35 protein-coding genes (2 of these 35 cut by a window edge) are annotated in these 57,671 nt (G+C 39.4%); 22 read left to right on the top strand and 13 right to left on the bottom strand.

Going from position 1 to position 57,671, the window contains the following annotated elements:
• Nucleotides 1-126, top strand: partial view of a photosystem II assembly protein Psb35 gene (psb35, locus tag VF06_RS05575; protein ID WP_099065776.1) — the 3' portion only. The gene continues 102 nt to the left of window position 1, outside the view; 126 of the gene's 228 nt are visible here — the last part of the coding sequence; its start codon lies off the left edge, out of view; it ends in the stop codon at nucleotides 124-126.
• Nucleotides 127-251: 125 nt separating this feature from the next.
• On the opposite strand, the gene VF06_RS05570 is transcribed toward psb35, so the two are convergent.
• The 4 genes from VF06_RS05570 to VF06_RS05555 all read right to left on the bottom strand — a co-directional run bounded on the left by VF06_RS05570 (nucleotide 252) and on the right by VF06_RS05555 (nucleotide 4,970).
• Entirely contained in the window at nucleotides 252-674 is a 423-nt protein-coding gene (locus VF06_RS05570; protein WP_099065775.1) for a tellurite resistance TerB family protein, read from the bottom strand.
• 57 nt (nucleotides 675-731) lie between these two features.
• Nucleotides 732-2,294, bottom strand: coding sequence for a 16S rRNA (cytosine(967)-C(5))-methyltransferase (locus VF06_RS05565; protein WP_099065774.1), 1,563 nt, complete (start codon nucleotides 2,292-2,294; stop codon nucleotides 732-734).
• Nucleotides 2,295-2,444: 150 nt separating this feature from the next.
• Nucleotides 2,445-3,899 (bottom strand): glycoside hydrolase 100 family protein, encoded by a 1,455-nt coding sequence (locus tag VF06_RS05560; protein WP_099065773.1) that lies wholly within the window; start codon nucleotides 3,897-3,899, stop codon nucleotides 2,445-2,447.
• A gap of 630 nt (nucleotides 3,900-4,529) precedes the next feature.
• The gene (locus tag VF06_RS05555; RefSeq protein WP_099065772.1) at nucleotides 4,530-4,970 is read right to left on the bottom strand and encodes a hypothetical protein; all 441 of its coding nucleotides are present in this window, start codon (nucleotides 4,968-4,970) and stop codon (nucleotides 4,530-4,532) included.
• A gap of 1,159 nt (nucleotides 4,971-6,129) precedes the next feature.
• On the opposite strand from VF06_RS05555, the gene VF06_RS05550 reads away from it, so the two are divergent.
• The 4 genes from VF06_RS05550 to VF06_RS05535 all read left to right on the top strand — a co-directional run bounded on the left by VF06_RS05550 (nucleotide 6,130) and on the right by VF06_RS05535 (nucleotide 13,218).
• Nucleotides 6,130-9,888, top strand: coding sequence for a CHAT domain-containing protein (locus VF06_RS05550; RefSeq protein WP_099065771.1), 3,759 nt, complete (start codon nucleotides 6,130-6,132; stop codon nucleotides 9,886-9,888).
• Nucleotides 9,889-9,891: 3 nt separating this feature from the next.
• Nucleotides 9,892-10,266: a hypothetical protein gene (locus tag VF06_RS05545; protein ID WP_099065770.1), complete on the top strand. Its 375-nt coding sequence runs from the start codon at nucleotides 9,892-9,894 to the stop codon at nucleotides 10,264-10,266.
• A gap of 120 nt (nucleotides 10,267-10,386) precedes the next feature.
• Nucleotides 10,387-11,799: a hypothetical protein gene (locus tag VF06_RS05540; protein WP_099065769.1), complete on the top strand. Its 1,413-nt coding sequence runs from the start codon at nucleotides 10,387-10,389 to the stop codon at nucleotides 11,797-11,799.
• Between the two features lie 225 nt (nucleotides 11,800-12,024).
• Nucleotides 12,025-13,218: a Coenzyme F420 hydrogenase/dehydrogenase, beta subunit C-terminal domain gene (locus tag VF06_RS05535; protein ID WP_099065768.1), complete on the top strand. Its 1,194-nt coding sequence runs from the start codon at nucleotides 12,025-12,027 to the stop codon at nucleotides 13,216-13,218.
• A 146-nt stretch (nucleotides 13,219-13,364) separates the two neighbouring features.
• Here VF06_RS05535 and VF06_RS05530 read toward each other — a convergent pair whose 3' ends face one another.
• From VF06_RS05530 to VF06_RS05520, 3 genes are all read right to left on the bottom strand, one after another.
• Nucleotides 13,365-13,727, bottom strand: coding sequence for a hypothetical protein (locus tag VF06_RS05530; protein ID WP_099065767.1), 363 nt, complete (start codon nucleotides 13,725-13,727; stop codon nucleotides 13,365-13,367).
• A gap of 278 nt (nucleotides 13,728-14,005) precedes the next feature.
• Nucleotides 14,006-15,856, bottom strand: coding sequence for an ABC transporter ATP-binding protein (locus tag VF06_RS05525; protein WP_099065766.1), 1,851 nt, complete (start codon nucleotides 15,854-15,856; stop codon nucleotides 14,006-14,008).
• An 83-nt stretch (nucleotides 15,857-15,939) separates the two neighbouring features.
• Complete coding sequence (locus tag VF06_RS05520) at nucleotides 15,940-17,172, bottom strand: methionine gamma-lyase family protein (protein ID WP_099065765.1); 1,233 nt, start codon at nucleotides 17,170-17,172, stop codon at nucleotides 15,940-15,942.
• A gap of 85 nt (nucleotides 17,173-17,257) precedes the next feature.
• Here VF06_RS05520 and VF06_RS05515 point away from each other — a divergent pair, with 85 nt between their 5' ends.
• The 6 genes from VF06_RS05515 (at nucleotide 17,258) to VF06_RS05490 (ending at nucleotide 24,828) form a co-directional block, all read left to right on the top strand.
• The gene (locus VF06_RS05515; protein ID WP_099065764.1) at nucleotides 17,258-18,076 is read left to right on the top strand and encodes an acyl-CoA desaturase; all 819 of its coding nucleotides are present in this window, start codon (nucleotides 17,258-17,260) and stop codon (nucleotides 18,074-18,076) included.
• 551 nt (nucleotides 18,077-18,627) lie between these two features.
• On the top strand, nucleotides 18,628-19,680 hold the full coding sequence (locus VF06_RS05510; protein ID WP_099065763.1) for a fatty acid desaturase: 1,053 nt from the start codon (nucleotides 18,628-18,630) through the stop codon (nucleotides 19,678-19,680).
• 787 nt (nucleotides 19,681-20,467) lie between these two features.
• Nucleotides 20,468-21,547, top strand: coding sequence for a fatty acid desaturase (locus VF06_RS05505; protein WP_099065762.1), 1,080 nt, complete (start codon nucleotides 20,468-20,470; stop codon nucleotides 21,545-21,547).
• Between the two features lie 612 nt (nucleotides 21,548-22,159).
• Complete coding sequence (locus tag VF06_RS05500) at nucleotides 22,160-22,855, top strand: LabA-like NYN domain-containing protein (RefSeq protein WP_099065761.1); 696 nt, start codon at nucleotides 22,160-22,162, stop codon at nucleotides 22,853-22,855.
• Between the two features lie 168 nt (nucleotides 22,856-23,023).
• A complete protein-coding gene (locus VF06_RS05495) occupies nucleotides 23,024-23,734 on the top strand; it encodes a response regulator transcription factor (RefSeq protein WP_099065760.1) in 711 nt (236 codons plus the stop codon).
• 5 nt (nucleotides 23,735-23,739) lie between these two features.
• A complete protein-coding gene (locus tag VF06_RS05490) occupies nucleotides 23,740-24,828 on the top strand; it encodes a sensor histidine kinase (RefSeq protein ID WP_099065759.1) in 1,089 nt (362 codons plus the stop codon).
• Nucleotides 24,829-25,958: 1,130 nt separating this feature from the next.
• On the opposite strand, the gene VF06_RS05480 is transcribed toward VF06_RS05490, so the two are convergent.
• From VF06_RS05480 to VF06_RS05470, 3 genes are all read right to left on the bottom strand, one after another.
• On the bottom strand, nucleotides 25,959-26,834 hold the full coding sequence (locus VF06_RS05480) for a hypothetical protein (RefSeq protein WP_099065757.1): 876 nt from the start codon (nucleotides 26,832-26,834) through the stop codon (nucleotides 25,959-25,961).
• Between the two features lie 80 nt (nucleotides 26,835-26,914).
• Nucleotides 26,915-27,508: a DUF1517 domain-containing protein gene (locus VF06_RS05475; RefSeq protein ID WP_099065756.1), complete on the bottom strand. Its 594-nt coding sequence runs from the start codon at nucleotides 27,506-27,508 to the stop codon at nucleotides 26,915-26,917.
• Nucleotides 27,509-27,721: 213 nt separating this feature from the next.
• Entirely contained in the window at nucleotides 27,722-29,296 is a 1,575-nt protein-coding gene (locus VF06_RS05470) for a pentapeptide repeat-containing protein (RefSeq protein ID WP_099065755.1), read from the bottom strand.
• A 72-nt stretch (nucleotides 29,297-29,368) separates the two neighbouring features.
• Between VF06_RS05470 and VF06_RS05465 the strand changes: the two genes are divergently transcribed.
• From VF06_RS05465 to VF06_RS05445, 5 genes are all read left to right on the top strand, one after another.
• A complete protein-coding gene (locus tag VF06_RS05465; protein ID WP_099065754.1) occupies nucleotides 29,369-30,208 on the top strand; it encodes a prephenate/arogenate dehydrogenase in 840 nt (279 codons plus the stop codon).
• 327 nt (nucleotides 30,209-30,535) lie between these two features.
• Nucleotides 30,536-30,823, top strand: a complete 288-nt coding sequence (locus VF06_RS05460) for a hypothetical protein (RefSeq protein ID WP_099065753.1) — start codon at nucleotides 30,536-30,538, stop codon at nucleotides 30,821-30,823.
• A 394-nt stretch (nucleotides 30,824-31,217) separates the two neighbouring features.
• Nucleotides 31,218-32,315: a sensor histidine kinase gene (locus VF06_RS05455; protein WP_099065752.1), complete on the top strand. Its 1,098-nt coding sequence runs from the start codon at nucleotides 31,218-31,220 to the stop codon at nucleotides 32,313-32,315.
• Nucleotides 32,316-32,434: 119 nt separating this feature from the next.
• Nucleotides 32,435-33,109 carry a response regulator transcription factor gene (locus VF06_RS05450; protein ID WP_099065751.1) on the top strand — a complete coding sequence of 225 codons (675 nt, stop codon included), beginning with the start codon at nucleotides 32,435-32,437 and terminating at the stop codon, nucleotides 33,107-33,109.
• Nucleotides 33,110-34,576: 1,467 nt separating this feature from the next.
• On the top strand, nucleotides 34,577-39,019 hold the full coding sequence (locus VF06_RS05445; RefSeq protein ID WP_099073073.1) for a DUF4347 domain-containing protein: 4,443 nt from the start codon (nucleotides 34,577-34,579) through the stop codon (nucleotides 39,017-39,019).
• A gap of 392 nt (nucleotides 39,020-39,411) precedes the next feature.
• On the opposite strand, the gene priA is transcribed toward VF06_RS05445, so the two are convergent.
• Entirely contained in the window at nucleotides 39,412-42,213 is a 2,802-nt protein-coding gene (gene priA, locus VF06_RS05440; RefSeq protein WP_244918237.1) for a primosomal protein N', read from the bottom strand.
• Nucleotides 42,214-42,998: 785 nt separating this feature from the next.
• Between priA and VF06_RS05435 the strand changes: the two genes are divergently transcribed.
• The 4 genes from VF06_RS05435 (at nucleotide 42,999) to VF06_RS05420 (ending at nucleotide 52,229) form a co-directional block, all read left to right on the top strand.
• A complete protein-coding gene (locus VF06_RS05435) occupies nucleotides 42,999-44,171 on the top strand; it encodes an RpoD/SigA family RNA polymerase sigma factor (RefSeq protein ID WP_099066137.1) in 1,173 nt (390 codons plus the stop codon).
• 293 nt (nucleotides 44,172-44,464) lie between these two features.
• Entirely contained in the window at nucleotides 44,465-44,974 is a 510-nt protein-coding gene (locus VF06_RS05430; RefSeq protein WP_180267616.1) for a GNAT family N-acetyltransferase, read from the top strand.
• 691 nt (nucleotides 44,975-45,665) lie between these two features.
• The gene (gene petJ, locus VF06_RS05425) at nucleotides 45,666-46,001 is read left to right on the top strand and encodes a cytochrome c6 PetJ (protein ID WP_099066215.1); all 336 of its coding nucleotides are present in this window, start codon (nucleotides 45,666-45,668) and stop codon (nucleotides 45,999-46,001) included.
• Between the two features lie 489 nt (nucleotides 46,002-46,490).
• Nucleotides 46,491-52,229, top strand: a complete 5,739-nt coding sequence (locus VF06_RS05420) for a trifunctional serine/threonine-protein kinase/ATP-binding protein/sensor histidine kinase (protein WP_099066139.1) — start codon at nucleotides 46,491-46,493, stop codon at nucleotides 52,227-52,229.
• Between the two features lie 229 nt (nucleotides 52,230-52,458).
• On the opposite strand, the gene VF06_RS05415 is transcribed toward VF06_RS05420, so the two are convergent.
• Nucleotides 52,459-53,895 carry an FAD-dependent oxidoreductase gene (locus tag VF06_RS05415; protein ID WP_099066140.1) on the bottom strand — a complete coding sequence of 479 codons (1,437 nt, stop codon included), beginning with the start codon at nucleotides 53,893-53,895 and terminating at the stop codon, nucleotides 52,459-52,461.
• Nucleotides 53,896-53,950: 55 nt separating this feature from the next.
• Nucleotides 53,951-54,859, bottom strand: coding sequence for a UbiA family prenyltransferase (locus VF06_RS05410; RefSeq protein WP_099066141.1), 909 nt, complete (start codon nucleotides 54,857-54,859; stop codon nucleotides 53,951-53,953).
• 1,426 nt (nucleotides 54,860-56,285) lie between these two features.
• On the opposite strand from VF06_RS05410, the gene VF06_RS05405 reads away from it, so the two are divergent.
• A complete protein-coding gene (locus tag VF06_RS05405) occupies nucleotides 56,286-57,158 on the top strand; it encodes a hypothetical protein (protein WP_099066142.1) in 873 nt (290 codons plus the stop codon).
• A 12-nt stretch (nucleotides 57,159-57,170) separates the two neighbouring features.
• Nucleotides 57,171-57,671: the 5' portion of a hypothetical protein gene (locus tag VF06_RS05400; RefSeq protein WP_099066143.1), read on the top strand. The gene runs 33 nt beyond the window's last position; only the first 501 of its 534 coding nucleotides appear in the window; it begins with the start codon at nucleotides 57,171-57,173; the stop codon falls past the right edge of the window.

The raw sequence follows: 57,671 nt of genomic DNA, 5'->3' as shown, positions 1-57,671 counted from the left end.
ACCATTGGTTCAATAGCTTGGTACAACTCAAAACGCCCCGCTGGTTGGGAAAGTAAAGAGCGTCCTGATTTTGTGCCTAAGATTGATAAAGAAGAAACTCCGGGTCTGGGCGAACCGAAGTCATAAACTCCCAATCTGTGATAATTTAGCAGTTATGAGTTATGAGTTATGAATTATGAGTTATGAGTTATGAGTTAAAAAACTCCTAACTCTGAACTCCCAACTCTCAACTCAAAACTCCAAATTCTCTGTTAGTTTTGAACTTCAACCCAACGGCGGTAAAGTTTTTGAATTTGTTTGAGAAGCTGAGTGTGAGCCGGTTGGGTTGAGCCATTTGGCTTTGTTATATCTTGCAATTCGGTCAATAGTCTGGCTTCTTCGATGGCAACATCTCCATCGCTATAAATTAAGCCACTGATGGCTTCAATGAGATTTTCACAGTCTTCAAGGCTAGGGCGATCGCCTAAATACTCCCTAACCCACTCATAACACTCTTTTGGCTGTACGGGAACTAACTCGTACAGCCAAGGTTTAATTTCCGGATCGCTAGCCAAACCTTTTGCTTGAGCTATTTCGCGTAAATACTGGCGTTCCTCTGGTTGAATTCTGCCATCGAGCCAAGCGGCTCCAATCAGGATTTTAACTAAGTTTTTCACATTGGAATGGGTAACCATTGCTGCCTCCTCTGGTAGATTCTGGCTTCAACCAAATCGTACAATCCCAAACAGTAATCACTCGGAATTATTGGTTTTTCTTAAGCGCACCATAAAAAACCCATCCATGTCCTCTCGATGAGGCCACACTTTCAACCAGCCTTGGGCGGTATTACCTGGAAAATCACGCAATTCAAGGCTGTTGGGAGACTCAATTTGCCAATCAGGTGACTCAGCTAAAAATGCCGCCACCGCTTCTTCATTTTCTGCTGGATGTAGCGTACATGTGGCATAAACTAATACGCCACCTGGTTTGACAAAAGTAGAGGTATGTGATAATAGTTGTCTTTGAAGCAGCCCAAGTTCCTGGACAGATTGTGGTGTCTGTCGCCAACGAGCATCAGCATGACGGTGCATAGTTCCCAAGCCAGAACATGGGGCATCAAGTAATACGCGGTCTGCGGTATTGTGAAATTGCGTAAAATCGCGGCTATCGCCGATACAAATTTGAATAGACTTTAAATTTAAGCGTTGAGAATTTTCTTGGAGTTTGCGAAGCCGAGAAGAAGTGCGATCGCAAGCCCAAATTTTACCTCGATCTTGCATCAACTCAGCAATGTGAGTTGTTTTACCCCCCGGCGCTGCACAAGCATCAATCACCACCTCACCCGGTTGCGGGTCAAGCAAATGACTTACCAACTGGGCACTGCTATCTTGCACAGTCCACCAACCTTGTTGAAAACCAGGTAATTTTTGAATTGACCCAGGATTACTAATTAATCGTAAAGCTTGGGGTAAATAACGAACCCGCCTCACCAAAACACCAGCAGATTGCAACGCCGCCTCAACTTCTTCTATCGAAGTGCGAAGCGGGTTAATACGCAAATCAATGGTTGGTGACTGGTTCATCCATTCACATAGTTGTTCTGTCTGGGCAAAACCCAGTTGTTCTAACCAAACTTGAATAATCCAGTCAGGAAAACTGTGTAAAATCCCCAAGCGTTCCACTGGGTTTTCTGGGAGTTGTAGCAAAGATGGGGCATTGGGGAGCCACTGCGGTCTTGGGGTCTCCCCAAGTGGAGCAAGTGGCGTCATTGGGCATGGCGCATTGGGAGTGTTAACTGTTGACTGTTGACTGTTGACTGTTGACTGAGGAATTATTCTTCTTATCCCCTTGTCCCCTTGTCCCCTTGTCCCCCCATCTCCCCATCTCCCCATCTCCCCATCGCCCCATCTCCCCATCTCCCCATCTCCCTCTGCTTTTCTGAGATACTGGCGTAACAGACCGTTAACAAAACCTGACAGTCCAGAAAAACCGTTTTCTTTAGCTAATTGGACGGTGGTGTTAACAGCAGCTGAAGCGGGAATACGCTCTTGATATCGCAGTTGGTATAACCCTAGATGTAGGATGGTGCGGAGGTCTTTTGGTTGTTGGTGAGATTTTTTTTGCGCCAGTTGGTCAATGAGAGTATCTAGGGTGCGCTGCCTTCTGACACTACCATAAGTTAATTCTGTCACAAGGCGGCGATCGCTATCAGCCAAACTAACTTTTTGCAGCACTCTGTCTAAGGCAACATCAACATAAGCCCCCTTATGAACATCTCGTAGGGCGATAAAAGCTAGTTGACGAGCATTTGTCATTGAAACACAAATCAGGAGTAATGAAACTTTTGTATTCTAACTCCCCACTGTGGCAATTTTAGATTTTGAATTTTGGATTTTGGATTCCAGGAAAAATCCAAAAGCCAAAATTTAATCACTCCAAACCCCAAACTCCTAACTCCAAACTCCCTACCGAGGCATATACGGGTCTACACTAGCAATTTCAAATTCACAGGCTCTAGAAACCACTTCTGGTGGTAATTTACCAAAGGTAATTAATGGTAAATAAGTGGGATTCGCCATCAATTCTTTTGCTAATAAGAAACCAGTAATTGTCCAAGTTTGATATTTTCTGGCTTGTTTACCAATCAGTCGCCCCTTCTTACCATCGTAATATTCTGGCCATTCATCATCACACAAACGTGCTTGAGCAATTTCAATTGCTCTTTGGGCAAGATTTGTTCTCTTGGTTTTTATCGCTGCTGCTGCCAACATCCACATTAACACTGGCCAACTACCTGCATTGTGATATGACCAAGGTATATTTTTCGGGTCGCATCCAGTCACAATTCTATATTCTTCATTTTCTAAGGCTGGGAAACAAATTTTCATCGGCATATCTCCCACTAAATCGTCCCATCGTTCCTCAATGAGAGTCATAATTGCTTGTGACTGTTCTTCAGTAGCTAAGTCAGAAACAATTGCCATCAAGTTTCCCACTGCAAAGAAGCGAGTATCTAGCTGTGAGGGGCCAACGTTACCAGCAAAATAACCGCCTTTTTTCGGGAGCCATTTGTCTAATTCATAATAGGGAATCGAATCTACATATATATTGAATAAATTGACGGCGGCTTTGCCATATTCTTCACTTTTGAAGCGATAAATTGCATTCAGACGATTAATATCTATCCAATAATGTTGGCGAATGTGGGCACACAACAAAGGCAAGCGATTATCAATGGCGATGACAATATCTTGATTGCCTTGACAAATCAGCAGTTCGCGAGACGCACGCAAGGCAGCATAAAAGAGAACTTGCAGTTCTAAAGGATGACCGTAGATACCCATACGACGGTCAATCATACAAGCGCCGTCTGGAACTAACAGCGTTGGGTACATATCAAAACGATTCGCCAAACAAATGTCCATGATTAACCGGATTCCATTTTGGAATTCAGGTCTTTGAGCTAGAGAAAAATCGTCTGTGGCGACTACATAAGCACGCAATAAAAGAATCCACCACAGACAAGAATCAACTGGTGTCACTCTGGCGATCGCATGTTCCCCAAAATCTGCTTCTAGATATTCTTGCCCGTTTTCCGATAACACTTTAAAGCTAGCTGGAATTAATCCTCTACCAGGCTTATAGGCATCTAACGCTCTTTCTTTAGGTTGTAACTTTAAGGTTTCTTCTAAGAAATTGCGAACAATATCTGCTCTACCTTTCAGTAAAAAAATCAGAGCCGACGAAACAAAGTCTCGAATAAAGCACTGGTCATAATTAAGAGCCTCCACTGATAAATCATAAGCAGCTACCGTGCCTACTGGGCGTCCTTGATAGTAGATGATTGTCTTTTCTAGAGCTTGCCACGCTTCTGTTACTTCTTTTGAATCTTCACTTGATTTTAAGTCGTTTAACTGCATCGCCAGAATAACTCCATTTGGGTTGTAATTTTGTGGTAGATGCGTCTTCGTTGATTAATTTTGCTATTCTCAGCATAACAAAAACACATTTTTGAATAGCAAATATCAGTCCGGAATTTGCTTGCATATTAACCAAAAAAGTCGCCGATAAATATGCAACTTTATTGATAATTAATTTCCTTCTAATCAATTATTCTTTCGATGAGTTAAAATTATTCTTCATCGTCAGTAGTAATTTGATTTATCAAACAGTCACATCAGAGATATTTTTAGATTATTTTTGTTTCCGTTTTCGTATCGGAATCTTGGCTTTACCAAACAAAAACATAACTTCAGTGCTGTTTAAGGTTTGCGTGAAGTTAATACTAGTTGCAGTATTTTTACTTAATTAGGATTAGTTTTTAACACTAAAAGGCCACATTATTCCCCTATAAGATAATAATTTATAACGTTTTGTCATAATATGCAAGACAAATCGTCAAACAATTTAATATGTCAATACTTCCCAAGGGTTATATATATCAACCTATGGATAGATGTCTGGCTTTCCTTTTCGCGATGGACGTTTTTCACTTTAGAATCCCGACTTTCTTGAAAAGTCGGGGATCTGATTTCTTGTTTAAGTAACCCTCAAGCTAGGTGAATAGGAGTTGTACCGTTACCGTTAGTTGACGCATTCACAATTGCAGCTTGAGCAGGTTGGGTAGCAAGAACCGCTGTAACTGTAGTAACTTTTGAACTAGATTGTTTAGTTCGTTTTCGAGTAGAGCCGCCAGCCTTGGAATACTCCATACTTTTTTTGCCGTAGACAGTTGCAATTCCACTTAGCATTCTTTGAGACATTTCCGAGAGGGCTTGCTCCATCTGAGTGACTGTTTTACGGGATTCTTCAAGATTGGACACAAGGGTGTTATGAGTTTCTAGGATCGCACGGGTAGTATTGATTAGTTGGTTGTAGGCTTCAATACTTAACCCATGTCCTAAATTCAGATTTTCATCAATGGATTTAAGCGAAGCGAGACGACGTTGGGCTTTGTCAACAGCAGCAGAACCACGAGTTCTTAAAGACATAAGATATCCTTTTTTAACAAGAAAGAATTCAGGAGTCAGGAGTCAGAATACAGGAAAGGTGTTCTGTATGACTGGCGGATAGCGCAGCGTAAAGCCTGCGGCATGGCAACTCTTAGAAACGCTACGCGTAGCTTGCTTAAGAGCAGGGGTACGCTTAGAGCGACGCAGGAGCGTTTGAATAAATGGGTTTAAGTCCCCCACCAAATTTTTAATTTGGTGGTAAACAAGAAAGTGGCGAGTCTAAATCCCCCACTAAAAAGATTGCTGAATTCTGTTAGCGGTAACGGGGCGTTTAGCGCAGTCTGAATTCTGGTTTAATCATCCTTTTTCAAAATAGTAGAGTGTCCTTTTGTCTGAGATGGGTAGTTTTGGGGATTTATTTCATTAATGATTCAACGAAATAATTACTAGGTTGCCTGTGTTTTTACTAATTTTTGATATCAATTTATTGTTTGAGAATAAGTGCAATTCGCAAAAGTAATCACCAAAATAAAAATTGCAGTCGCAAAATTATAAATGTGACTGCTGAAATCATAAATGTAGTCGCAAAATTAGAAATACGAGCGCCAAAATCAAAAATGCAGTCGCAAAATTAGAAATACGAGCGCCAAAATAAAAATTGCAGTCGCAAAATTATAAATGTGACTGCTGAAATCAAAAATGCAGTCGCAAAATTAGAAATACGAGCGCCAAAATCAAAAATGCAGTCGCAAAATCATAAATGCGACTGCTGAAATCATAAATGCGTAGGCATAGCCCGCCGTAGGCATCGCCAAAATAACATTGTCAAATGAAAACTAGAAGACGGTGTACACACAAGTCCGATCCAGTTTTATCCCAATACGCTTGAGATAAGCGAAAAACCCCTCATGTAGAGACGCGATTCATTGCTTCTAAAAGACTGACACGTTACACAGACAAGGGTAAATCACCGTCTCTACAAAGGGGGTTAACTAAACCGAATTCAACTACTATATCGGATAATACAGATTTTAAATTGCAAAAGTACGAAAATTGGCTTCAAAACCAAATACAAATCCTGTTTTACTTCCCAATTCTGGGTTCTGGATTTTGAATTCTGCTGTAAGTCTTTTTCTCCAATTACTGATAATGCTATTGAAATTTTTGACAGCAGATAGAAATTCACCTGCACCTACTCATGAATGAACAGCCGCTACAAATAGAGACTGGAAGCAGAGCCGAGAATATTGAATTAGCGATCGCTACTTATAAAAAAGCACTCGAAGAATTAACTCCCACCGCCTCTGGTGAAGAATGGGCAACGACGCAAAATAATCTGGGAAATGCTTACAGTGACAGAATATTAGGAGAACGAGCCGAGAATATTGAATTAGCGATCGCTGCTTTCTCTGCGGCACTGGAAGTTAGAACCAAGAGCGATTTTCCTAAACAATGGGCAAGTACGCAAAATAATCTAGGAAATGCTTACCTTTACAGAATATCAGGAAACAGAGCCGAGAATATTGAATTAGCGATCGCTGCTTTCTCTGCGGCACTGGAAGTTAGAACCAAGAGCGATTTTCCTGAACAATGGGCAACGACGCAAAATAATCTAGGGAATGCTTACCTTTACAGAATATCAGGAAACAGAGCCGAGAATATTGAATTAGCGATCGCTACTTGTAAAAAAGCACTCGAAGTATTAAACCCCACTGCCTTTGCTGAACAATGGGCAATGACGCAAAATAATCTGGGGAATGCTTACAGTGACAGAATATTAGGAGAACGAACCGAGAATATTGAATTAGCCATCGCTATTTATAAAGAGGTACTCGAAGTATTAACCCCCACCGCCTTTGCTGAACAATGGGCAACGACGCAAAATAATCTAGGGAATGCTTATCTTTACACAATATCAGGAAACAGAGCCGAGAATATTGAATTAGCGATCGCTATTTATAAAGAGGTACTCGAAGTATTAAACCCCACCGCCTTTCCTGAACAATGGGCAACAACGCAAAATAATCTGGGGAATGCTTACACTGACAGAATATTAGGAGACACAGATGAGAATTTGGAAAGTGCGATCGCTGCTTATAAAGCGGCACTGGAAATTAGAACCAAGAGCGCTTTTCCTATTAGTTGGGCAACCACGCAAAATAATCTGGGGATTGCTTACCTTTACAGAATATCAGGAGAGCGAGGCGAGAATATTGAATTACCGATCGCTATTTATAAAGAGGTACTCGAAGTATTAAACCCCACCGCCTTTCCTGAACAATGGGCAACGACGCAAAATAATTTGGGGAATGCTTACACTGAGAGAATATTAAAAGATACAGATGAGAATTTGGAAAGTGCGATCGCTGCTTATAAAGCGGCACTGGAAATTAGAACCAAGAGCGCTTTTCCTATTAGTTGGGCAACCACGCAAAATAATCTGGGGATTGCTTACCTTTACAGAATATCAGGAGAGCGAGGCGAGAATATTGAATTAGCGATCGCTGCTTATAAAGCGGCACTAGAAATTAGAACCAAGAGCGCTTTTCCTATTGATTGGGCAACGACGCAAAATAATCAGGGAATTGCTTACCTTTACAGAATATCAGGAGAACGAGGCGAGAATATTGAATCAGCGATCGCGGCTTTTTCTGTGGCACTAGAAGTTTATACCAAGAGGGACTTTTGCGAACAATGGGCAAAGACGCAAAATAATTTGGGGATTGCTTACACTGAGAGAATATCAGGAGAACGAGGCGAGAATATTGAATCAGCGATCGCTGCTTATAAAGCGGCACTGAAAGTTAGAACCAAGAGCGATTTTCCTGAACAATGGGCAAGTACGCAAAATAATCTGGGTAATGCTTACCTTTACAGAATATTAGGAGAACGAGGCGAGAATCTGGAAAAAGCGATCGCTGCTTATTCTGCACCACTGGAGATTAGAACCAACAAGGCTTTTCCTATTAATTGGACAACAACGCAAAATAATTTGGGGATTAGAATATCAAAAAAACGAGGCAAGAATCTGGAAAAAGCGATCGCTGCTTATAAAGCGGCACTGGAAGTTAGAACCAAGAGCGATTTTCCTGAACAATGGGCAAGTACGCAAAATAATCTAGGGAATGCTTACCTTTACAGAATATCAGGAGAACGAGCCGAGAATATTGAATTAGCGATCGCTGCTTATACTGCCGCATTGGAAGTCTTAACCCACAGTACCTTTCCTGTAGATTGGGCAGATACACAAAATAATTTGGGGAATGCTTACCGTAACAGAATATTAGGAGAACGAGGCGAGAATATTAAATTAGCGATCGCTGCTTATCAAGCAGCACTGAAAGTCTTAACCCCCAGCAAATTTCCTCAAAACTATGCAGAAACTGTGTTAAATCTCGGCAGGTTATACCAAGACGAAAAACAATTTCACTCAGCTTACAATACTTTTTTTGCGGCAATAGAAACAGTAGAAGCTTTGCCGGGTGAAATTGTTTCTGGCGAAGAAGTCAAGCGCAAACAAGCAGAAGAATGGAATCAACTTTATGGACGCATGGTAGAAGTTTGCCTAGAATTGCAAAAATATACCGAAGCGATAGAATATATTGAACGTAGCAAAACCCGCAATTTAGTAGAACTGTTAATCAAAGCATCAACAAGTCGAGAAAATTTACCTTCAGATGGCAGCATACAGTTTCAAGACATTCAAAACCTCTTAGACAATGAAACAGCAATCATCAAATGGTACATTTTTGATGATTATTTTCGGACTTTCATTATCACCAACGACAACAACAACCCAATAATCCCGCCTTCCAAAAAACAAGACCTAAAGCCCTTAATCAATTGGACAAAAAAATATCTGGATGACTACTACAACCCAGAAGACAGAGATAAAATTAAATGGCGAAAAAAGCTAGGAAAACGCTTGAAAAAATTAGCAAAAATTCTGCATATTGACCAAATATTAAACCAAGTACCCGAACAATGCAAAAGATTAATCCTGATTCCTCATCGTTACTTACACCTGTTTCCTCTCCATGCTTTACCTGTCGAGGAATCGTACCTCATTGACTTATTCCCCAACGGTGTAGGCTATGCACCTAGTTGTCGAATTCTGCGAGAGCTCCAAGGGCGTCAACGCTCTGATTTTCAATCTTTCTTTGCCATCCAAAACCCCACAAAAGATTTATATCAAGACTACGAAAAAGATTTAGGAGCAGTTGCAGCCATCAAACAACAATTTACTCAACGTCAGATTTTAAAGCAAGACAAAGCTAACAAATCAGCAATTGTCTGTGTTAATGAAAATTCTCCCATCACACTACATCCAGAATTGCTGACAGCTAACTGTGTCTTTTTCTTCTGTCATGGTTACTTTAAATCTGATTATCCCGAAGATTCTGGATTACTATTAGCAGATTGTTTTGTTGATTCAGAGTTAGTTGAGGTAGATTCTAAACGTTATATGCGTGTCTTTAAAGATCAAGTAGTGGACTTAACTAAATGCCTAACTTTAAAAGATATCATTACTCACTTTCAACTAGAAAACTGTCGCCTAGTCACTCTCTCTGCTTGCGAAACTGGTTTGACGGACTTCAGAAGCACGAGTGATGAATACATTGGTTTACCCAGTGGATTTTTGTTAGCTGGTAGCACCAATGTAGTCAGTAGCCTTTGGACTGTCAGCGCCACAGCTACAGCATTATTGATGATTAAATTTTACGCAGAACTACAGCAGCAAAATAATATTGTATTAGCTTTAAAGACAGCACAATGTTGGTTAAGAGATACAACAGTCGAAGGCTTTCAAGATTGGCTAAATAATTCCTCGCTTAGTTTAGTTTGGCAGGTAGAACTAAATAAATATTTTGCTACTAATTATCAAAATGCCTCAACCAAACCCTTTGAATCGCCTTTTTATTGGGCTGCTTTTTGTACTATAGGTAAAGGAGTTTAGAACATGTCAATTTACAAAAATAGCATCAAAGCTTTTATTGAAATGCTTGACTCTCAATCAAATTTAATCCCGATTTCAGACTGGGAGGAATTGCAGCAAATATCTACTCAGTTACCAGAAGACGATGAGGAAATCTCAGAAATTATAGAAGAATGGTTGAAAAGACAATCTTGCAGTGAACTTCTAGAAGCTTACAAGCAAAATCTGAAATCAATCAGTGCTGAATCTCCCATTAATGTAGATATAAACATCGGAATAGGTAATAGTAAATCACAGACTCCAGCCAATCAACCTAGTGAATCATCTAAGCAACTTATAGAAAATTCTATAAAAAATAATTCTCCATCATCTGACAACACGAAAACCAATCAAAAATAGTCAGTAGTAGGTTGGGTTGAGGAACGAAACCCAACATTTGCGGGGCTTTGTTGGGTTGCACTTCGCTTAACTCAACCTACAATTGACTATAATTGACAATACGAAAACCAATCAAAAATCGTGAAGAATTTCAACCTCAGCCTCTATGCTTTTCATCTTTGCCACACCTTTACCGATCTTCCCGGTGAAGTTGTGAAAGATGCTAATCTCTTATGGGAAAAGTTGGTGGAAGTGGGTGAAACTTCGCTGACTTCTCTTGATTTGAAATATTTACGCTCAAAATTAATTTGTTATGAAAACGGTAAATACGAACCCAAGCGCCAACAAGGAAGAAAAACAGAATGGTTAACTGATGCGGGAATTTTAGATTTGGGGAGTCTGTCCACAACAGAAGGTTTTAAAATTCATGCCAACCTTCAGCCTTTTTTACTTCACGATACCTACGCTGTTGATTTGACTCTCTTTGCAGAATCACCAAACATTTCCATAGATATACCACAACTGCAACACTTTAAACCAAGTTCGCTACTACCATCTCGTATTCAAGCATCTTTAGGACAAACATTATGGATTTATGGAGAAGTAGATCCAAGTGAAGATTGTGATACACTAGCTAAAAAATTTGCCATAGCCTTAGTAGCCGACACAAATTTAAATCCTGTAGCAACAGAAAAAGGAAAACTATTTGGTAGTCTTTTATTTGAATACCAAGCACTCGACCCCGATGAACCAGATAATCCTGCCAAACAATGTCATATTTTAATAGTCATTAATAATAGTCAAGCTGCAACAGGAACACTTGCAGAAAAAGCTTATGACTGGTTGCGAGATTTACTTTGTATCTACCACAAAATCCTTTACATTTATCAACTAGCGCGTCAAAGCTACCGAGAAGCCAGAATAATTTATAGCGGTCTAGAAGAGAACATTGAAGAATTTAACAATTTGATATCTAAAAATCCAACTCAATTATCTGATTTAAAAAAATTAATGGGAGAAATCCCCAAAAAAAACTTTGATTACGCCAGATGTTTGCAAGATTTACAAATACATCACACAGCAATTAATACTAACATTAATAACTACAAAATTTGTTTAGAGGAGATTCACACTATTGGTAGTGGAAATAGTCCTAAAGCTTGGCAAGATTTTCTGAATAAAGACTGTAAAAAATGGCAACAACAAATCCAAACAGATATTAATTATCTGACTCCAGGTCAAGAATTGTTTGGGCAATTGGTTGATACAATTCGCGGTATAGTAGAAACGGAACAAACCGAGAGCGATCGCTCCTTAGAAAACACCATCCAAATATTAGGTATAGGCTTTGGTGGCGGTGCGATTATCTCAGGCGTAGTTGTCCAACATATTGACAAAATCCCAATACCCCTAATATCTCCGAACAATCCACCTAATCCGTTTTACGCATCTTTAATATTAAGCGTTTTAGCTACATGTTTTTTTATTGGCATAGGTTGGCTGATAACTAAGCGCCAATATTATCCTAGAAAAAGGAACAGTAATAAAGATTAGCGATTTATTGTCAACCTTCGTGCGGTACTCTTAACCGATTAGCACTTTAGCTAGAAATAAACTTCTTGCATGAATAATTTTTTATATCACGCACGAGACAAGAGAGGCGCACAGAAGAGAACGCAAAGTAAGGAGTTTTGCAAGAGGTCTAATTTTTATTGTGAAGTTCATAGCCAGTGAAGGTATTGTAATAAAAGCGATTCCTGGATAAAACAAAAAATTTATATGACCTCAGTTTCTCCTCACAAAAAAGCTAAAGCCTTAAAACCTACTAGCCGTCGCCCTGCGAAAGAACTTTGTAGCGAGTGCGGACTGTGCGATACATATTATATTCATTATGTCAAGGAAGCATGTGCTTTTCTTAATCAACAAATAGGGGAACTTGAAGAAGAAACACACAGGCGATCGCGCAATCTCGATCACCCTGATGAGTTATACTTTGGTGTTCATCAAGACATGATGGCGGCACGAAAACAGCAACCGATCGCAGGCGCACAATGGACGGGAATTGTTAGCAGCATTGCCATTGAAATGCTCAATCGCGGTTTAGTTGAAGGCGTTGTCTGCGTCCAAAATACTAAAGAAGACCGCTTTCAACCAATGCCCATCATCGCCCGCACCCCAGAAGAAATACTCGCAGCCAAGGTAAATAAACCAACACTTTCGCCTAATCTTTCGGTGTTGGAACAAATAGAAAAATCGGGGATGAAGCGCTTATTAGTAATTGGTGTTGGTTGCCAAATTCAGGCATTACGAGCTGTAGAAAAACAACTTGGTTTAGAAAAGTTGTATGTTTTGGGTACGCCTTGTGTAGATAACGTGACTCGCGCCGGACTACAAAAATTCTTAGAAACTACTAGCCGATCGCCAGACACAGTTGTACATTACGAATTCATGCAAGACTTCCGGGTTCACTTCAAACATGAAGATGGTTCCACAGAAACCGTGCCTTTCTTTGGCTTGAAAACTAATAAACTCAAGGATGTTTTTGCCCCATCTTGTATGAGTTGTTTTGATTATGTTAATTCCTTAGCAGATTTGGTGGTGGGCTATATGGGCGCACCCTTCGGTTGGCAGTGGATTGTAGTGAGAAATGACACTGGCAAGGAAATGCTGGATTTGGTAAAAGACCAGTTAGATACTCAGCCCGTGATGTCCCAAGGAAATCGTAAGGAAGCCGTACAACAAAGCATTCCCGCCTACGATAAAGCAGTAACTTTGCCAATGTGGGCTGCAAAACTCATGGGTGTGGTGATTGAGAAAATCGGCCCTAAAGGTTTAGAATATGCGCGGTTTTCCATTGATTCTCACTTTACTAGAAATTATTTGTATGTGAAGCGGAATCATCCGGAGAAGTTAGAGGAGCATGTTCCGGAGTATGCAAAGCTTATTGTTGAGCAATATAAGTTACCAGAATAGTCTTTCGCATCTATCTAAATTAGATCTGAGCCTGCTTGCAAAAGCAGGCTTTTTTGTCTATCGGCAGACTCTTATATTAAAATAGTAAAGCTTTGTTTGCAGTTTTGTGCTGAGGTACAATACTTAATATTTAGTAATTATTAGGACTATTTAGAACCTAATCGCTTACGAGCTAGAGTAACTGCTTTGACATTCTCAGTAATTAAAGCTACTTGACCACATAACCCAACTAGATTACCTGTTCTTTCGACTTTTGCAGGATCTTTTTCATCGTATGAAGCCATAGCGAGCATAAAAGCAGTAACAAATACATATCCAAGAATTTTTAGATTATTTACTCCTCTGTTGAGATAAATCATGGCAACAGGGGCAATAAAAAACGTTAATACACCAGCAACGATAGGACTTTTTTCTGCTAGTTCTTCAGTTCTGTTTATATCTCTTTGAGTTGGGAGGAAAGGATTCCAAGGAGAATCTGGGGTTTGATTTTGATTAGAGCCAGTTGCCATTTTTTTTCAGTACTTTTAACAAGCGATTAGTTAACTTGCATACCTTAATAATTAAACAGAAACATCATCATTGGCTTCAGAATCTACACGGTTTTTATTTACAAGTCATTCTCTTTTTTACGTAAAATTACTATAATTTTAGTATAAAAAGTAAATAAAAAATTCGTGTTTAACGAAGGAAGCTATAGGGCAAAATTTTCTTAAGCCTCTTCAACTGCTTTGATCGCCCTTTCTCTTATCCTTAACCTCTGTCATTGTCCTTACTCCCCATTCCCTACTCAGTTGTAACTGCTGGCTTGACGGCTAAACATTAAGTGATACTGTCCGCCTAGTGCCATGAGTTCGTCGTGGGTGCCTACCTCGATAATTTGACCTTGTTCTAGTACTACTACTCGGTCTGCTAGTTTTGCTAGGGCGAGGCGATGGCTGACTATAACGGCGATTCTGCCTTTTGCCAAGGTGCGAAAAATGTTGTAAATTTCGTGTTCTGTTTTGGGGTCGAGGTTGGCTGTTGGTTCGTCAAGTATGATGAGTTCGGTTTGAGACAGTCGCAGCAAAGCACGAGCGATGGCCAGCCTTTGCCATTGTCCCCCCGATAAATCAACACCTCCTTCTAGCTGTTTGCCTAAGAGGGTTTCCAAGCCTCGATCTAACTTCTCAATGACTCTCGTCAAACCAGCTTCAGCGATCGCTTCTTTGATGTCCTTATCTTGTTGCATTTTCAGTAAATCGCCAAAGGCAACATTCTCGCGCACCGTAGTCGGAAAACGAGCATAATCTTGCATGACTACATCAATGCGCGATCGCACTTCTTCTAAAGGGAGCGATCGTAAATCTTGACCATTCCAAATAATCGCACCTCCACTGGGGTCATAAAGGCGACACAATAGTTTGGCTAAGGTGGTCTTGCCAGCACCATTTTCACCCACCAACACAATCATTTCGTTGGGGTGAATCGTCAGATTGATGTCTTGGAGAATTGGGCGTTCGCTGTTGGGATAGATAAACGAAATATTTTGGAGTTGAATACCTTTTTGCCACGACTTTACAACATAATCAGGCGACTTTTTCCCATTGACTGCAAAATTTTGAGAACGTGATAGTTGCGGCTGTAAATCTAAAAGCTGAAAAATTGGTGTTGTTGCCAGTGCGATATTATACAATTCCGAACTACCAGACATCAGATTTTCTAAACTGCGACGCACTTCTAGAATCACACCAGTGTAAAGCGCTAAATCTCCCAAGGTATGAGTTTTACCTAACACACCTTGAACTACATATATATATGGTAATGCTAAGCCTAACCCACTTAATAAAGACCAGCCAATAACTGCTGTTGTCCCCCGACTGCGGATTTGTTCCATTGCGCGAAAAATTGTCCGAAAAAGTCCGCGCCAGCGTTCCAGTAGTAGGGGTTGCAAACTAAACAAGCGTATTTCTTTGGCGTATGTCTCCCCAGTTAAAACCGTCTTGTATAAATTCATTTCACGAGCGACACTGGCTTGAGTTCTTTCCACCCTCCAACTTTGCTTGCGGTATTTCATTTCCACATACATTACAGGAGTAACGCAGCTAAACAAAATTAGCGGTACCCACCAAGCCAGAGACATGGAGAGTAACACGGCGGGAATGAAGATAAAAATTCCTTGTAACAAACTCAACAACCTGATACAAAGTTCTGGAAGTCTTTGCACTCCCTTTTCTGTCAGTTGCACCAAATTGAGCAAATCTGGTGTTTCAAATAAAGCAATATCTTCAAAAGTGGCAACCTTTTCGATTACTTGTCCTTGGATAAAGCCTTGAATGCGATCGCGTAGGGAAGCATAGACAAAGCTAGTGATACTACCGAGAGCATCACTGAGCAAATTTAGCACCACTAAACCTGCAACACTGGAAAGCAGTAGCGGTTGGGAAAGTATTAAACTGATGGCATTTTTTGTTGTTGGTAGGCTCAGGAGATGAGTAATTTCATCAATGATCGTTTTGTTGAGCCAAATAGCGATCGCTGGACTTGCACCACTTAGTAATGTGAGTATTGTTACATAGCGTAGCTCCGTTGGAACTACCTGCATCACTGTTACTACACTACGGCGAAATGCTTGGAGGGGAGAGATTTCGAGTATTTGCATATACTGATAGTGTAGCAAAAAAGAAATATCTCACGCTGCGTCTGTGCGTGACACAATCCTAACTCATGTTACTTCTATAACCCTCACTCAGCCCTCCCCACCGCATCGATCGCCGCCTGTAATGCGATCGCCACATGAGTCCAGTGAGTCCCCCCTTGGCAATAAACTACATAAGGCTCCCGCAAAGGCCCATCCGCCGACAATTCCAAAGTACTCCCCTCAATAAATGTCCCCCCAGCCATCACTACCTGGCTCTCATACCCCGGCATTTCATCCGGAACCGGGTCTAAGTAGGAACCGATGGGAGAATATTGTTGTATGGCTTTACAGAAAGCAATTAATTTTTCCGCCGAACCCAATTTAATTGCCTGAATCACATCTCCACGAGGCGCTAATGGTGCGGGATTTACTGGATAGCCAAGTTTATCAAATACATAACCAGTCAAGTATGTCCCTTTCATCGCCTCTCCCACCATCTGGGGTGCAAGAAATAGTCCTTGGAATAGCAGCCGATTTTGGTCAAAAGTAGCACCGCCATAACTACCGATACCAGGAGCAGTAAGGCGACAGGCGGCGGCTTCCACCAAATCAGCACGACCGGCGACATAACCACCAGCACTGACAATAGTGCCACCAGGATTTTTAATCAATGACCCCGCCATTAAATCGGCACCTACAGCTGTAGGTTCCTTGGTTTCAATGAATTCGCCATAACAGTTATCCACAAAGCAAGCGGTGTTGGGATTTTGCTGTTTGACTAAATTGATAATTTTTTCAATATCCGCAATTGATAAACTTGGACGCCAAGAATAGCCACAAGAGCGCTGAATCAAGACTAAACGTGTATTATCACCCACGCTACTACTTAAAGCTTGCCAATCTATAGTTCCTTGGTGTGTTAGCTCCAATTGGCGGTATTTTATGCCAAACTCGATAAGGGAACCTTGACTTTGACCCCGCAAACCAATGACTTCTTCTAGCGTATCGTAAGGAGAACCAACCACTGCTAGCATTTCATCTCCAGGACGGAGTACCCCAAACAATGCACAAGCGATGGCATGAGTCCCCGAAACGAACTGCACTCGCACCACTGCTGCTTCTGAACCCATAACTTCGGCAAAAACTTTATCTAAAGTTTCTCGTCCCAAATCATCGTGACCATAACCACTGACACCAGCAAAATGGTGTGCCCCGACACGGTGATTACGAAAGGCATCCAGCACTCGTTTTAGATTATGCTTGACCTGAGTGTCAATACCAGAAAAAATTTCTAACAGTGCGTGTTCTGCTTGCCGCAGCTGTTCCAAGCTGTTCATTAGTTCCTCGTTCACAAAAAATTATAAACATGCGGATTTTCAGATCGCGCAAATTTCGCCGAACAATTCCAATTCAGGTTACTGCATGACAATTGCTACTTTAAATAAACCTCAAATCAACTGGGTTAATACCCTGTTTTTCATTGGGCTGCACATCGGTGCGCTGTTTGCCTTTGTTCCTGGTAACTTTAGCTGGAAAGCACTTGGCGTGGCTTTCTTACTGTACTGGGTCACTGGTGGTTTAGGAATTACCTTAGGATTTCACCGCCTGGTTACCCACCGTAGTTTTCAAACTCCCAAATGGCTGGAGTATGTTTTGGTCTTTTTCGGGACACTCGCTTGTCAAGGGGGGCCAATCGAATGGGTAGGTACACATCGTATCCATCATTTGCACTCAGATACTGAAACCGATCCCCATGATTCCAATAAGGGCTTCTGGTGGAGCCACATCGGTTGGTTGATTTATCAATCGCCCGCTCAAGCTGAAATTCCTCGCTTTACCAAAGACATTGCAGGAGATCCAGTTTACCAGTTTTTACAAAAATATTTCATTTTGATTCAGATTGCTCTGGGTTTAGCACTCTTATTTCTCGGTGGCTGGCCGTTTGTTATTTGGGGCATTTTTGTTCGCATTGTCTGGGTTTATCACTGCACTTGGTTGGTAAACAGCGCCACTCATAAATTTGGCTACCAAAGCCATGAATCTGGCGATAGATCGACCAACTGCTGGTGGGTAGCCCTACTAGTTTTTGGGGAAGGCTGGCACAATAACCACCATGCTTTTCAATATTCAGCTCGTCATGGGCTGGAATGGTGGGAAATCGATTTAACTTGGATGACAATTCAATTGCTACAAGCAGTTGGCTTGGCTACTAATGTCAAGTTGGCTCCAACGAAAAGTTAGTTAGGAGTTAGGAGTTTGCAGTTAGGAGTTTGGAGTTAAGAGTTTGGAGTTTGGAGTTTGGAGTTTGGAGTTACATTTATTGGAAATCAGGCATCCTAATCTTTATGTTGCCGTCGATTTTTGCCAAACCATAATTTTGAGAACCACAAATCCTTATGGGACAAGGAGCGTTTCTAATTCACCTCAAGCGTGAGTTAAGAATCTAAACCCCAAACTCATCACTCCTACCTCGTAACTCCAAACTCCAAACTCATCACTTCCAACTCATCACTCCTAACTCCTAACTTCCAACTCCTCACTCCTAACTCCTAACTTCCAACTCCTAACTTCTAACTCCTCACTCATCACTCCTAACTCCTAACTTCCGACTCCTAACTTCCAACTCCTCACTCCTAACTCATCACTCCTAACTCCTAACTTTTGAAAAAGTTATTTACGGGTGCGCTTGTATGGGTTAGGTTGCTATAATCCGAGACGCTAATATTAAGCAACTTTACGGCAAGTTATTTTTTGATGACTTGGTGGAGGACTTTGTTGTATTTCAGGTGTTCATGACTACATCAACAATTAATACCCAGAAACTAAGTGACGAGTCTGCCAATTCTAACTTCAGGCTCAAAGATATTGTCAAAACTCTGCCAAGAGAATGTTTTCAGCAAAGTCGTCGCAAGGCTTGGACGCAAGCAATACTCAGTGTCTTGGCAGTTGCTTTAGGCTACTACAGCTTGGCGATCGCTCCTTGGTTTCTTTTGCCCCTAGCTTGGGTTTTTACGGGTACAGCTTTAACAGGTTTTTTTGTAATTGGCCATGATTGTGGTCACAGGTCATTTGCCAAACGTCGTTGGGTAAATGATTTGGTGGGACACTTTTTTATGATGCCGTTAATTTATCCGTTTCACAGTTGGCGGATTAAGCATAATCATCACCATACTCATACCAACAAACTCGATGAGGACAATGCTTGGCATCCCATCAGACCAGAAGTGTTTGAAAGTTGGGATAAAACCCGACAATCTGCTTTTGAGCTATTCATTCGCAAACGCTTATGGTGGGTAGGTTCCATCGGACATTGGGCAGTTGTACATTTTGATTGGCGGAAATTCAAAACTAAAGACCAATCCAGCATTAAGCTTTCTGTAGCTGTGGTTGTGTTGTTTGCTGCGATCGCTTTCCCGATTCTGATCGCCACCACAGGTATTTGGGGATTTGTCAAGTTTTGGCTAGTTCCCTGGTTGGTCTACCACTTTTGGATGAGTACTTTTACCATCGTTCACCATACTGCTTCAAATGTTCCTTTTGTGGCAGCCAATAAGTGGAATGAAGCTCTAGCTCAGTTATTTGGCACTATTCATTGCGATTATCCCCGCTGGGTAGAAATCCTCTGCCACGACATTAATGTTCATGTCCCTCATCATATCTCCACCGCCATTCCTTCTTATAATTTGCGGCTAGCTTACAGCAGCATTAAGGAAAATTGGGGGCCTTATCTGCATGATGAATGTCAGTTTTCTTGGTCTTTAATGAAGCAAATTACAGACCAATGTCAACTGTACACAACTGATGTTGGCTATAAGACTTTCGACGAATATTACGCACAACGATAAACCAAATTGCCAGCTTTTTTGACGCTCTTGAACTTTACAAGGGCGTCTGTATTACTTTGCTTTTTAATCAAATCTATTCAGAATCAACCACTGATTCAGATACTACGGGAAACTTGTATAGCAAGGGATTGGTGACTGGGTCAAAAGTATTTTGATGTCTGAGTTTGTCGTCTGTTAATGTCTTAAGCACCAAAGGTTGTGCTATATCTACCCTATTGATTCAAGGGACTTCCAAGTAAAAAAATATTCCACAGAAGACTGTTAACTGTTAACCGTTGACCGTTGACAGTGAACAGTCAACGACCTGAATCGGAATAATTTATTTTTTGGAGTTCCCCAAAACCACTAATATTTCAATTCGATGGGTTTTAAACCTAGTTATTTATTCGCTAGTGGTAGATAATTAATTGTGAATTATGACTTCTGAATTTTTTTTGGTAAATTGCCACAAAATTTACTCTCGCAGGACTTACGTAGCGAGATGATTTGTTGAGGTCGGGAATAAGCCAAAAAGGAAAATGGGTATTGGGGTTGAAAAAATCTTTAATGCCTTATCCTCCATGCCAAGCCCAAACCCTTAATTTCTCGTTTACAATGCGTAAGTCCTATCTTGGATGTTACGAGAGTTAGTATCCTGGGCATACTAGTGAAGTAAAAAAATCAAAAGTAAAATAAGTCTTGACTTCATCTTGCTTTTGCTTTTTTCCTTTTAGCTTTTGCCTTATAGGGTAAGATTATCTTGCCTAAAATAAAGTTCCGATTTATTTTCAACAAAAGAATCCAGCCAGTGCAATCAAATATCATCACGCTTAACGATTCTCAGAACAGTAAATTCTCTGAGGTAAATACCAAACTACCTTTTACTCTTCAGGATTTAAAAACTGCGATCCCTGCTGAATGCTTTCAGCCCAGAGTGACAAAATCACTTTATTACTTCTTTCGAGACATCCTGATTATTGGTCTGCTTTATGCAGTTGCTTATTACCTGGATTCTTGGTTTTTCTTTCCGATTTTTTGGTTAATGCAAGGAACAATGTTTTGGGCTTTGTTTGTGGTCGGACATGACTGCGGACACCAATCTTTTTCTAAGCATAAATGGCTGAATGATTTGATTGGACATCTTTCTCACACGCCGATACTCGTTCCTTATCATGGTTGGCGAATCAGCCATAGAACTCACCACAAAAATACCGGTCATCTCGATAATGATGAAAGCTGGTATCCTCTGAGCGAATCACACTATAAGCAAATGCCACTAGAACAAAAGATAGTCCGGTATTATGCTTTTCTATTGGCTTATCCTCTGTACTTATTTAAGCGTTCTCCAAACAAAAAAGGCTCTCACTTTTTACCCAATAGTCCGCTGTTTAAACCATCAGAAAAATGGGATGTCATCACTAGTACTGTTCTTTGGATTGGGATGGTAGGTTTGCTTGGCTACCTTACCTATCTGTGGGGTTGGATGTGGTTGCTCAAGTATTACGCTGCACCTTACATTGTGTTCGTAATTTGGCTTGATTTAGTGACGTTCTTGCATCACACTGAACCAGATATTCCCTGGTATCGTGGAGAAGAGTGGACTTTTTTAAAAGGTGCAATTTCCAGTATCGATCGCGATTATGGTTTGATTAATCATATCCATCATGATATTGGCACTCATGTTGCTCACCATATATTCCTGAATATCCCTCATTACAATTTGCTGAAAGCCACTGAGGCGATAAAACCAGTGATGGGTGAGTATTTTCACAAATCAGACGAACCAATTTGGAAATCATTATGGAATTCCTGGATGAACTGCCATTTCGTACCTGATACTGGAAGTAAGGTTTACTACACATCCAACAAAAAGTTAGCTAAAGGCTAAAATTGAAATTTGCGACTTCTTAAAGAAGTCGCAAATCTTGTATTGTCAATTGTCAATGATTTATGACTATCGCTGGAAGATTACTTTGTCATTAAAATGAATTTTTATCAAAGGTGCATTTAAAGATTAGATAAATAGCTTAATATAACTTGTCTTTTGGAGGCGATCGTACATTACATTATGATTCCTGCAAACTCTGTTAAAATTTGAGCGTCACAGCTAAAAGTAAATTCTATTGAATAAATATTCAAAAACTTTCCTGGCTGTAAGGTGATTAAAATACAGAGGTAAAATAAAAATAGTTTGATACTATCCAACTATCCCTGATTTGAGATTATGGACTTACTTAGCTGAAGATATTTACTTCCAATTGTTGCAGTTATAGTGGCTAAAGACTAGCATATCTATGTTCAAAGGTAATATCTCGTTAAATCAACCTGAAACCAATGAAAAATTGTTGCTTAAATTATTTTAGGCTCTATTAAAGATGAGTTAAGTTTATTTGCATCTAGTGACTTCAGTCAATTTCCTGCTAGGGTTATAAATCAGCAGAGACTATACTATAGACAATTTAGTTAAAACCCTTTTCAGATTTAAAATTCAGAGGTATCAATGATTATAACTAATTTTAGCAAACAAAGAAATGAATTAAATGAATCTAAAGTACTCAAAGCTAAACCACATTGGCAAGGGCAAAACTTGAGCGATACTGCTGTCAAAGGTAAAGATACCAAGATGCGAGATACTGCACCTGATAGTTCGATTTTTAATACCTTGAATCGCGGTCGAGTAGCTATTTTTATTGATGGCTTAAGCCTATTTCACACAGCTTTACAACTCGGCATAGAAATTGACTACGTTAAATTGCTTTGTCATTTAACCAACGGTTCAAGACTCTTACGTGCTTTTTTCTATACTGGGGTTGATATCACTAATGAAAAGCAACAGGGTTTTTTACTGTGGATGCGTCGTAATGGCTATCGTGTAGTGGCAAAAGACCTCGTTGTGTCGCCAGATAATTTTAAAAAATCAAATCTGAATGTAGAAATTGCTGTAGACATGATCACTTTAGCTCCATACTATGACACTGCGGTATTAGTCAGCGGTGATGGAGATCTAGCCTATGCTGTGAATGCTGTCAGTAGAATGGGGGTGAGAGTAGAAGTTGTTAGTCTGCAAACAACCACTAGCGAAAGCTTAATTGATGTTGCTGACTGTTTTATTGACCTAGATAGTATTAAAGCACACATTCAAAAAGATTCTAATCTTGGATATACTTACCGAACCCCCACGAATTCAAATCTGTAGGTAATAGAGGGGGGAGACAAGGGAGACAAGGAGAGAAGTCTGAGCGGAGGTTTCCTCCGATCAGAACTTCGGAGAGAAAGATTGCTACCTTGTCCCCCTTGTCTACCTTGTCCTCCCGATCCCCGCGTCTCCCACTCCCCGCGTCTTTTTAAATCTGCGTACTTGAGTATGGATATTTTAATAGTTGAAGATGAAGCTGAAATTGCTCATTTAATCCAACTCTCTTTAGAAAAAGAAGGATTTTTCTGCCGTATTAGCCGTGATGGGATCAATGCTTTACGGATGTTTCAGGAGCAACCACCCGATTTAATTATTTTAGATTTAATGATTCCTGGTTTAGATGGTCTGGAAGTTTGTGCTAGAATTCGCCAGAAACCAGGTGCGAAAGATCCTTATATTTTGATGCTCACTGCCAAAGGCGAGGAAATCGATCGCGTCATTGGTTTATCTACTGGTGCTGATGATTACATGGTGAAGCCCTTTAGCCCCAGAGAGCTAGTAGCCAGAGTACGCGCACTATTGCGGCGCAGTCTCCGTCAAGGAGGACAACATCAAGTTAATCGCACCCAACACTTTATAGTGGATGTAGATCAGCGCACTGCCAGTAGGCAAACGAATTCCCAGCAACCTGAAATTCTAGACTTAACTACCTTAGAATTTAATTTGCTAACTACCTTTGTCAGCAATCCTGGTCGAGTTTGGAACCGCACGCAACTAATTGATAAACTTTGGGGAGATAACTTTTTTGGTGATGAACGCGTGGTGGATACCCATGTAGCTCGATTACGAAAAAAAATTGAGCCTGACCCTGCCAATCCTATTTTTATTAAAACTGTTGTTGGGGTTGGCTATAAATTTGAAGACTCGCCGATGGCGTAAATGTTATGAAGATGGGGCTGAGAGGACGACTATTTTTTTCTCACTTGGTAGTGATGATAGTGGGGGTAGCTAGTTTAGTCATTATCAGCAAAGTTTCTTCTCCCCGATTCTTTGTCTTGCATTTGGAACGACTAGAAAATCAGGGGTTTGATTTAATCGATATTCGTACTGAATTAGTAACAGGATTTGAAATTGCTTGGCAACGGAGTACTATCTGGTCAGTTTTAGTTGGTAGCACCGCTGCTGGAGGATTGAGTTATTGGGTTTCCAGAAGGATTATGCTGCGGTTGACAGAGATGGAACAAATCACCCAAAAATTTGCTGCTGGACAGATGGATGCACGGCTACCACTGTATGACATTCCAGAACTCAATAGATTAGGTGCTAGTTTCAACCGGATGGCGGCGAGTTTAGAAGGGGTGGAAGTGCGCCGACGAGAAGTGATTGGAGACATGACCCACGAACTGCGGACACCATTAACAGTTGTGCGGGGTTATTTAGAAGAATTGGCTGATGGAGAAATAGAAGCATCTCCAGAAATTTATCGACGTTTAGCTAAAGAAACTAGGCGTCTAGAACGGTTGGTAAACGATTTACAAGAACTGTCGAAGGCAGAAGCTGGCTATCTGCCAATTAATATACAACGGGTAAATCTGCGTCCGTTATTAGAGTCATTAGTAGAGAAATTTACTGACCAGTTATTGGAAGACGGGCCGAGCCTGCGCTTGGAATGTCCGGCTGTGTTACCTTTTGTGTTGGCAGATATCGATCGCACAGAACAAGTATTGGTTAATCTCCTTGGTAATGCAGTACGTTATACCAAAGAAGGTTCAATTACCATTCGTACTGACATTGAAGCATCTAAACTCTGGATTGCAGTCATAGATACAGGTATTGGTATCAAAAGAGAAAATTTGCCCCACGTGTTTGAGCGCTTCTGGCGAGCTGACCAATCACGCGATCGCCATTCCGGTGGTACTGGTATTGGTTTAACAATTTCCCGCCGTTTAATTGAACTACAAGGCGGTGAGATTGAGGTAAAAAGCGAATTTGGAATTGGCAGTATATTTCGTTTTTTTCTGCCTTTGGCTTAAGTGAAGCAATTTTGAGTTGGCGTCTAAAATCCAAAGTACCAACATTTGCAATACAACAAATTGACATCAGGTAGTCACGTCCGTGTCATATCTAATTGCTAAATTTAAAAGTATCTAAATTATTGGCTTTTTCAAAGGCATCAAGATTTAGAATTTGTATTTAATATAATCTTAATTCGGCATTTTGGATCGTATGCCTAATTTTGTTTTGGCTGCTTTTTTGGTTAGTTTACTCACTGTATCTGGTTACGCTGCTATTGCCTACCTGTTCCCTCAAAATCGCTCCCCTGACTGAGCATTTACCAAAATTTTGGTATCTTTGTTCTCCATGATTAAAAAGATATCTGTAAAAAACATGTTTTAATTTTTTAAATTAGCTGTATTATTTTTAACCAATTTTTTATCTATATTTGATACAACTCTAACTGACTCCTGAGCAAAGTATGTTATAACTTGGTGGATCTCATATAACTCAAGGAGTATACAGAGTGAATCAGATAGAATTAAGTTTCAGTATTGCTTACCTGCTAATGACATGCTATTTTTTGACAAATTGGTTAATATTTTCCCTAAATCATCCCGCTACTGCTCCAGAAGATAAATTTTTGTCCGTTGTGATGTTTCTGACCACAACTATCTTTTGGCCATTGATGATTGTTATGTCTTGCTTAGAAATGTTTAAAAAAAAGAGAATAGATATTAATAAAGTAATTCCTGTAATTTTAACAATATTTGTGTTTAGTATTTCTTACTATGTGACTAATCTTTATGAGCGTGGATTTTGCCCTGATTTGCTATGCTATTATCCTTCTTGATTAGCCTAATTTAAATCCTTTATAGTAGTTGCCAATTATTATGATATATACAAATTTTTAGGGTAGCACAGCTAGCTGTACTACCCTACGTTATATTTCACAAAAACGAGATATTTAATTAGACCTGCCTTAAAAATAGGGCATTGGGCATTGGGCATTGGGCATATTGATTTTTATTGTTCCTTGTGAGCGCAGCTCATGGAGTAAGAGTGCAAAAGTTACTTTTGCAAGAGGGGGGAAAGGGAAAAGGGTTTTTATTTGCCCTTTCCCCTTTACCCCTTGCCCTTTTCCCCACTTCTCTTAGAAGTCTATTGATTAACGGCGTCTACCCGTACCAAATGAGCGACTACCTGAAGAACCTCGGCCAGTACCAAAACCACTACCAGAAGTACGTCTAGTAGTACTAGATCTGCCAGAGGGTTGCAAATTGCTACCACCAAAACCAGAACCAGAGGGACGACTATTACCAGTATTAGTACGTGTACGTACAGTTGAACTTCCAGGATATGACCTTCTAATCGTTCCAGTACTGCGGAAAGCAGTGCGGTTTCTCACCGCTGCGGGTGGTTGGTTATAGCGTGTTTGATAGCTTTGAACTGCTTGGTCATAGCTGCTACCATATCCACCGTAACCACTCAGGAATCCTCCTGATTGATAGACAGGGGGTACATAGTACTGGGGTCTAAACAATAGACTACCAATGGCTTGACCCGCCAAGTTACCAGCCAAAGATCCAGCAAACGGTGTCCAAAAACTATTTTCTTGACGAACTACGACGGTTTCTTGTCTTCCTGTTTGCGGATTAGTTTTATTCTCGGTAACGTTGTGGACGTAAGCAATTTTAAAATCTTCAGTCAGATATAAAACTGGTTGTCCATTTTCTACCTTCAGATAAGTTTTTTTACCTTGTTTAATTTCGTCATCAGTTAGCCGTGCCATTTGCAAATTTTCAGTTGCAAAGGTTGGCGGCGTGTTGTTTAGTAAAAATAGGCTGTACTCCCCAGTTGCATCGTCGTAAGTAACTTGTTGAATTTGATACTGTCCATCACTCAATTTTGTAGTAGTCGAGGCTTGGCTAACGTTCTTAGCTGGAGAGTTAGCTTGCTCTCCACCTCCGCAAGCTACAGTTGTCAAACACAAACTCAGTGTTAAAACAACGACTGTAAATTTACGTAGTATGGTCATGATCATTGCATTATCGTCCTATCTTGGAGCATAACAATTTATTCATGTTTATTGATGTGAGCAGTAAGTACGGACTACCCAACATCTTACAAAGGAACCAATTCAGGATAATATTCCAACAGTTGATCGCTAGTGAGTTCATCGCCTAACTGCGCTGGTGAAAAATGTACTTGGACTGCTCGTAGTTTATGACTGTAATGCAAATTGATTAAGGCTTTCAATCCTTCCTTAATTGCTTGAGCGTTAGAAAGATCTGTTTCTAATTGTGGTACTTCTCCTTCATAAGCTACTGTAATCATCACAATGACGTTGCGAGTTACAGGTACAGATAAAGGTTCATTAAACCCAGGCGCAGAACTGTAATCTGGTTCGCTGAGATATCTTTGGGCGGAGTCAGTAAACAACTCATTGACGTAATCTCCTGCATCGCCTTCATTCCAAAATACATCCCCTTCATTAGCAGCCGAAAGCCAGTAATCATCATATTGCAAAAGGGTTTCAGACAGTTGTACCAGTGCTTCTCCCAGAACTTCTAAGTCACCATCAGCATCCATCGCATTTCGTCCTGCACTATTTAACACTCCCAAAATTGGTGCTACTTCGCCTCCGCCCAAGTGCAAAAATAGGCGAAAGACCACATAGCGAGTTCGACCAATCATTCTATTAAAAGAATCGCGCATTTTTACCTCCACAATTTAGTTATTAGTCATTGGTCATTAGTCATTGGTCATTAGTCATTAGTGATTAATCATTAGTCACTCGATCCAATAACTAATACTTAATATTCAATGCCCTATGCCCTATGCCCCATGCCCTATGCCCCATGACCCATGACCGCAGTTGCTCCACTTGGGGAGACCCCAAGACCGCACTGCCTCCCCCATGCCCCATCTTCAATGACTAATATAATGAAACCCTTTAACAAAATCTATCACCATGTTTAACGAGGGTAATATATATTTTGTTGGTTCGCTGGATTTATCATCATAAACTGAAGTATTAAGAGAAGACCTATTAATAAATCTTTTGCCAAAGTTGGGATTATCATACACAATCAAAGTTTGAGCGCTAGAATTTGTTAAAATTATTTGGCTGGGAGCTTTACAAAAATTTAGTTTAGCAGCTACTTCGAGATTTTTTTTCATCTCTTTGATTGTTGTAGCTTTACTCATAGTTTGCTCTAAAAGCATATTTAATTGTTTTACCATGTGGGGAGATTTAAAAGATTTTAAATCTGGGTTGGCTACAACTTCAGCATTAATCATTTCCACTATCTGTAAAATATTCTTTTGGGTAGATGCCGCATCTACAAAGGGAAGGATAGCAATATAAGCGGTGGGAAATAATGCTTCGTCGCTATCTACACGGAAGGTAAAAATAGTGCGGCGACGACCACTTTCCATACTTGGGGGTTGTTTTAATCCCCGGTATTCCTGAGCAATTTGGTAGTAAGCGCCAGCAAGAGCAAAGTTAGCTTCATGTTCTAGGGCGGCATCAACAATAATCCTAATTGTTGGGGGTGTTTCGTTAAAAAAATCTCGTGAATCGTCGGCATGAAATTTTTGAATAATTGAGCGATCGCCTGTGGGACTGAGGTCAACCCATTCGCAAATCATACCTTCGGTTTTTAAACCAAATCTGGAAGTAGCGTAAAGTTTTGCACCGGTTAAAGTTGCTCCGGTTAAATCAGCACCAATCCATTCGGCTCTAATTAATTTTGCTTGAGTTAAATTCGCATGTACTAAACTCGTATTCGTTAAATTGGCATTGCTTAAATCTGCACCAATTAAATTTGCCCCGCTCAATTTTGCTCCGCTCAAATCTGCCCACCGGAGGTTAGCGCCGCTTAAATCTGCCCACCGGAGGTTAGCGCCGCTCAAATCTGCACCGCTGAGGTTAGCATGGCTGAGATTTGCTTGTCTGAGTTCAGCATCTCGTAAATTCGCACCGGTGATGTCACAACGACTCAGGTCAGTGGCGTTTAAGTTAGCCATTTCTAAGTTGGCTCCTGTGAGAGAAGCGCCTCGCAACACAGCTTCATTCAAGTTAGCGTTGCGGAGATTCGCTTGGCGCAGAGTCCCTTCTCGCAGGTCGGCGCTGGTGAGGTTAGCTTGGAACAAGTCAGCACGACTGAGGTCAGCGCGAATTAACTCGGTACGGATAAGTGAAGCTCCCTGGAGTTGAGCGCGGCTGAGATCTGCTCGAATTAAATTAGCTACATTCAGACTGGCATTGTTGAGAATAGCGCTGCATAGATTGACGCCGCTCAATCTGGCTACATTCAATTTGGCATTGCTCAAGTTAGCTTCACTGAGATTGGCACCGCTCAAGTTAACTACACTTAAATTAGCATCGCTTAAATTCACGCCACTGAGTTTAGACCCACTCAGATTAGCTTCAGACAGTTCAATACCACTAAAGTTTAAAACTCCTGCGGCGTATTGTTCCAGCAATTCCTCTACAGTCATCGATGCTACCTCTGGGATGCCAACTTTATATAGTTGTAAAGTCGGAAAAAATGAAATGTCAAAATTTAAAGAATGAATATTGGAATTTTAGGACTGGGATTGATTGGCGGATCTTTGGGTTTTGATTTGCGATCGCAAGGACATCATATCTTGGGAGTGAGCCGTCGCGAATCCACCTGCCAAAAGGCAGTAGCCCTTGGCTGCGCCGATGAAGCATCGGTAGATTTGAGCCTGTTAACAACCGCAGAAGTTGTATTTATTTGTACGCCTTTAGCCCTAATTGTGCCCCAATTTGTACAATTAATTCCTTATTTGTCTCCCACTACAGTTGTCACCGATGTGGGTTCGGCCAAAGCAGAAATAGTCCAAGCTATTTCTCATCTTTGGGATAATTTTATCGGCGGTCATCCAATGGCGGGAACAGCAGACAGTGGCATAGAAGCCGCACAAAGGCATTTATTTGTCGATAAACCTTATGTACTCACACCCCTGACCACAACACCAATCACTGCAATTACAATTGTCGAAGAAATTGTGCGATCGCTAGGTGCTAATATCTACCACTGTCAACCAGAACAACATGACCGGGCTGTGAGTTGGATTTCTCATTTACCTGTAATGGTTAGCGCCTCCTTAATTGCTGCTTGTTTGAGTGAAACTGACCCAGAGGTTTTACAATTAGCCCAAAAGCTAGCCAGTTCTGGTTTTCGGGATACCAGCCGTGTAGGTGGCGGTAATCCAGAGTTGGGGATTATGATGGCGCGGTATAATCGCCAAGCGTTGCTCTTGTCACTGCGCCAGTATCGCCAAAATCTCGATGAGTTGACTAACTTAATCGAGCAGGAGAATTGGGCAGTTTTAGAGTCAAAGTTGAAATCAACCCAACAGGCACGACCTAATTTTGTTGAGTAGTGGTAATAGAGTACGTTACGCTATTAATAACGCACTCATTACTACATTTAGTAAATTTATTGCGGATTTGTTGTGAATGCTTTTTCAGTTAGTTGATTAATTCTTTCACAGGCAACGGTTAACAGACAACGGAGAACAGAGAAACCAAACCCCAAAAACGTGCTATTGGATTAAATAAATACGCCGTTTTTATAAAGCGCTATCCTCTGGAAAAACATTTTTTGAAACTATGATTTATAGCTAAAATTAAAGTTTTCCATAGCTGTTTCCTGTTTTCTCTTGGCTGTTCACTACTCTCAAAAGTTTGTAACTTTATCCAAATAAACAATGGTAGAACGCCCAATCAAAAAATCAGAACGTCAGTCTCAAGCAAATACTGAGAATAATTCGGAAAATTTGGACTCCACACCTCCTGTGGAATCTAATCCCAAAAGCTCAAAACCAGATCGTAATCGTTCCTCTGGCAAAGGAAAAAAACGCTCCTTTGCAGATGAAAACAAGCCCCCTGTTAATCCTGCACTCATGCGTGGCCCAAAACCCGTTAAACCTCCAACTAAAGTTGAAAAAGAAGTTGAAACTGAAGCTGAGCCAAACTCCGAGCAGTCTGAAGATTAACAATGTGTTAGGCATTTAATTTGCAAATCTGTTCGTGTTAGCTGTTGATGGTTGACGGTTAACTGTTGACTGTTGACTGTTGACTGTTGACAGCTAACCCTCAACAATCAATAAACCTGATATAGGACTCATATTTGATTTGGTGAAAAAACTCAGTACACCCCGAAATTCCTTTCTTCCTGTTAAGAGTTCCCTCCCTATCGCGCTTGCGCTGCGCGAACGCGCACCACACAAATATGTTCATTAGTCAAATCTACTATATGACCGTGCAATTTAGTAAGTGGAATAAAACTTAGATACAAAAACAAGTTTCACCCAGTCACCAGTCATTTGCTATAAATTTACATAAAAAAATATAGATAATATTGAATAATTATGACTATGAAGAATAACTATGACCAGTCAAATATTGGCTATAAAAAAAGCACTGAAAGAAAGTGGTAAGACATATTTTCTAATAGGGTTAGCTTTTACAGTAGTGATAATTTTAGAATACATTACACCACCAGAATATGTATTCGGCTACCTCTATACAGCGACTATTTTATTAGCAGATTATCGATTAAATCGCAGAGCATTTATTGGAGTCACCATTGCAGCTACAGGATTAACATTATTAAATTTATTTGTACCAGGAAAAGAAATCATCAATCTTCCAACCTTGGCAAATAGGTTAATTGCAGTATTGGCGTTAGTGGTAACTGCCATTTTAAGCGAACGCAACCGTCGTAATGAAGAAGCGATCGCTCACACTCAAGCACAATTACGCTCCCAAGAACAACTAGCTGCAATGCGTGAAGATTTTATTTCTACCCTCACTCATGACTTGAAAACTCCTTTACTTGGAGCAATTGAAACGCTGCAATATTTTCAAAACGAGCAATTTGGTCAAGTGACCCCAATGCAAGCAAAAGTCTTGCAAACAATGGCTCGCAGTCATCGCAGTACACTGCAATTAGTCCAAACTCTTTTAGATGTTTATCGCAATGATGCCGAAGGATTGAAATTACACAAATCGGCTATTAACTTAGTAACTGTGGCTGAAGAAGTAATAGCCACCCTGATGGAACTAGCAAAAACGCGTCAGGTTTATATTTCTCTGCACTATGGCGAATCAGATTTTCGCAGCTTTCTTTGGGTAAATGGTGATTCATTGCAATTGGGACGAGTTTTTACCAATTTATTGAGTAATGGCATTAACCATACTCCCCGTGGCGGTAAAGTGGAAGTAGTATTTGAAAGTTATTCTAGCGAGCAAGTGGTCAAAATCCTCGACACTGGTTCCGGTTTTACAGAAGAAGAACTACCCCACTTATTTGAGAGATTTTATCAAGGACATAGCGATCGCCACGTCTCTGGTTCGGGACTAGGGCTTTATTTAACCAGACAAATTATTACAGCTCATGGAGGTACAATTTGGGCAGAAAATCGATGGCCACGAGGCGCTGTGTTGGGTTTCCGGCTACCTGCTTGTCCGCCACCGGGGAGATGAGGGGGATGGGGAGATGGGGAGATGGGGGGGTAGGGGAAAAGGAATAAATTTAATCTTCCCTTTTTCCCCTTACCCCTTTCCCTTTCCCCATATCCTGTTTGCCCAATGCCTAATAAAAAATGACAAAAATCTTACTTGTTGAAGATGATGAATTATTTCGGCTTGGTCTGCGAATGCGGTTGCAACAAGAGACTACTTTGGAGATTGTTGCAGAGGCTGAAGACGGAGAACAAGCTGTAGAATTAGCCAATCAATATCCTCTAGATTTGGTTTTGCTGGATATCGGTTTACCGGGAATTGGCGGGATTGAGGCTTGTCGTCAAATCAAGCAGAAGCACCCAAATTTACCAGTTCTCGTTTTAACGTCTCGTTCGGAAAAACCGCTAGTTTCGCGGTTAATTGCTGCTGGGGCACAAGGTTACTGCCTCAAAGGTATTCCCGCTGAGTCTCTAATTTTAGCAGTGCGATCGGTTGCAGCCGGGGCTTCTTGGTGGGATCAAACGGCAACAACAGAAATTAGGGCAGCTTTTGAAGGTACTACAACACCAATAGCAACAAAAACTCCAGAAACCTTAGAAAATCCTTTAACAAAGCGCGAACAAGAAATTTTAGCATTGGTAGCAGCTGGCAAAAGCAATCAAGAAATTGCAGAAGTTCTCTACATCGCCCCTGGTACAGTGCGGGTTCATGTCCATGCAATTTTACAGAAACTAGAAGTACGCGATCGCACTCAAGCCGCAGTATTGGCTATCCAAAAAGGATTGGTAGCACCAGAATTATTGATCGAACAATAAAAATCACGCATTCTATCGATTAGACGCTAAAACCCCTGATTTATCGTTGTAGAGACCTTGCATTGCAACGTATCTACTCTACAGGACGAATAATTATTGATATTTCGTTGATTTGGATAATTCACATCAAACGTAAATCCTATCTTGATATAAGATTCGTATGAATTTATGTAAATTTATTTAAGTATAAATACGGTTAGTGATTTTGACTTTTATTGTATAAATTATTTGACTAAAAGTTATAACTATCAAATATGGCCTAGTTTTCCTAGAGTGTACTGATACCATTTCTTTGTAAAGCTGCACGAAATTTTCTTGGCTTCTTCTTTGTTTATTTCCTACCCCTCATACCAATTCTCTATGAAGATGCGCCTAATTATTTTGGAATGTAGTCAATTAACCTCAGCGCCCCTTTGCGCTAACCTCAGCGTATCTTTGCGTTAAAAAATCTAATATTTAGCGCAGCCTCATAAAGAAACGGTATCAGAAGCCTATGCGCCCTTTCTGTCTTGCCGCAAGACACCTACGTTTTTCATATAATTTGGCGCATCTTCATACAGAATTGGTATGACTTTTCACGCGATTTGTAAAACCTCTCCATTTTCAAGGAGGGGCTTTGATTTTTCTCCTTCCCTAGTAATACCAAATTGGCATAAAAAATATGGTTTGAAATTATAAAACTTTGTAGTAAGGGAACTCTAAAAAATAAATTGTTCCGATTTAAATAAGTCGGCGTGAAAAAACCAAACTATATTTAGTAATGTAAAAATCATAAAATTCAGTTTGTAGTCAGGACTTTAGTCCTTTTTTCAGAACTTTAGTTCTCACGATAACCCTTTAATTATTTACCATGTTCTACTTACTTTTTTTTATTATGCCAATTGTATTAATTATTGATATCAGCTAATACACGCTAAAAAAGTATAACTACTCGTGGTAATTATTGACTGTTGACTGTCAATTCCCACATTCATCAATGATTACAGCCAAGCCTTTGATTTTTAATACATTAATACAACTTGGAGCGCATCCTACTTATTACAGTAATAATACTGTAGTAATTATTATTTTTTTAGCATAATTTTGTCCTGAGTTACTATATCAGATTTTTTGTTTTACCCCTGTAAAAAGAGGTGAGATTACGAAAGACGGCGAGAAAGCCCATTCTTTCTAGGGATGGGATAAATTGCCCTTCGCCATCTTAGTCATTGGTCAATAGTTATTAGTATTACTAAGCACAAAAAAATCGCGTATAACTACTAATGACTAATGACTCGAAATCCTAGCCGCGTAAAGCCGGGGAATGAGTTAATTATTTTATTTATCTTTGGAAGCGTATGTCTCGGCATTTGCTTCCTCTTTAGTGTTGCCTGACTAAAGTTATAAATTTCCAGTTCCCAAGTTTTATTGTCTAACAAGAATTACAAAACTTATAAAATCCCAAGGAACTTTACAGAGGAATTACACATGCCAAATCAAAATATCATTTTTATTGATGAAGCAGTTATCGACTATCAAACCTTGATTGCGGGCATTCAACCAGAGACTAATGTAGTAATCCTTGACTCAAATCAAGATGGGGTAGAACAAATTACTCAAGCCTTGCAAGGTGGAAAATACCAATCAGTTCAAATTATTTCCCACGGCAGTGCAGGCAGTTTACAATTAGCAGCAACTCAACTCAATGCCGACAATTTGAACTCCTACGGCAATCTACTACAACAATGGAGAAATTATTTAACTGATGATGCTGACATTCTACTTTACGGTTGCAGTGTGGCATCTTTTGATTTAGCTTTTGTACAACAATTGAGCCAAATCACAGGCGCAGATGTGGCGGCTTCTAATGACATCACTGGTAATGCCGAATTTGGGGGTGACTGGGATTTAGAAGTGAAGATTGGTTCCATTGAGTCAGATTTAGCCTTGACTCCAGAGGTAAAAATAGCTTATGGCTCAATTTTAGCCTTATCTTTTGCAAGTCCTAGCAACACTGGTGTGGGAAGTGATGCCCGTTCTGTAACAGTGGGGAACTTTGATAATGACCAAAACTTGGACTTAGCAGTGGCTAATTATGGCTCGAACAATATTTCACTGTTGTTGGGTGATGGTAATGGTGGTTTTGGCACTGTCAAAAACTTGAATGTGGGAAATAATCCCGTTTCCATAACAGTGGGAGATTTCAATAATGACCAGAAGTTAGACTTAGCAGTGGCTAACTATGGCTCCGACACAGTTTCATTGTTGTTGGGTGATGGGAATGGTGATTTTGGAACTGCCAAAAACTTTAATGTCGGAAAAAATCCTCATTCCGTCACAGTGGCGGACTTCAATAAAGACCAGAACTTGGACTTAGTAGTAACTAACTCTGGTTCCAACACAGTTTCAGTATTGTTAGGCAATGGTAATGGCGGTTTTGGAATTTCTGCTAGTTTCATTGTGGGAAACAATCCTTATTCGGTGACAGTAGCAGACTTCAACAATGACCAGAAGTTAGACTTAGCAGTGGCTAACTATGGCTCCAACACAGTTTCAGTATTGTTAGGCAATGGAGCTGGTAGCTTTGGGGCTGCGAGTAATTTCACTGTGGGAAATAACCCCTATTCTTTGACAGTGGGAGACTTTAACCAAGACGGTAACTCTGACTTAGCAGTGGCTAATTATGGTTCCAACAATATTTCAGTGTTGTTGGGCAATGGTAGCGGTAGCTTTGGGGCTGCCAGCAATTTGACTGTGGGAAGCAATCCTGTTGCGGTGGTAGTGGGGGACTTCAACAATGACGGCAATTCTGATTTAGCAGTGACTAACAATTCCTCCAGCAACGTTTCAGTATTATTAGGCAATGGTAGTGGTGGTTTTGGTAGTGCAAGTAACTTTAGTGTAGCCAGTAATCCCACTTCCATTGCAGTGGGTGACTTTGACAAAGACAATGACTTGGATTTAGTAGTAACTAATTCAACGTCCAATAACATTTCAACCCTAGTCAATGATACTGTAACCCCAAAAGTTAACTTTGGTGCTGCTACTTATAACACTACAGAAGATAGTACTGCTATTGAGGTAACCATTGCTGTTACTTTAGATGTAACTCCCAATGCTGATGTCACAGTTCCCATTATTGTGAACAACATTAGTACTGCAACCAATGGCGACGATTATACCTTTTCCCCCGCTAGCGTTACTTTTAATGCTGGGGCAGCAGGTTCAAATTTAACCAAACTGATAACTTTCACCATTCAACCAGATGATTTACCTGAAAATGCCGAAACGATTGTACTCAACTTCGGTACGCTTACAGAAGGTGTTCCTGGGACAATAACTGAAACTACTCTGAATATTGCTGCTAACGATGCCATTGAATACGAAATTTCCACCACCACCCCGACTTTAACCGAAGGTAATAGCGGCACTCAATCTGTTACCTTTACCATCACCCGCAGTGGTGGTACTGACGTGGCCAGTACAGTGGATTATGCCTTGGGTGGTACAGCAGTTTTAGACAGTGACTATAACAACATTCAAGTTACAAATGGAGGAAATGCTGCATCAGGGACTTTAAACTTTGCAGCAGGGGAAACAACAAAGACCATTACAGTGGATGTTTTGGGTGACTATACAGTTGAACTTGATGAAAACATTATTGTTACTCTCAGTAATCCCAACCTGACAACTGCGCCGGAAAGTTCCACAATTACCACCACTTCAGCCGAAGTAAACATCGTTACTGATGATTTCTTCGTTCCGACAATAATCAACGAAATTCTATTTGACCCCCCCAGTACAGATAGCCCAAAAGAATATATCGAACTGCGGGGAACTCCCGCAGCAATTCTACCACCCGGAACTTATTTAGTAGGCATTGAAGGGGATTCTGCTACTAACCCTGGTGTTGTTCAAGATATTTTTGATTTGTCTGGTAAGCAGTTTGGTATCAATGGGTTGCTGGTTCTTTTGCAAAAAGGTAATAGTTATACAGTGAACCCCAATGCCAATGTGTTTACTAATACTGAAACTGGAACTGGATGGGGAAGTGGGGCTTCAAGTTCAATTGGGCATCAAGGTGCAAACGACATTGAAAGTGGGTCTGTTAGCTTTTTTCTCATTGAAACTGATACTGCACCCACCTTGAGCAATGATATTGACTCCAATGACGATGGTATTGCTGATGGTGCGATTTACTCAAATTGGACAGTGCTGGATTCCGTTGCGGTTTTAGATGGGGGAACTACAGATATAGCATACGGTTCCATTGTATTTAGAAAAAATTCTGTCGGTTCAGTTCCAACGAATGCCGCAGTTGTTGACACTTCATTTACAGCTGGGTATGTAGGGCGTTCTGGTAATACCACGGGTGCAACAGCGTTAGATTGGGTGGCAAGTTTAATTACTGGCACTGCACCAAATTTATCATTAGGAAATGCTAGTAACACATCACCAGAAAGCTTTGCTAGTCAACCGTTAAATCATATAGGAAGTACTAACTTTGCTCCCAATGTAAATTACACAATTTCAACTGCTACCCCAACTGTGACTGAAGGTAATAGCGGTACGCAAACCATCGGTTTCACAGTTACCCGCAGTGGTGATACTGCTGTTGCCACTAACATCAATTATGCCTTCAATGGCACAGCTACTTTTAACACCGATTACAAGACTATTAAAGTTGCAGGTGTTACAGCTAGTTCATCTGGGATGATAAAATTCGCTGCTGGAGAAACAACAAAGACCATTACATTAAATGTTGTGGGGGATAAGGTCACTGAAGCTGACGAAACCATTAATCTCACCCTTAGCCAACTCAACCAAATCAGTGTCATCGCCCCAGCCACAGTTACCATCATTAACGATGACATCCAACCCAGCATCTCCATTGCAGATAAAAGTGGCAAGGAAGATAGCGGCAATCTTGTGTTTACTGTTAAACTCTCCAATGCCAGCAGTGATGTTATTACAGTGGATTACAACACTAGTAATGATACTGCGATCGCTAACGTTGATTACACCCCAGCCACAGGAACCCTAACCTTCAATCCTGGAGTTACCACTCAAACCATCGCAATACCGATTCTTAATGATTTTGTTGCTGAATCAAGCGATCGCTTTTTTGTCAATCTTACCAATTCCATCAATGCCACCATTGCCGATCCCCAAGCCAATGGTACTATCACTGACAACGATACACCAGGTATTACAATCTCTCCTGTGAATGCACTTGTAACTACCGAAGCTGGTGGCAGTGCTAACTTTACTATTCAACTCGATACCCAACCCACTGCTGATGTCACGATAAATTTGAGTAGTTCCAATGTAAATGAAGGCACTATTTCAGCTACTAGCGTCACATTTACTGCTGCTAACTGGAATACACCCCAAACCATCACAGTTACAGGTGTTAATGATGGCATTGCAGATGGTAATACTACTTACCAAATTATTACTGCCAAAGCCGTTAGTAGTGATGCTAAATATAACAATTTAAATGCTGACGATGTTGATGTTGTCAATATTAAAAGTGGCAATCAAGTTAATAGTATTATCACAGGTTCAGCTTCAGCTGATAACTTACAGGGAACTAGCTCAGACGATTTGATTTTTGGCTTTGCTAGTAATGACACCATTGTTGCTGGTGGCGGAAACGATGAACTTTACGGCGGTTTGGGTACTGATAATCTCACAGGTGGTGCGGGTAATGATATTTTTGTGCTTGCGCCAAATCAAGGTAGAGATACAATCAAAGATTTCAACATTAATGAAGATTTGATTGGTTTATCAGGTGGTATTAGYTATGCAAATTTGTCCATTACTCAAAGCAACAATGATACTTTAATTAAGATTGGGAATGTAAATTTTGCTTTGTTAACTGGAATTACAGCATCGACTTTAAACTCTAGTCATTTTATTACTTACTAATAGGATGTTTAAAAAGTATTGGGCGAATAGTAAGCGTAGGGGCGAACAGCCGTTCGCCCGTACAAGTATCAATATTTTGGTGAATTGGTATAATATCATATCCGGATAATTAGTTATGATTCCCAAAGTCATTGCACCCCAACCCCTCCCCGCGAGCGGGGAGGGGAGACAAAGCGTAGCTTTGGCTCTTTGGGGTTCTTGGGGTTTAATAAGTAATCAAGCGGACATGATGTAACACAAAATCAAGGTTTTAAAACCCACGTAGGTGGGTTTCCTCTGTGTAGCCGCGATTTCCAATCGCTTGGTGAGTAATCTCAGGTTCGCCCAAATACTTAGGATAAGAATGACGCTTTTCCAACAACCGCGAATACCAATTTTGAATTTGGATGAAATCACATAATATTTAATGGGTCTACATCTATTGTCAAACTAACAGATTGAGGGCAAAGCGATCGCACTTGTTCCCAGTCTGGTAGTTGCGGTAATTCCTCAGGAGCAAATTTAATCAATATTTGCCAACGATAACGATTCGCTACTCGTAAAATAGCCGCTGGTGCTGGCCCCAATATCTCTAATTCCTCGTTGGCGCTTAAAGCTGTGGCAATGATTTGGGCTGTGTTCTGCACTTGCACAGCATCGAGACTGCTTAAGCGCAATAAAATTAACCTTCCGTAGGGGGGATAATTCAAGGCTTGGCGTTGTTCTAATTCTGCCTGAGAAAAAGAGTGATAATCGTGCGATCGCACTGCTTCAATTACTGGATGTTCTGAGGTATAAGTTTGTATAATAACCCTACCCGGATCGTCTCCTCTGCCAGCACGTCCGGCTACTTGAGTCAAGGTTTGAAATGCGCGTTCGCTGGCGCGATAGTCTGATAAATGCAGCAACCCATCGGCGGCCACAACTCCCACAAGTGTCACCTGCGGTAAATCTAAACCTTTGGTGAGCATTTGCGTACCCACTAATAAATCGGCTTCACCGTTGGCAAACTGCGTAAGTAATGTACGGTGTGCGCCTTTGTTGCGGGTGGTATCGCTATCAAAGCGAATTAAACGCAATTGGGGAAACTGTCGCGTTAGTTCCTGAGTAATTCGCTGAGTCCCGCTACCAAAGAATTTCAGGTAAGGGGAACTGCAATCGGGGCAGAATTTAGGATGCGATCGCGTATAGTTACAGTAATGACACCGCAACAATTCTGGCGCTCCTTCTTCGGTGTGGTGATAGGCCAGGGATACGTCACAATAGGGACACTCCAGCACATAGCCACAGCTGCGACAAGAAACAAAAGTACTGTGTCCCCGGCGATGAATAAATAAAATTCCTTGCTGCTGTCTTTCTTTTAGCTGTTGCAAAGCTTCTTGCAAGGATCTACTAAATATAGAACGATTTCCCTGCTGCAATTCTTCCCGCATATCTACGATTTCTACTGGCGGTAGTGGGCGGGAGTTGATGCGTTGGGGGAGAGAGAGGTAGTAGGAGGACGCAGGGAAGGGGGGACGCTCTGACGCGGAGAGGGAAGGGGACGCGGGGAGGGGGGGACGCTCTGACGCGGAGAGTGTTTGTGATAAATTCTCTGTGTCTTCGTGTCCCTCTTTCCCCGCGTCAGAGCGTCTCCCTGTCCCCGCGTCTTCTTCCTTCACACTCAGCCAACTTTCCAACGAAGGGGTGGCGGAACCTAAAATTAGGGGACAGTTTTCTAATTCGGCTCGCCATTGGGCGACGGTGCGGGCGTGGTAGGTGGGGATGGGTGAGTCTTGTTTGAAGCTGCTGTCGTGTTCTTCATCTAATATGATTAAACCCAAGTTGGGTAAAGGCGCAAAAATGGCGCTGCGGGTGCCAATTACAACTTGCGGTTCTCCTAGAAGCATTTGTCGCCAGGTGTCGTAGCGTTCGCCTTCTGAAAGGGCGCTGTGATAGACGCGGACTTTATTGCCGAAGCGGGCGCGAAAACGGTCGGTGAGTTGGGGTGTAAGTCCAATTTCTGGGACTAAAACCAGAGCAGATTTGCCAATTTGCAGCAGAGGAGCGATCGCTTGCAAATATACTTCGGTTTTCCCGGAACCTGTGACGCCGTGCAATAAAACTTGAGCAAATCCATTTAATGTCTGAATTGTTTCTAGGGCACTGGTTTGGGCTGCATTTAATGTCTTTGGTCGGTCTTGAGCTAAGGACGGGCTTTGTTCTGTTCGCAATACTTCCCGTTCTTCAATGACGATACAACCTTTTTGTACTAATGTCTTCATAATAGAAGAACTAGCATTGCAAATTTGCAATAATTCACTTTGCCATAACTCTCCTCCACGACGCCGCAGCACTTCTAATATTTCTCGTTGGCGAGTTGTTAAGTCAGGTTCCAGTGTACTGGTTACCAGTGTCACTGCTTTTTCAAATTTCGGTTTAGTGAGTTGGGGCGGTTCTAAGTAACTTTCTACTAAACCCCGTCGCAATAGTTCGCGCACTGCTTGGTAAGCTCGTGGGACTTGATTCTGTAAGTAGCGAAAACTATAATCTCCGTCTGATTGTTGCTGTAGGAGTTGCAGAATTTTGTGAGCGTCTTTATTGTTGACTTTGGCTACTAAACTTTGAAAATTTAATAAAGCTAGAATTTTAATCAAATAATTATTTTCGATGGTATTAAATATATAAAATTTAATTAACCAAGAATAAGATTCGCGAACAACACGCATCAAAGGTGTGTTTAATAAAGCATTAATATTAGTGTTAGTAGACACTGCTGCACCAGCTACGGTTAAACGGATGCGACGTTGCGATCGCCCCAATAATCCTGGTGGTAATGCTGTACGTATTACCTGAATTATTTGTGTGTAGTAATACTGCGATATCCGTTCCATTAAAGTCCAGTAACTATCCCGGAAAAAATTCTTTTGAATCACATCTTCCACATCCCGAATTTTTTCTAGCGGTAAGTCTGCTGGAGGTTTGAAAAGCAATCTAATGGCTACTCCCGTGAGATGTTGTGCGCCAAATGGTACATTCAAAATATCTCCAGGTTTTACTTCTAACCCGCTTGGCAGTCGATAAATGTAAATATTTGCCCCTTTTTCTACTTCTGTTGCTGTTCCTGGACAGTCCACCAGTACTTCAACCCAACGATTAAGAGTTGCACTTGGCTGATAAGATTCTCCTGGTTCTGCTACCACTAATGGAGATAAATTTAGGTCATTAATATACATAGTTGCTTACTTAATAGTTAGATATTTTACTCAATTGGCTGCTGCTAACTCGACCGTATTTTTTATTTTCTCAAGCATAAATGGTATTTCTGAATACTGTTATTGTTCATAATACTTGATAAGTTTCCTCTTATGTAATCTGCTAGACAAATTCGTATCAACTTTACATGCAATAAATATTGGGGTTCTCTATAGAAATAAAAGCATTTTCGCTATTGCTGTAATTCATTGGGTCTATCTACTAAATAGGGAGTAGCCTTTTTCCGCCTATTGATAGATATTCAACCCTTTATGCTTATGAGATGCTTTTATACAAATAAGAATATCCCGAAATTAGGCTCCCATCATTGTAATTAGTATTATCAGGGTAACTTGCCATCGGGAATGCATAACCCCAACACCAGGTTTTCATTTTATCCAGTGATTTACGCTACCTAGACATTAAAAATATTTAGAAAAATATATGAAGATTTAAGAAATCTGGATAGTTAGCGGAGATTTTTATATTTGTTTAAGTTGAGAAAGTTTGAGGGGGTTTGACATATTTGGTAATTAAGAAAAAAATAAAGAAGATATCTCTTGTCAACCTGAAAATTCAGTTTTGTTGGGTGCGAAGGTCAATTAAGTTATTGCTTGTATCTAAGGATAACCTTGAGTTAGTAGGTACATAGCAGTTTTTATTCCTGAAGAAAATTAGCATAAGCTTGTATTTTGGCTATATAAACGGGTGCATTCGTCCCTTAGGGAAAACTACCAAGCCTAAAACTAGTAGCCATAAGTAAATTATGTACCAAACAAAGCAACAATCCCTAAAGGAAACTATGAATATTGTTGAATTGGGAAAAATGGAAATACTGGAGAATACTGCTGAAACTGAAGAACTATTGCTGGAGAATTTAGATGCAGTAGCTGATGAAGAACCTCCCATTTTAGTAGAAAATCTGGAATCGGAGGAACGGGATGGAGATGAAATGGCTGCGGCTCGTCCTTCGGGATACAATAAGACCGAACATGATGATGCTGTAGGCGCTTTTTTTAAAGAAATGGCGCGTTATCCACTGCTAAAACCAGATGAAGAAGTGGAGTTAGCACGGCGGGTGAGATTTCTAGAAGAAATTCGGGAATTACAAGCGACTTTGCTCTCAAAACTCGGACATGAACCTAGCAAATTAGAAGTAGCTTCTGAGCTAGAAATGACAGAAAAACAATTAGAAAGTCGCTTGTATCAAGGTAGGGTAGCGAAACGTAAAATGATTCGCTCCAATCTCAGATTAGTAGTATCTATTGCCAAGCGATATTTAAATCGGGGAGTACCTTTTCTGGATTTAATTCAAGAAGGAGCAATGGGTTTAAATCGCGCTACAGAAAAGTTCGATCCAGATAAAGGATACAAGTTTTCTACCTACGCTTATTGGTGGATTAGACAAGCGATTACAAGAGCGATCGCTAATGATGCGCGAACAATCCGCTTACCAATTCATATTGTTGAAAAACTTAATAAACTTAAAAAAGCGCAACGAGAACTCAAACAAAAACTCTGTCGTAATCCTTCGGAAGTGGAAATGGCAGAAGCGTTGGAAATTAGCGTCCAACAACTACGTCAATTGCAACAATTACGCCGTCAAGCACTTTCTTTAAATCACCGTGTTGGTAAAGAAGAAGACACGGAATTAATGGATTTATTAGAAGATGAAGATAACTTATCTCCAGAAGCAAAAATGAATGAAAACATGATGCGTCAGGAGATTTGGGAAGTATTGGGTGACGTGTTAACTCCACGGGAGAAAGATGTCATTTCTTTGCGGTATGGTTTAACAACTAGCGAACCCTGTACCTTGGAAGAAGTCGGCAATATGTTCAATCTTTCCCGCGAACGAGTGCGACAAATCCAAAGTAAAGCCATGCGAAAATTGCGGCGTCCCCACATAGCCAAACGATTAAAAGGTTGGCTAATTTAAAAATTTCACCGAAAAATCAAGACTTAATACCAAATTAGGATAATTAGAGATGATTGGAACAGTCTTTACTACAGACATTTAATCCAAAATTCCAAATCCCAAATCTAAAATCCAAAATTGGTATGATACCTGACCTTATTATCTCTCATAACGAAACATTTCTCGAAGGGGGGCGATCGCCAACTGCAAAAACCGGGTGTTTTGTACCTTTTTCAGCTTGAATTTAATCATTAACCACAAAAATTGCACAGTTAACTATAGACTATGGACTATGGACTATAGACTATAAACTCATGACTTCGAGTAGCGATTTGATTGTGCGTTTTGCCCAGCCAGCTGATTACAGTGTACTCTTTAAATTAATTGAAGGGCTTGCCGAGTATGAAAAGTTATCTCATGCAGTCACCGGTAATGCTCTGGCACTGAAAGAACATTTATTTGGTTCGCACAGATATATAGAAGCAATATTAGCAGAATTTAGCGGTCAAGCTGTTGGTTTCGCTCTATTTTTTCATAATTATTCAACATTTTTAACTAAGCCAGGAATATATCTAGAAGATTTATTTGTTTTACCAGAATATCGCAGGCAAGGTATTGGTAAAGCTCTGCTAACTAAAGTAGCCCAGATTGCTGTAGAACGCAATTGTGGACGCTTAGAATGGAGTGTGTTGGATTGGAATGAATCAGCCCAAGCTTTTTATCGTAGTATGGGAGCTTCTATATTAGATGATTGGCGAATTTGTCGTGTGACAGAAGATACACTCAACAAGTTAGGAACTGTGAATAATAGCAATTCTGTGTGAAAACTTCTGTTAGGATTGTTGACAGTCAACAGTCAACTTGAATTGTACATTAAACCTCTTGTAAAAGTGCTTTTTGGACTCTTGTGGTCAAAGGGAAAAGGTGAGCCAGCGCGGTCTTGGGGGTTTCCCCCATGAGCGACTGGCGAACCCCGAAGGGTTTAAAGGGGAAGGGGAAAATACCAAACCTTTCCCCCTTTCCCCTTACCCTTTGACCAAATTCTGCAAGAAATTAGCCTACAACATAACACACCCTATCGGCCACTATTCTCTATTTTCAAGATGCAAATAAAACGAACATTCTACTACTAAATATAAAAATATTTTCTTTTTATTCCCTACTTACCACTGCCTAATTTTTGAACTTAAGAAATATTGTAGAATTGAAAAATATATTATTTAAAGATTAATGGGTATAGTAGGCAATAATCTTGAATTCCAAAAATTTTAAGGCTAGTTTGACAGCTTGTCGTTTGACTATAGCAGCGCCTCAACTGACAATTATGAAGGATATAGCGATTCCCAATTAAGTGAGGTACATCAACTTTTGTTTTTAAACGCTCCACAAGCGTAGAGTCAAGCCCAGAGTTACCCGCAGGTTTGCCCAACAAGATAAGCAAAGTACTCAGTACCTCAGCAGATTAGGAAACGCGCTATATTCCACGAATCAATGTTATTGCAGAGGGAACACGAAATGAAAAGAATTATTAAAATTATGCTGTTAGGCATAGCAATCTTCACCTTTGCCTTCAGTAGTCCAGCTTTAGCCGGAGATGCTGCTAGCGGAGCTAAAGTATTTAGTGGTAATTGTGCTTCTTGTCATGCAGGCGGTAAAAATTTAGTTAAAGCTGAAAAAAGCTTGAAGAAAGCCGATTTGGAAAAGTATGGTTTGTACTCAGCAGAGGCGATTATTTCTCAAGTTACAAATGGTAAAGGTGCCATGCCTGCTTTTGGCAAACGTTTAAAACCTGAGCAGATTGAAAATGTTGCTGCTTATGTACTTTCACAAGCAGATAAAAGCTGGAAATAGTACTGAAATTATCAGAATTGAGCAATCAAATTCTGGTTAAGATACTTTTGATATCTGGCTCGTAATTTCAGGTTTTGCTGTTACAGTAGATTCCTCTGAAATTCAGAAGGAATAAGGAATAGGGAATAGGGAACAGGAAAACCCACGCTTGCAAGCGTGGGTTTTTCAACTTTTCAACACAGAAGTACGCAGAGATTTCTAGCTCAGCAGACTAGGAAACGCTATATTTCAACTTCAATTGACATTTAATTCCGTAAAATCTCTGAAAAATAAAGAATTGAGTTTTCAGCAAATTTATCACTATAGGACTCCTATTTGATTGGGTGAAAACAACTCCGTACACCTATATTCTCTGAAACTTTTTTGCCTGACTACGCAAATCATTTCAGATATCAAAGCGGATTCCTATATATATCTACGATAACTGATATTAAGAATAGGTAAAAGGGAATACTAAGGCTGAATCACAATATTAAAAATAGCACTGCAATGATACTACTATCTAATGATATAGTTCCCTTGTCTGGATATCGCATCACAGAGCAAATTTATTCAGGTAGTAAAACCTTAGTTTATCGAGCTGTCAGAAAACAAGACCAAAAGATAGTGGTTATCAAATTGATGCGGAATGAGTATCCCACCATCGATGAAATTGCTCAGTTTCGCAATCAATATACAATCACTAAAAATCTCAATTTGCAGGGCATAGTTAAACCTCTGAATTTAGAAAATTACCGTAATGCCTATGCCTTAGTGATGGAAGACTTTAGCGGTATATCCCTTAAAGATTGGACAAAGAGGAAAGAAAAAAATATTGTCAGCTTAGGAGAGTTTTTTCAGATTGCGATACAAATAGTATCTATCCTAGAGGAACTGCATCGCCATCGCATCATTCACAAAGATATCAAACCCGCCAATGTTCTAATTAATCCCAATACTCTGGAAATCAAACTTATTGACTTCAGCATTGCTACTTTACTACCAAGAGAAGTCCAATTTATCACGAATCCTAACGTTTTAGAAGGAACATTAGCTTATATTTCCCCCGAACAAACTGGAAGAATGAACCGTGGTATCGATTACCGTAGCGATTTTTATTCCTTGGGGGTGACATTTTTTGAACTTCTGAGTGGAGAATTACCGTTCAATACTAATGACCCAATGGAATTAGTCCATGCTCATATTGCCAAACAACCAGACAAATTCAAAATTAAACATTCAAAATCTACAAATAATGAGGAAATTCCAGAAGTACTTTGCGATATCGTGATGAAACTAATGTCCAAAAATGCTGAAGACCGCTATCAAAGCACCTATGGACTTAAATATGATATAGAAATATGCCATCAGCACTGGAAACAAACTGGTAATATTCCATTTTTGGAGTTAGCCGTTAAAGATATTTCTGACCGTTTTCTGATTCCTGAAAAACTCTACGGTCGTCAAGAAGAAGTCGCAAATCTTCTTGCTGCCTTTGACCGTGTGACACAAGGTAAAACAGAAATGGTTTTGGTTGCAGGCTTTTCTGGTATTGGTAAAACTGCGGTAGTGAACGAAGTTCATAAACCCATTGTCAGACAACGTAGTTACTTTATTCAGGGGAAATTTGACCAGTTTCAAAGAGAAATTCCGTTATCGGCATTAGTACAAGCTTTTAGCGAACTAATCAGGCAAATCTTAATAGAAACTGAAGCAGAAATTCAACATTGGAAATTGAAGATACTTGCAGCATTAGGGCAACAAGCTCAAATAATTAGCGATGTAATTCCTGTACTAGAACAAATTATTGGTAAACAACCAAAATGTGCGGAACTTTCTGGTAATGCTGCCCAAAATCGCTTCAATTTATTATTTAAAAGATTCATTCAGGTATTTCTTAGTAAAGAACATCCTTTGGTAATCTTTCTAGATGATTTGCAATGGGCAGATACAACATCTTTAAAATTTATTCAATTATTAATGAATCAAAATAATGTAGAAAATAAAAAATCATTTTTAGCTACTTTTGAAAGTCAAGAAAATATCTTGATTCCTAACTTTGAGAGCGAAAATTTGTCAGGCGATCGCACCCAAAACTTAGAGATAAATGAAGGTAGTTTATTATTGATTGGTGCATATCGTGATAATGAAGTTTCTCAAGCACATCTGCTTTATTTCACAATAAAAGAAATTGAAAAAACAGGTGCGACCATTAATCATATTATTCTCCAGCCTTTAAATCAAAATAATTTAAATGACCTCATAGCTGATACTTTATTTTGTAAACAAGATGTGGCTATTCCTCTGACCCAAATGGTGTTTGCTAAAACTAAAGGTAATCCCTTTTTTGCCATTCAATTTCTCACGTCTTTACACAAAGATAACATTATTAAATTTAATTATAATCTCGCCTGTTGGGAATATAATCTTCCCCAATTGCAAATATTAACTCTCACGGATGATGTCGTCGAATTTATGGCGCTGCAAATAGAAAAATTACCCAAAATGACACAGGATGTTTTAAAATTTGCAGCTTGTATTGGCAATGAATTTGATTTAAAAACTCTTGCCATCATCAATGAAAAATCTGCGGTAGACACGGCATCTGAAATATGGAAAGCTTTGTATGAAGGTCTCGTTTTACCTCAAACTGAAGCTTATAAATTATTTCAAAATGCCAGCGGTTCTGTGGATTATGATAGCCAAAAATCGCAAAATTTACCCCTCAATACCTCTTTGTGGCCTCGATACAAGTTTATACACGATCGAGTCCAGCAAGCTGCTTATTCTCTCATTCCCCAAGACCAAAAAAAGCAAATTCATTTACGAATTGGGCAACTACTTTTGAAAAATATTTCAGTTGTAGAACGAGAAGAAAAGATTTTTCAGTTAGTCAATCAATTCAATATTGCAGTTGAAATTATCACAGATAAAACTCAACGCGATGAACTAGCCGAGATGAATCTAGTTGCTGGACGTAAAGCTATAGCCTCCACCGCTTATATTGCTGCAACTAAGTATTTAAGTACTGCAATAGAACTATTAGCCAATGATTGTTGGGAAACAAAATATGAGCTAAGCATCGCTTTGTATGAAACAGCTGCGGAGGCTGCATACCTGAGTGGTAACTTTCAAAAAATGGAGGAATTAATACAGGTAGTCTTAGCACAAGCAAAAACATTACTAGAAAAAGTAAAAGTTTATGAAATCAAAATTCAAGCTGATGGAGCGCAAAATAAAGCATTAGCATCTGTCAATACTTCCTTAAGCTTTTTAAAGTTATTGGGAGTAGAATTTCCCCATCAGCCAAACCAACTTGATGTGCAATTAGCAATGGCAGAAATAACGTCTAATTTAGCTGGAAAGCAAATTCAGGAATTAATTAACCTTTCGGAAATGAAACAGCCTGAATTATTAGCAGCTATGCGTATATTATCGAGTACCGCTCCAGTTGCTTATCAAGTTGCGGCTGAATTGTTCTTACTTATTTGTCTCAAACAAATAAATTTATCAATAAAATATGGGAATTCTTCCTTATCGGCTTATGCTTATGTTGTTTATGCAGTAATGCTTTGTGGAGTCCTCAAAGATTTTGAATCTAGTTATCAATTTGGTAGGCTAGCTTTAAACTTATTAGCTCAATCTGGCGCGAAAGAAATAAAAGCCAGAGTAATGCAAGGATTTTATTCTCTCATTGAGATTTGGCATAAACATGTTAAAAAAACATTAAAACCTCTGCTGGAATCTTACTCTGCTGGATTAGAAACCGGTGATTTAGAATTTGCAGCTTATTGTTTAATGTATTATTCTAGCTTTTCATATTGGATTGGTAAACAATTGACAGAATTAGATGGAGAAATCGAAAATTACAATCATGCCATTAGTCAAATTAAACAAGAAAGACCTTTGAATTGGAGTAATATTTATAGACAAATTGTTTTAAATTTACTCCACAATACAGAAAACCCATCCTCTTTAGTTGGTATAGCCTACGATGAAAACATAATGCTGCCTATTCATTTGGAAGCTAAAGACGGAGTAGGTCTTTTATATTTATATTTGGGCAAATTACATCTATGCTATTTATTTGAACAATATTTTATAGCAGTAGAAAATGCTACTTTAGCAGAGAAATATTTAGATGGTGGGATAGGACAATTAGTTGTACCTATTTTTTATTTTTATGATTCACTAGCGAGATTAGCTATTTATCCTCAAATTTCAGAAATCGAACAACAACAAAATCTCGAAAAAGTAGCTGCTAATCAAGAAAAGATGAATCAATGGGCCCATTATGCCCCAATGAATTATTTACATAAATTTTATTTAGTAGAGGCAGAACGGCATCGAGTTGTTGGTGAATATTTACAAGCAATGGATGATTACGACCAAGCCATTGCCTATGCTAAAGAATATGAATATTTGAATGAAGAAGCTTTAGCCGAAGAACTTGCAGCTAAATTTTATTTAGGAATAAATAAACAAAAAATTGCCCAAACTTATATGACTGATGCTTACTATAACTATCTGAAATGGGGAGCATTAGCGAAAGTTGAAGATTTGCAAAAACGTTATTCTCAATTACTCGCTCAAATTATCCAGCAAGAAAAACTTAACATCCAAATCAACGATCGCACTACTAATTCTATCCGCATATCCCACTCAATTGCTAGTAGTAATGAAACAGTTTTTAGTACTAGCATTTCAGATATGCTAGATTTAGCATCTGTAATTAAAGCTTCTCAAGCAATTTCCAGAAAAATTGAGATTGAACAACTGCTTTCTGCATTAATAGCAGTTGTCATCGAAAATGCCGGAGCTTCCAAGTGTGCGATGATTTTAAATGAAAGCCATCGATTTAAATTAACTGTAGCCGCAGTTGGTTGCAGTTCAATATCTGGAAGTATTTCCACACACTTTCCAGCAATTGATTTAGATTCCAGTCGAGACGTTCCCATCACTTTAATTAATTACGTCAAACGTACAAACCAAATTTTCGTCAGCGATAATGTTAAGACTGCAAATTTTTTATTAAATGATTCATATATTGTTCAAGAACAACCAAAGAGTATCTTGTGTATTCCGATAATTAGTAAAGGAAATTTGCTCGGTATTCTTTACTTAGAAAACAACTTAACAATGGCAGCATTTACACGCGATCGCATCGGTATTATTAATCTCCTTAGCACCCAAGCTGCAATCTCTCTAGAGAACGCCATCCTCTATAAAAACTTAGAAAAATATAGCCAAACCCTAGAGGAAAAGGTAAATCAGAGAACCCAAGAATTAAACGACAAAAATCAATGTTTACAAAAAACTATCCAAGAATTGCACAGTACCCAAACTCAATTAATTCAAAGCGAAAAAATGTCTTCATTGGGGCAAATGGTGGCGGGTATCGCACATGAAATTAATAACCCTATTAACTTTATTCATGGAAATATCACTCATATAAGTGAGTATATGGAAAACTTGCTAGATTTAATTAGCACTTATCAACAAGAATGTTTAAATCCTTCTACATTAATCAAGCAAAAAACTGAAAACTTCGACCTTGATTTTATGGTAGATGATTTACCAAAAATTCTTGATTCTATGAAACTGGGAAGTTCGCGTATCCGCAATATTATTTTGGGATTGCGTAATTTTTCTCGCTTAGACGAATCGGAAATGAAACCTGTAAATATTCATCAAGGCATTGATAGTACTTTAATGCTTTTACAGCACCGGCTCAAAGAAAAAAGCGGACGTTCTGAAATTGAAGTCATCAAAGAATACGGAAATTTACCAGAAATTACTTGCTATGCAGGTCAACTTAATCAGGTATTTATGAATATTTTAAATAACGCCATTGATGCCTTGGAAGAGTTATTTTCCATTAGTCATACATCATTACTAGACCAACACAGAAATCATACAGAAAATGTCCAACCATATCTACCACAAGCATCTCTAGGAGACACTAAGGGAAAGCTAACGCAATTTCAGCGACAAATTCACATCGTGACTCAACTCACAAATTCCAACAAACTAATGATTCAGATTTCTGATAACGGTTGCGGGATGACTCGCCAAGTCAGACAAAAAATCTTCGACCCATTTTTTACTACTAAATCCGTAGGCAATGGTATTGGCTTGGGGTTATCAATTAGCTATCAAATTGTTGTAGACAAACACAAAGGTCAATTAACTTGTTATTCTGTTCCAGGAAAAGGAACTGATTTCATAATTGAAATACCGATAAGGTAATAAACTTCTTACAAAAGTGCTTTTTTGGGAAAAGGGGAAAGGGGAAAGGGGAAAGGGGAAAGGGAAAGGGAAAGGGGGAAAGGGGAAATACCAAACCTTTACCATTTTCCGGACTTCTCTTAGCAGTCTAATGATTGGGCATTGGGCATTGGCGGTGGTGACTGGTGACTGGGGGGTTATTATTCTCCCCTGCCCCATCTCCCTCATCCCCCTATCTCCCCACTGCCTTCTATACTTGTGTAATCACAGACAATTTTTTCGGAACATCTTGTTCATTGGTAAACTGCTCATTTTTCTTTTGCCAATTCATCACTTGCTTTAAGACTTTTGTGATGATATTGGGGTGGAAAAATGCAGTAGGTGGTTTTAGCATGTGTATTACTTCTAAAAATGTCTTGTGAATTTCGGCATTTTCACTTTGTAGTAACAACACTCTATCTAGATAACGCTGCATGACTCGGCTGATGAAGTCTGGTTGTCCTCCTTCAGTGGTATGCCAACGTAAATCTTCGCCTGTTGTCATTAGCCAAGGTACGGCAATTACTTTGTTTAATTGTTTTTGAAACTGTCGAGATAAACCAATTAAATTCCCATCGGGATGGTTAGAAAATTGTTGATTTAAACATTGGTCTAGAGCCAGTGCATCTAAAGCAGCAACGGTCATACCTTGTCCGTAAACTGGATTAAAAGCACAAACGGCATCACCTACTAATACAAAGTTTTCTGGCAATCTTTTAAGTTTTTCATAATGACGTAGGCGATTTTCTGTCCGGCGATAACCATAGATAGATGAGAGTGGCTGGGCGTTTTTGATAGCTTCATAGATAACTGGCGATCGCAAGCTACGGGCAAACTCTAAAAAGCCATCTTTATCTGTGGGTGGATAATCTTTACCTACACCTATAAGTGTGAGAATCCAACGATTACCTTCAACTTTATATATCACACCACCACGATTGTTATTTGGTGGTTGTACTGTTACATACAAACACTGCCAATCACATTCCAAATTATTTGGAGGCTCGTACCAACAGCTGGCATAGCCTAAATAAGAGTTGATTACCGTCTCTTGGGGTGGTGTGTAACCCATTGCTTCTAGCCATTGAGGCGCTGATGAATTGCGTCCACTCGCATCTACGACTAAATCAGCAGTTAAGTCTGTTTCTGGTTGGTTGCGAAAGCGTACTCGTAAACCTGTAACACCAGTCCGGTCTGAGTTAGATAATAAAGAAACTACCTGTGCTTCTTGCATAAACACAAGATTCTTTTCAGCAGCTAATCGATGGTGGATAGTTTGCTCTAGAAGATTTCGACTGCAAGTGTGGGTAATTAAATCAGACTTAAAACGAGGGGCCCAACCGCCAAAACCCAGCCAGGGTAAATCATTTCCCCAATCTATGGCGGATGCACCAGAGTCAGCTAATTGAGCCTCTATACCAGGAAAAAGTTCTTCCACTGATTGCAAACCACGCTTGAGCAAGGTATGAACATGAGGTGATTGGGGTACACCGTGGCGATGTTCTGTTTCTTGTGTAAAGTTATCCCGTTCAATAACTGTCACTCGCTGAAAGTGTTTAGTCAGTACTTTCGCCGCTAGTAGTCCCGCGATACTTCCCCCAATGACAACAGCGTGTTGCGGATGGCGAACAGATGCTAAATGAGTCATACTTCTTACCTTGTGAGAAAAGTTTGTCTCTGAATTCTGAATTTTGTTATCTGAGTTAAAGAACAACGATCGCACTAGCCAGAACCAGACAATACCAGTAAGTAAAGAGCATGTAAGTCTGATGATCTTCTCGTGGAGAGCGATTCAATACAATCCTGGCTGCAATCAACCAGCTAAATACTGCTAGTACAATATCACACGCCAAAGTACTGGCAGTATTTTGCGCGGGCATCATTAATATGAAATGGATAACAAATGGTAGGAATCCAAAGCCCAGACTTAGTATAAATCGGCTTGCTGTTTCTCCAAAGGCGATGGGAAATGTGCTGCGGTTAACAGCTAAATCCCCTTCTATATCTCGAAGATCCTGAAGGGCGACTAATGTACTCCAGATAGCACCCATGACAAATAGCCAGCGCCAGGCGATCGGTGTGATTGGTGTCATCAATTGCCATACTGCTGCCAAGTGCGCGAATGTACCTAATCCAATCAAGAAGTTTTTGGTAATCCAATGCTTATCCCAACCGCCAAAATTATGCAAAACCACAACCATCTGGCAGATTAAAGCCCATTCTAAAACCCCAAAATACCAGCCTATAAATGTAAATATGCCCATACTCAAAAACCATCTCACTAAAGCTCCATGAAGTGAGATTTTTCCTGTCACCAACGGGCGATTTGGCTTATTGATTCGATCCTCTTCAACACCAGCTATTTGATTAGATAAGCAAAAAGAAAAAAGGTACAACCAAACAAATAAAGTGCCAGTGAACAATGTGAAAATTAATTCAGTAAAAGATGATTGTACATAATGCCCCGCAGCTAATATAAATAGTATTGGCGGTATGATGGTACTGGAAATATCGCGACCAGTAAATTGCCAAATTAAATGCAATTCCCGAACCAAGCTTTTGTATAAACTTGTTGTAAAATTTGCAGATACAACTTTCGTTTGTACATCCATTGAATTTTGCTCCTTAACTAATTCTTAAGTAAATTGTTAAATTAAATTAGTAGTACAGTTATCCTATTGAAGTTACGAACAGAAATTTTCCCAATCATTTCGCACACCGAGTCAGCGCCAAGTTTAATAAATTCCTTGGACAGGTTCTTGACTTCTATATACTAGTAGTCTGTCCCATTAGTTCTGATAGGTTCGTAGTAAGGACTTTAGTGCTTAAAAATCAAGGACTAAAGTCCTTACTACAAACATTTTTTCCTACAAAATTAATGGAAAATATCACTAGAATGACATCAAAATTTTTCAAACAAATACGCCTAATATGTAGATATAAAATTTAAATATCTATATCTGCATATTTCCTTGAATTTGTAAATATGTTTAGCTAAAAACACACTAGCAATCCTAAATCATTTGTGAAACCAACGACAAATTACCAATGACAAAGGACTGTCAACACCAAAATTCTCACCAATCAAATTCGATTACTATGGATTGAGATAACTAACTATTTTTTTTGCATTTGATTAATTTCATAATTAATATGAAAAATGTTGACTTGACTACTACGACAGTCAAGTGTCAAACTTGTTAACCAGTGGTATTTATTTGAACTTTTTAACTTATCAATAAATTATTTAATCTTTTTTTTATAATTGTAACCGTATTCTTAAGTAATCTTAATTAATTTACAGATATATTTAGTACTTTGTAACTTTTGTAATACAAAAATATTTTTAATTACCTAAGTAAATAGAAACACCTTGTAACATAGATTACATCAATATGATTTCTGAATTCAAAATTTTTGTTGCGAATTTTTCTATGCTCAAAGGCTTAGCTTTTGACTTTCTCCAAAGTAAAAATGGCAGTTTACATAAGTAAATATTCTTTTTTGAAGAGATTGTTTTATAAGCAATAAATATTACTATTTAAAATAAACTATTTAAGTATTAATACATAAAAGTTAAGATTTGAAGACATAGCAGAACATGATAAAAAGATATGTTGTGCTTGATTAAAAAAGTAATAACCTAACAATACATATAATCTTCTATCAAAAGACAGATATTAATCTATACATAATTTTCAAGTATAAAATCAACTTGGTACAAATTTTATTTCTATCTATAGATTGACAAAAAATACACAATACAAAATTTATTTTTCCGTTTTAGGAATACTCTTTTATCTTTTTAAAAAGAAAAAAGCAGATAAAGTTAAAAAATTCTTGTTTGAAACGAAGGACAGAAAAATTAAATTTTCAATATTCTCTCATGAGAGTAATAAAGCAACTGTAAAACCTATCTCAAACCAGATTGAGATCATATTACTAGTAGAACTTAGATCACACTTCAATTAGTTAATCTCAGCTAAACTGAATCTTTATATTGAAATATAATAAATACTACATAGGAAATTAAGGGTAATGAGGAGAAGCGATCGTAGAGATTCTAATATTGACAATGCTATTAACAATCCTCGCTCAAAACAGAAAGAACCAGTTTCTTATCATGAACTGAAACTTTCATTGATGACTGTTCGTGCCAACCTTGAAGAAGCTACATCTGAACGCGATAAATGGGAACAAACTGCAAAAGAACACCAAGAAGCAGCATTCCAACTAGTTCATGTTAAGCAAAAAATTGTAACTTACCAAACTGAGACTAATCAGCTAAAAAAACAAGTCACTCAAAATTATCGATTCTATATTGATGAAAAAGAAAATCATCAAAAAACACTGTATCTTTACAACGAAGAAAAAGCGAAACTATCCCAGATAGTTCATGTTCACCAACAAGAGATTCAAAATTATCAACTTCAAGCAAATGAGCTAAAAGGGCAAGCTAATCAAAATTATCAATTCTATCTTGATGAACAAGAAAATCATCAACAAACCCTCTGTCTCTACAACGAAGAAAAAGCAAGAGCAACTGAATTACTTACTAAATATGAGACAGTAAGCTCAGAACGAGAAATGTATTTGAATTTATACAATGAAGCTAAAACTGAACTTAAGCACGAACGACGTTCCAAAGCTAGTATTAAGGGATGGGAAACTCGTCGTAAAGCTGAAAATGAACGATTAAAACGAGAAATTGCTCAGATGGTTGTGCTAGTGCGTGAATCTTTAGCAAGTAAGGATGAAGCAGTAAATAATCTTTATATCGTAGCAGAGCGTATGGATCGAATTCAATCTTTAGTTGATTCAGTAGAAGAAGAAACAACTAATAATCCTATGGGTTTGGTAGAAAAATTTAAACGCATCTGGCTTGCAATTAAAGAGATTATTTCTGAATAAAAAAACATACTCATGAGCAAAAAATCGCTACCAAGCACTGAAAAACAAGGTAAAGGAAGGCTAGCAGATCAAATTCGTAGTATTGCCGATCGCCTTAAACAAGAAACTGATATACAGATAAAAGCGACTTCTCGTATTTTAGGAGCCGCTGCTCAAATTGCCGAAAATCATGACCAACTGATTAGTGAAGTAGTTGATATGGTTGAGTCAGACCTCGAATTAGAAAAACAGGTATCTCAAAACCATATTTATACTATTGATATTTTGAAGCAACAGTTTAAAACATTACGAGATGCAAAGGCTCACTTTAATCTGAAAGTTAGTAGTTGGCAATCACTAATTGATACCTTAAATGCTGGATTATCCAAAACAAGCATAATACATGAAAAACCTCAATCCAATCAGAATTTTATAGATACCCATATTCCCAAAACTACAGTTGTTTTAGAACCTGATGTTGCCGAAATGTTTCCCACCTCAGAAGCAGTAAATGAAGCACTACGTTTTTTAATT

Source organism: Nostoc linckia z4, assembly GCF_002608075.1.
In the GTDB taxonomy this organism is placed as follows: Bacteria; Cyanobacteriota; Cyanobacteriia; order Cyanobacteriales; family Nostocaceae; genus Nostoc; species Nostoc linckia.
This window is presented reverse-complemented; position numbering and strand designations above follow the sequence as displayed.

Bases quoted from the DNA above. Each gene is read 5' to 3' on its own strand.
- VF06_RS05570 (WP_099065775.1), bottom strand. From the start codon at position 674: ATGGTTACCCATTCCAATGTGAAAAACTTAGTTAAAATCCTGATTGGA.
- VF06_RS05565 (WP_099065774.1), bottom strand. From the start codon at position 2,294: ATGACAAATGCTCGTCAACTAGCTTTTATCGCCCTACGAGATGTTCAT.
- VF06_RS05560 (WP_099065773.1), bottom strand. From the start codon at position 3,899: ATGCAGTTAAACGACTTAAAATCAAGTGAAGATTCAAAAGAAGTAACA.
- VF06_RS05555 (WP_099065772.1), bottom strand. From the start codon at position 4,970: ATGTCTTTAAGAACTCGTGGTTCTGCTGCTGTTGACAAAGCCCAACGT.
- VF06_RS05550 (WP_099065771.1), top strand. From the start codon at position 6,130: ATGAATGAACAGCCGCTACAAATAGAGACTGGAAGCAGAGCCGAGAAT.
- VF06_RS05545 (WP_099065770.1), top strand. From the start codon at position 9,892: ATGTCAATTTACAAAAATAGCATCAAAGCTTTTATTGAAATGCTTGAC.
- VF06_RS05535 (WP_099065768.1), top strand. From the start codon at position 12,025: ATGACCTCAGTTTCTCCTCACAAAAAAGCTAAAGCCTTAAAACCTACT.
- VF06_RS05530 (WP_099065767.1), bottom strand. From the start codon at position 13,727: ATGGCAACTGGCTCTAATCAAAATCAAACCCCAGATTCTCCTTGGAAT.
- VF06_RS05525 (WP_099065766.1), bottom strand. From the start codon at position 15,856: ATGCAAATACTCGAAATCTCTCCCCTCCAAGCATTTCGCCGTAGTGTA.
- VF06_RS05520 (WP_099065765.1), bottom strand. From the start codon at position 17,172: ATGAACAGCTTGGAACAGCTGCGGCAAGCAGAACACGCACTGTTAGAA.
- VF06_RS05515 (WP_099065764.1), top strand. From the start codon at position 17,258: ATGACAATTGCTACTTTAAATAAACCTCAAATCAACTGGGTTAATACC.
- VF06_RS05510 (WP_099065763.1), top strand. From the start codon at position 18,628: ATGACTACATCAACAATTAATACCCAGAAACTAAGTGACGAGTCTGCC.
- VF06_RS05500 (WP_099065761.1), top strand. From the start codon at position 22,160: ATGATTATAACTAATTTTAGCAAACAAAGAAATGAATTAAATGAATCT.
- VF06_RS05495 (WP_099065760.1), top strand. From the start codon at position 23,024: ATGGATATTTTAATAGTTGAAGATGAAGCTGAAATTGCTCATTTAATC.
- VF06_RS05490 (WP_099065759.1), top strand. From the start codon at position 23,740: ATGAAGATGGGGCTGAGAGGACGACTATTTTTTTCTCACTTGGTAGTG.
- VF06_RS05480 (WP_099065757.1), bottom strand. From the start codon at position 26,834: ATGATCATGACCATACTACGTAAATTTACAGTCGTTGTTTTAACACTG.
- VF06_RS05475 (WP_099065756.1), bottom strand. From the start codon at position 27,508: ATGCGCGATTCTTTTAATAGAATGATTGGTCGAACTCGCTATGTGGTC.
- VF06_RS05470 (WP_099065755.1), bottom strand. From the start codon at position 29,296: ATGACTGTAGAGGAATTGCTGGAACAATACGCCGCAGGAGTTTTAAAC.
- VF06_RS05465 (WP_099065754.1), top strand. From the start codon at position 29,369: ATGAATATTGGAATTTTAGGACTGGGATTGATTGGCGGATCTTTGGGT.
- VF06_RS05460 (WP_099065753.1), top strand. From the start codon at position 30,536: ATGGTAGAACGCCCAATCAAAAAATCAGAACGTCAGTCTCAAGCAAAT.
- VF06_RS05455 (WP_099065752.1), top strand. From the start codon at position 31,218: ATGACCAGTCAAATATTGGCTATAAAAAAAGCACTGAAAGAAAGTGGT.
- VF06_RS05450 (WP_099065751.1), top strand. From the start codon at position 32,435: ATGACAAAAATCTTACTTGTTGAAGATGATGAATTATTTCGGCTTGGT.
- priA (WP_244918237.1), bottom strand. From the start codon at position 42,213: ATGTATATTAATGACCTAAATTTATCTCCATTAGTGGTAGCAGAACCA.
- VF06_RS05435 (WP_099066137.1), top strand. From the start codon at position 42,999: ATGTACCAAACAAAGCAACAATCCCTAAAGGAAACTATGAATATTGTT.
- VF06_RS05430 (WP_180267616.1), top strand. From the start codon at position 44,465: ATGACTTCGAGTAGCGATTTGATTGTGCGTTTTGCCCAGCCAGCTGAT.
- petJ (WP_099066215.1), top strand. From the start codon at position 45,666: ATGAAAAGAATTATTAAAATTATGCTGTTAGGCATAGCAATCTTCACC.
- VF06_RS05420 (WP_099066139.1), top strand. From the start codon at position 46,491: ATGATACTACTATCTAATGATATAGTTCCCTTGTCTGGATATCGCATC.
- VF06_RS05415 (WP_099066140.1), bottom strand. From the start codon at position 53,895: ATGACTCATTTAGCATCTGTTCGCCATCCGCAACACGCTGTTGTCATT.
- VF06_RS05410 (WP_099066141.1), bottom strand. From the start codon at position 54,859: ATGGATGTACAAACGAAAGTTGTATCTGCAAATTTTACAACAAGTTTA.
- VF06_RS05405 (WP_099066142.1), top strand. From the start codon at position 56,286: ATGAGGAGAAGCGATCGTAGAGATTCTAATATTGACAATGCTATTAAC.